The 54,441-nt window shown below is 69.4% G+C and carries 57 protein-coding genes, 3 tRNA genes and 1 pseudogene (2 of these 61 cut by a window edge); 22 read left to right on the forward strand and 39 right to left on the reverse strand.

Annotation, left to right across the window (positions count from 1 at the left end):
• Both K7W41_RS16145 and K7W41_RS16150 read left to right on the forward strand, forming a co-directional pair.
• On the forward strand, positions 1 to 145 hold the 3' portion of the coding sequence (locus K7W41_RS16145; RefSeq protein ID WP_221090107.1) for a hypothetical protein. Its footprint begins 44 nt before the window's first position; only the last 145 of its 189 coding nucleotides appear in the window; the start codon falls outside the window, past its left edge; the stop codon is at positions 143 to 145.
• A gap of 70 nt (positions 146 to 215) precedes the next feature.
• Positions 216 to 875 carry an endonuclease III domain-containing protein gene (locus K7W41_RS16150; RefSeq protein ID WP_224610768.1) on the forward strand — a complete coding sequence of 220 codons (660 nt, stop codon included), beginning with the start codon at positions 216 to 218 and terminating at the stop codon, positions 873 to 875.
• A gap of 343 nt (positions 876 to 1,218) precedes the next feature.
• On the opposite strand, the gene K7W41_RS16155 is transcribed toward K7W41_RS16150, so the two are convergent.
• The 3 genes from K7W41_RS16155 to def are packed head-to-tail and all read right to left on the reverse strand — an operon-like array spanning position 1,219 to position 3,459.
• Positions 1,219 to 1,833 (reverse strand): hypothetical protein, encoded by a 615-nt coding sequence (locus K7W41_RS16155; RefSeq protein ID WP_224610541.1) that lies wholly within the window; start codon positions 1,831 to 1,833, stop codon positions 1,219 to 1,221.
• Positions 1,834 to 1,849: 16 nt separating this feature from the next.
• Positions 1,850 to 2,797, reverse strand: a complete 948-nt coding sequence (gene fmt, locus K7W41_RS16160) for a methionyl-tRNA formyltransferase (RefSeq protein WP_224610542.1) — start codon at positions 2,795 to 2,797, stop codon at positions 1,850 to 1,852.
• A gap of 17 nt (positions 2,798 to 2,814) precedes the next feature.
• Positions 2,815 to 3,459, reverse strand: coding sequence for a peptide deformylase (def, locus tag K7W41_RS16165; protein ID WP_224610544.1), 645 nt, complete (start codon positions 3,457 to 3,459; stop codon positions 2,815 to 2,817).
• Positions 3,460 to 3,601: 142 nt separating this feature from the next.
• On the opposite strand from def, the gene K7W41_RS16170 reads away from it, so the two are divergent.
• Positions 3,602 to 4,765 carry a tetratricopeptide repeat protein gene (locus K7W41_RS16170; RefSeq protein ID WP_224610546.1) on the forward strand — a complete coding sequence of 388 codons (1,164 nt, stop codon included), beginning with the start codon at positions 3,602 to 3,604 and terminating at the stop codon, positions 4,763 to 4,765.
• 59 nt (positions 4,766 to 4,824) lie between these two features.
• Here K7W41_RS16170 and K7W41_RS16175 read toward each other — a convergent pair whose 3' ends face one another.
• Positions 4,825 to 5,256, reverse strand: coding sequence for a hypothetical protein (locus tag K7W41_RS16175; protein ID WP_224610548.1), 432 nt, complete (start codon positions 5,254 to 5,256; stop codon positions 4,825 to 4,827).
• 64 nt (positions 5,257 to 5,320) lie between these two features.
• Between K7W41_RS16175 and surE the strand changes: the two genes are divergently transcribed.
• Positions 5,321 to 6,112, forward strand: coding sequence for a 5'/3'-nucleotidase SurE (gene surE / locus K7W41_RS16180; RefSeq protein WP_224610550.1), 792 nt, complete (start codon positions 5,321 to 5,323; stop codon positions 6,110 to 6,112).
• Between the two features lie 321 nt (positions 6,113 to 6,433).
• On the forward strand, positions 6,434 to 6,904 hold the full coding sequence (locus K7W41_RS16185) for a hypothetical protein (protein WP_224610552.1): 471 nt from the start codon (positions 6,434 to 6,436) through the stop codon (positions 6,902 to 6,904).
• 61 nt (positions 6,905 to 6,965) lie between these two features.
• On the opposite strand, the gene K7W41_RS16190 is transcribed toward K7W41_RS16185, so the two are convergent.
• The 3 genes from K7W41_RS16190 to gntA all read right to left on the reverse strand — a co-directional run bounded on the left by K7W41_RS16190 (position 6,966) and on the right by gntA (position 10,388).
• A complete protein-coding gene (locus K7W41_RS16190) occupies positions 6,966 to 8,585 on the reverse strand; it encodes a hypothetical protein (protein ID WP_224610554.1) in 1,620 nt (539 codons plus the stop codon).
• 324 nt (positions 8,586 to 8,909) lie between these two features.
• Positions 8,910 to 9,521 carry a DUF1989 domain-containing protein gene (locus tag K7W41_RS16195; RefSeq protein WP_224610556.1) on the reverse strand — a complete coding sequence of 204 codons (612 nt, stop codon included), beginning with the start codon at positions 9,519 to 9,521 and terminating at the stop codon, positions 8,910 to 8,912.
• A gap of 63 nt (positions 9,522 to 9,584) precedes the next feature.
• A complete protein-coding gene (gntA, locus tag K7W41_RS16200; protein ID WP_224610558.1) occupies positions 9,585 to 10,388 on the reverse strand; it encodes a guanitoxin biosynthesis heme-dependent pre-guanitoxin N-hydroxylase GntA in 804 nt (267 codons plus the stop codon).
• Between the two features lie 253 nt (positions 10,389 to 10,641).
• Here gntA and K7W41_RS16205 point away from each other — a divergent pair.
• Positions 10,642 to 11,459: pseudogene (locus tag K7W41_RS16205) on the forward strand (IS5 family transposase).
• On the opposite strand, the gene K7W41_RS23810 reads toward K7W41_RS16205, so the two are convergent.
• From K7W41_RS23810 to K7W41_RS16235, 6 genes are all read right to left on the reverse strand, one after another.
• Complete coding sequence (locus K7W41_RS23810; RefSeq protein WP_224610560.1) at positions 11,445 to 11,762, reverse strand: DUF3349 domain-containing protein; 318 nt, start codon at positions 11,760 to 11,762, stop codon at positions 11,445 to 11,447. The pseudogene K7W41_RS16205 and the gene K7W41_RS23810 sit on opposite strands and share 15 nt — an antisense overlap.
• Positions 11,763 to 11,801: 39 nt before the next feature.
• A complete protein-coding gene (locus K7W41_RS16215; RefSeq protein WP_224610562.1) occupies positions 11,802 to 12,449 on the reverse strand; it encodes a hypothetical protein in 648 nt (215 codons plus the stop codon).
• On the reverse strand, positions 12,446 to 13,735 hold the full coding sequence (locus K7W41_RS16220; RefSeq protein ID WP_224610564.1) for a permease prefix domain 1-containing protein: 1,290 nt from the start codon (positions 13,733 to 13,735) through the stop codon (positions 12,446 to 12,448). The genes K7W41_RS16215 and K7W41_RS16220 overlap by 4 nt, the downstream gene beginning before the upstream one ends.
• Positions 13,732 to 14,061 (reverse strand): PadR family transcriptional regulator, encoded by a 330-nt coding sequence (locus tag K7W41_RS16225; protein WP_224610566.1) that lies wholly within the window; start codon positions 14,059 to 14,061, stop codon positions 13,732 to 13,734. The genes K7W41_RS16220 and K7W41_RS16225 overlap by 4 nt, the downstream gene beginning before the upstream one ends.
• 126 nt (positions 14,062 to 14,187) lie before the next feature.
• On the reverse strand, positions 14,188 to 14,430 hold the full coding sequence (locus tag K7W41_RS16230; RefSeq protein ID WP_224610568.1) for an antibiotic biosynthesis monooxygenase family protein: 243 nt from the start codon (positions 14,428 to 14,430) through the stop codon (positions 14,188 to 14,190).
• Complete coding sequence (locus K7W41_RS16235; RefSeq protein WP_224610569.1) at positions 14,427 to 15,260, reverse strand: M23 family metallopeptidase; 834 nt, start codon at positions 15,258 to 15,260, stop codon at positions 14,427 to 14,429. The genes K7W41_RS16230 and K7W41_RS16235 overlap by 4 nt, the downstream gene beginning before the upstream one ends.
• A 66-nt stretch (positions 15,261 to 15,326) precedes the next feature.
• Between K7W41_RS16235 and truA the strand changes: the two genes are divergently transcribed.
• On the forward strand, positions 15,327 to 16,166 hold the full coding sequence (truA, locus tag K7W41_RS16240; protein WP_224610577.1) for a tRNA pseudouridine(38-40) synthase TruA: 840 nt from the start codon (positions 15,327 to 15,329) through the stop codon (positions 16,164 to 16,166).
• Here truA and K7W41_RS16245 read toward each other — a convergent pair.
• Positions 16,121 to 16,780, reverse strand: coding sequence for a class I SAM-dependent methyltransferase (locus K7W41_RS16245; RefSeq protein WP_224610588.1), 660 nt, complete (start codon positions 16,778 to 16,780; stop codon positions 16,121 to 16,123). The two genes, truA and K7W41_RS16245, sit on opposite strands and share 46 nt — an antisense overlap.
• Before the next feature lie 103 nt (positions 16,781 to 16,883).
• Here K7W41_RS16245 and K7W41_RS16250 point away from each other — a divergent pair, with 103 nt between their 5' ends.
• Positions 16,884 to 17,417 (forward strand): hypothetical protein, encoded by a 534-nt coding sequence (locus tag K7W41_RS16250; RefSeq protein WP_224610599.1) that lies wholly within the window; start codon positions 16,884 to 16,886, stop codon positions 17,415 to 17,417.
• Here K7W41_RS16250 and K7W41_RS16255 read toward each other — a convergent pair.
• The 7 genes from K7W41_RS16255 to K7W41_RS16285 form a co-directional block, all read right to left on the reverse strand.
• Positions 17,306 to 18,244, reverse strand: coding sequence for a class I SAM-dependent methyltransferase (locus K7W41_RS16255; protein WP_224610601.1), 939 nt, complete (start codon positions 18,242 to 18,244; stop codon positions 17,306 to 17,308). The genes K7W41_RS16250 and K7W41_RS16255 overlap by 112 nt on opposite strands.
• A 640-nt stretch (positions 18,245 to 18,884) precedes the next feature.
• Positions 18,885 to 18,960, reverse strand: a tRNA-Phe gene (locus K7W41_RS16260).
• A gap of 5 nt (positions 18,961 to 18,965) precedes the next feature.
• A tRNA-Asp gene (locus tag K7W41_RS16265) sits at positions 18,966 to 19,041 on the reverse strand.
• An 89-nt stretch (positions 19,042 to 19,130) separates the two neighbouring features.
• A complete protein-coding gene (locus K7W41_RS16270) occupies positions 19,131 to 19,892 on the reverse strand; it encodes a metallophosphoesterase (protein ID WP_224610604.1) in 762 nt (253 codons plus the stop codon).
• Between the two features lie 84 nt (positions 19,893 to 19,976).
• Positions 19,977 to 20,576 (reverse strand): single-stranded DNA-binding protein, encoded by a 600-nt coding sequence (locus K7W41_RS16275; RefSeq protein ID WP_224610614.1) that lies wholly within the window; start codon positions 20,574 to 20,576, stop codon positions 19,977 to 19,979.
• 139 nt (positions 20,577 to 20,715) lie between these two features.
• Positions 20,716 to 23,085: a penicillin acylase family protein gene (locus K7W41_RS16280; RefSeq protein ID WP_224610616.1), complete on the reverse strand. Its 2,370-nt coding sequence runs from the start codon at positions 23,083 to 23,085 to the stop codon at positions 20,716 to 20,718.
• A gap of 89 nt (positions 23,086 to 23,174) precedes the next feature.
• Positions 23,175 to 23,552, reverse strand: coding sequence for a hypothetical protein (locus K7W41_RS16285; RefSeq protein ID WP_224610618.1), 378 nt, complete (start codon positions 23,550 to 23,552; stop codon positions 23,175 to 23,177).
• 498 nt (positions 23,553 to 24,050) lie between these two features.
• Between K7W41_RS16285 and K7W41_RS16290 the strand changes: the two genes are divergently transcribed.
• Together K7W41_RS16290 and K7W41_RS16295 are read left to right on the forward strand one after the other, a co-directional pair.
• On the forward strand, positions 24,051 to 24,980 hold the full coding sequence (locus tag K7W41_RS16290) for a hypothetical protein (protein ID WP_224610620.1): 930 nt from the start codon (positions 24,051 to 24,053) through the stop codon (positions 24,978 to 24,980).
• Positions 24,981 to 25,087: 107 nt separating this feature from the next.
• A complete protein-coding gene (locus K7W41_RS16295; protein WP_224610622.1) occupies positions 25,088 to 26,236 on the forward strand; it encodes an MFS transporter in 1,149 nt (382 codons plus the stop codon).
• A gap of 19 nt (positions 26,237 to 26,255) precedes the next feature.
• Here the strand turns inward: K7W41_RS16295 and K7W41_RS16300 are convergent, their stop codons facing one another.
• The 7 genes from K7W41_RS16300 to K7W41_RS16330 all read right to left on the reverse strand — a co-directional run bounded on the left by K7W41_RS16300 (position 26,256) and on the right by K7W41_RS16330 (position 32,637).
• On the reverse strand, positions 26,256 to 27,110 hold the full coding sequence (locus tag K7W41_RS16300) for a 4-(cytidine 5'-diphospho)-2-C-methyl-D-erythritol kinase (protein ID WP_224610632.1): 855 nt from the start codon (positions 27,108 to 27,110) through the stop codon (positions 26,256 to 26,258).
• Positions 27,107 to 27,766: a 2-C-methyl-D-erythritol 4-phosphate cytidylyltransferase gene (gene ispD / locus K7W41_RS16305; protein WP_224610634.1), complete on the reverse strand. Its 660-nt coding sequence runs from the start codon at positions 27,764 to 27,766 to the stop codon at positions 27,107 to 27,109. The genes K7W41_RS16300 and ispD overlap by 4 nt, the downstream gene beginning before the upstream one ends.
• On the reverse strand, positions 27,763 to 28,341 hold the full coding sequence (locus tag K7W41_RS16310; protein WP_224610636.1) for a UbiX family flavin prenyltransferase: 579 nt from the start codon (positions 28,339 to 28,341) through the stop codon (positions 27,763 to 27,765). Before K7W41_RS16310 ends, ispD begins: the two co-directional genes overlap by 4 nt.
• Positions 28,338 to 30,455, reverse strand: coding sequence for a hypothetical protein (locus K7W41_RS16315; RefSeq protein ID WP_224610638.1), 2,118 nt, complete (start codon positions 30,453 to 30,455; stop codon positions 28,338 to 28,340). Before K7W41_RS16315 ends, K7W41_RS16310 begins: the two co-directional genes overlap by 4 nt.
• A 134-nt stretch (positions 30,456 to 30,589) precedes the next feature.
• A complete protein-coding gene (locus tag K7W41_RS16320; protein ID WP_224610640.1) occupies positions 30,590 to 31,177 on the reverse strand; it encodes a glycerol-3-phosphate acyltransferase in 588 nt (195 codons plus the stop codon).
• A 318-nt stretch (positions 31,178 to 31,495) separates the two neighbouring features.
• Complete coding sequence (locus K7W41_RS16325) at positions 31,496 to 31,975, reverse strand: SRPBCC family protein (RefSeq protein ID WP_224610642.1); 480 nt, start codon at positions 31,973 to 31,975, stop codon at positions 31,496 to 31,498.
• Complete coding sequence (locus tag K7W41_RS16330) at positions 31,972 to 32,637, reverse strand: antibiotic biosynthesis monooxygenase family protein (protein WP_224610644.1); 666 nt, start codon at positions 32,635 to 32,637, stop codon at positions 31,972 to 31,974. Before K7W41_RS16330 ends, K7W41_RS16325 begins: the two co-directional genes overlap by 4 nt.
• A 181-nt stretch (positions 32,638 to 32,818) precedes the next feature.
• Between K7W41_RS16330 and K7W41_RS16335 the strand changes: the two genes are divergently transcribed.
• The 10 genes from K7W41_RS16335 to K7W41_RS16380 all read left to right on the forward strand — a co-directional run bounded on the left by K7W41_RS16335 (position 32,819) and on the right by K7W41_RS16380 (position 41,179).
• A complete protein-coding gene (locus tag K7W41_RS16335; protein WP_224610646.1) occupies positions 32,819 to 33,547 on the forward strand; it encodes a TetR/AcrR family transcriptional regulator in 729 nt (242 codons plus the stop codon).
• Positions 33,548 to 33,722: 175 nt separating this feature from the next.
• Complete coding sequence (locus tag K7W41_RS16340; protein WP_224610648.1) at positions 33,723 to 34,466, forward strand: HesA/MoeB/ThiF family protein; 744 nt, start codon at positions 33,723 to 33,725, stop codon at positions 34,464 to 34,466.
• A 173-nt stretch (positions 34,467 to 34,639) separates the two neighbouring features.
• Positions 34,640 to 35,041, forward strand: coding sequence for an HU family DNA-binding protein (locus K7W41_RS16345; protein ID WP_224610650.1), 402 nt, complete (start codon positions 34,640 to 34,642; stop codon positions 35,039 to 35,041).
• Between the two features lie 459 nt (positions 35,042 to 35,500).
• Complete coding sequence (locus K7W41_RS16350; RefSeq protein ID WP_224610652.1) at positions 35,501 to 35,935, forward strand: hypothetical protein; 435 nt, start codon at positions 35,501 to 35,503, stop codon at positions 35,933 to 35,935.
• A gap of 237 nt (positions 35,936 to 36,172) precedes the next feature.
• Positions 36,173 to 36,889, forward strand: coding sequence for a guanylate kinase (gene gmk / locus K7W41_RS16355; protein WP_224610654.1), 717 nt, complete (start codon positions 36,173 to 36,175; stop codon positions 36,887 to 36,889).
• A 58-nt stretch (positions 36,890 to 36,947) separates the two neighbouring features.
• On the forward strand, positions 36,948 to 37,472 hold the full coding sequence (locus K7W41_RS16360; RefSeq protein WP_224610656.1) for a macro domain-containing protein: 525 nt from the start codon (positions 36,948 to 36,950) through the stop codon (positions 37,470 to 37,472).
• 33 nt (positions 37,473 to 37,505) lie between these two features.
• The gene (locus K7W41_RS16365) at positions 37,506 to 37,721 is read left to right on the forward strand and encodes a hypothetical protein (RefSeq protein WP_224610658.1); all 216 of its coding nucleotides are present in this window, start codon (positions 37,506 to 37,508) and stop codon (positions 37,719 to 37,721) included.
• Between the two features lie 343 nt (positions 37,722 to 38,064).
• Positions 38,065 to 38,760, forward strand: coding sequence for a DNA damage response protein DdrC (gene ddrC, locus K7W41_RS16370; protein WP_224610686.1), 696 nt, complete (start codon positions 38,065 to 38,067; stop codon positions 38,758 to 38,760).
• Between the two features lie 281 nt (positions 38,761 to 39,041).
• Complete coding sequence (locus tag K7W41_RS16375; protein WP_224610688.1) at positions 39,042 to 40,088, forward strand: LptF/LptG family permease; 1,047 nt, start codon at positions 39,042 to 39,044, stop codon at positions 40,086 to 40,088.
• A complete protein-coding gene (locus tag K7W41_RS16380; RefSeq protein ID WP_224610690.1) occupies positions 40,085 to 41,179 on the forward strand; it encodes an LptF/LptG family permease in 1,095 nt (364 codons plus the stop codon). The genes K7W41_RS16375 and K7W41_RS16380 overlap by 4 nt, the downstream gene beginning before the upstream one ends.
• Here the strand turns inward: K7W41_RS16380 and K7W41_RS16385 are convergent.
• The gene (locus K7W41_RS16385) at positions 41,163 to 41,537 is read right to left on the reverse strand and encodes a winged helix-turn-helix transcriptional regulator (RefSeq protein WP_224610693.1); all 375 of its coding nucleotides are present in this window, start codon (positions 41,535 to 41,537) and stop codon (positions 41,163 to 41,165) included. The genes K7W41_RS16380 and K7W41_RS16385 overlap by 17 nt on opposite strands.
• A gap of 143 nt (positions 41,538 to 41,680) precedes the next feature.
• Here K7W41_RS16385 and K7W41_RS16390 point away from each other — a divergent pair, with 143 nt between their 5' ends.
• Positions 41,681 to 42,301, forward strand: coding sequence for an NAD(P)-dependent oxidoreductase (locus K7W41_RS16390; RefSeq protein ID WP_224610695.1), 621 nt, complete (start codon positions 41,681 to 41,683; stop codon positions 42,299 to 42,301).
• Between the two features lie 27 nt (positions 42,302 to 42,328).
• Complete coding sequence (locus tag K7W41_RS16395; protein WP_224610697.1) at positions 42,329 to 43,294, forward strand: NADP-dependent oxidoreductase; 966 nt, start codon at positions 42,329 to 42,331, stop codon at positions 43,292 to 43,294.
• Positions 43,295 to 43,567: 273 nt separating this feature from the next.
• On the opposite strand, the gene K7W41_RS16400 is transcribed toward K7W41_RS16395, so the two are convergent.
• The 10 genes from K7W41_RS16400 to K7W41_RS16445 form a co-directional block, all read right to left on the reverse strand.
• The gene (locus tag K7W41_RS16400; protein WP_224610707.1) at positions 43,568 to 44,350 is read right to left on the reverse strand and encodes a ribonuclease H family protein; all 783 of its coding nucleotides are present in this window, start codon (positions 44,348 to 44,350) and stop codon (positions 43,568 to 43,570) included.
• Entirely contained in the window at positions 44,347 to 45,606 is a 1,260-nt protein-coding gene (locus K7W41_RS16405; protein WP_224610709.1) for an SDR family NAD(P)-dependent oxidoreductase, read from the reverse strand. The genes K7W41_RS16400 and K7W41_RS16405 overlap by 4 nt, the downstream gene beginning before the upstream one ends.
• Positions 45,607 to 45,820: 214 nt before the next feature.
• Positions 45,821 to 45,892, reverse strand: a tRNA-Ala gene (locus tag K7W41_RS16410).
• 8 nt (positions 45,893 to 45,900) lie between these two features.
• Positions 45,901 to 48,006 carry a phosphate acetyltransferase gene (gene pta / locus K7W41_RS16415; protein WP_224610711.1) on the reverse strand — a complete coding sequence of 702 codons (2,106 nt, stop codon included), beginning with the start codon at positions 48,004 to 48,006 and terminating at the stop codon, positions 45,901 to 45,903.
• Complete coding sequence (locus K7W41_RS16420; RefSeq protein WP_224610713.1) at positions 48,003 to 49,193, reverse strand: acetate kinase; 1,191 nt, start codon at positions 49,191 to 49,193, stop codon at positions 48,003 to 48,005. Before K7W41_RS16420 ends, pta begins: the two co-directional genes overlap by 4 nt.
• A 95-nt stretch (positions 49,194 to 49,288) precedes the next feature.
• A complete protein-coding gene (locus tag K7W41_RS16425; protein WP_224610715.1) occupies positions 49,289 to 49,585 on the reverse strand; it encodes a hypothetical protein in 297 nt (98 codons plus the stop codon).
• A gap of 24 nt (positions 49,586 to 49,609) precedes the next feature.
• Positions 49,610 to 50,572, reverse strand: coding sequence for a hypothetical protein (locus tag K7W41_RS16430; RefSeq protein ID WP_224610717.1), 963 nt, complete (start codon positions 50,570 to 50,572; stop codon positions 49,610 to 49,612).
• Between the two features lie 3 nt (positions 50,573 to 50,575).
• A complete protein-coding gene (locus K7W41_RS16435; RefSeq protein WP_224610719.1) occupies positions 50,576 to 53,698 on the reverse strand; it encodes an eCIS core domain-containing protein in 3,123 nt (1,040 codons plus the stop codon).
• A 218-nt stretch (positions 53,699 to 53,916) separates the two neighbouring features.
• The gene (tsaE, locus tag K7W41_RS16440) at positions 53,917 to 54,372 is read right to left on the reverse strand and encodes a tRNA (adenosine(37)-N6)-threonylcarbamoyltransferase complex ATPase subunit type 1 TsaE (protein WP_224610729.1); all 456 of its coding nucleotides are present in this window, start codon (positions 54,370 to 54,372) and stop codon (positions 53,917 to 53,919) included.
• Positions 54,348 to 54,441 carry the end of a coiled-coil domain-containing protein gene (locus tag K7W41_RS16445; protein WP_224610731.1) on the reverse strand. The gene runs 1,898 nt beyond the window's last position, so the window shows 94 of its 1,992 coding nt (coding positions 1,899–1,992); the start codon falls outside the window, past its right edge; it ends in the stop codon at positions 54,348 to 54,350. The genes tsaE and K7W41_RS16445 overlap by 25 nt, the downstream gene beginning before the upstream one ends.

Raw genomic sequence — 54,441 nt, forward strand, 5'->3', positions numbered from 1 at the left:
GGCCGAGGGCGGTTCGCCCCAGGGCCACGGCGAGAGCCAGGGTCAGGCCCCCAACGTGGACCCCGCTGCCAAGACGGGCCCGGCCGAGGGTGGCCGCGACGACATTGAAGACAGCGAGGCCCCCGAAGCCGCCGGCCGCTCCTGAGGCCGTGGGCACCGAAGTCCCCCTGAACGCGGCCCGCCCGGACACCGAGCGGGCCGAACTGCTGGTCTGGATGAAAGAGCAGGTGCGTGAAGCCTACGGCGAAAAGCCGCTCTCGCCCCGCCGCGACCCCCTGCACGAACTGATCAGCACCATCCTCTCGCAGCGCACGAACTGGCGCGACGAGGACGCCGCCTACCAGGAACTGCGCACCCTGGGCGACTGGGACGCGATTATCGCCGCGCCCACCGAGCAGGTGGCGCACGCCATTCGCCGCAGCAACTACCCCGAAAGCAAGGCGCCGCGCATTCAGCAGACCCTGGTGGCCATCCGGGACTCGCCGGGCGGGTACGACCTGGATTTCCTGAAAAACATGCCGGTGAAAGACGCCCTGAAATGGCTGACCGACCTGCCAGGGGTAGGCGTTAAGACCGCCAGTCTGGTCCTGCTGTTTAATTACGCGCGCCCGGTGTTTCCGGTGGACACGCACGTTCACCGCGTGAGCACCCGGGTGGGCGCCATTCCCAAGATGGGCGAGCAGGCGGCGCACAAGGCGCTGCTGAAGCTGTTGCCGCCGGACCCACCGTTTCTGTACGAGCTGCACATCAACCTGCTGACGCATGGGCAGCGGGTGTGTTCGTGGCATCACCCGAAGTGCGGGGTGTGTGTGCTGCGGGCGCGGTGTGATGCGTTTGCGGTGTTTGGGGGGAGGGTGCCGAGTTGGAAGGGGTGAGGTGAGGGCGTTTGCTGGCCGTTGCCCCACCCCCCCAGCCCCCCATCCCCAGAGGGGACGGGGGGAGCGGCGCTGCGCTGGCAAACGTTGACTGACGTGGTAGGGCGGCCCGGCTTCGCCCCGCGATGTACGCCGTGGTCCGCCTCCGCCCATCGGCCCACGCCCGCGCCCTTCGGGCACGACGGCTTCGTCTGAACCTGGGCGGTGGTGGGGCAAGGGAACTTGGTGCGGCCCAGAAGGTTCTACTTTTCAAAAGACAAAAGAAAAAGGCGAGTGGCATGTTTGCCCTCGCCTTCTTCTTTTCCCACTCCCCACTCCCCACAACCCACTTCCCACACCCTCCTTACCCCCTTTCCCGCTCGCGCAGTACCAGTTGCACCAAGCCCAGCAACACCAGTTCGCTGTCCTGGGTGTCGCCGGGGCGCAGGGTGTCCACGGTGAAGCGGCGGGAGAAGAGGCTGCGTTTCTTGTGCACGCGGTAGCGGGGCTGGCCGCTGGTGTCGGTCATGGTGTACGTGGGGTTCACCAGGTAGTCAAAGCCCATCGCGATCAGGTCGCCGATGAAGGGGATGGCGCCGATCAGGCCTTCAACCACGTTCAGCCAGGGGTGATCGTCGCGGATGGTAAAGCGCAGGTCGCCTTCGGGGCCCAGCAGTTCGTACACGGCGCCCCACAGGGTGCGCATGCCCTGGGCCTGCAGGGCGCCCACCGGTGTGCCGTCCACGCGGCGGATCAGGCGCCGGGCTTTCCAGTCCAGGGCGCCGGCCAGAAAGCCCTCGGCGCGGATGCCGTGGGTCTGCTGGGTGCGGGCCTCATCGGCGAACACGCGCACCTCGTCGCGCACACTGAAGGTCTTTTCCTTGACCACCGCCACCAGCGCCCCCGAGGCGTCGGTTACGCGCAGTTCGGTCAGCAGGCTGAACTTGAAGGTCAGGGTCAGGGGAAACTGGAAGCTCACACCCCAGGGTACGGGGTCAGGGGGCGGGGGGTTGCCACAGGTCCAAGCGGGTGCCGGGCCCCGCTCCGGCGGTCTGGGCCCACAGCGCGGCGGGCTGCGCCTTGCGGGCTTCGGGCTGCACGGTGGCGACCGTCACGGCGCCTTCCCCGCAGGCCACAGTCAGGCCTTCATTCGTCACCGCCAGCACCTCGCCGGGCTGGCCCTGGCCGGCGGCCACGCGCAGGCCGCCCAGTTTCAGGCGCGCGCCGCCCAGAAAGGCGGTCGTCTGCGGCCACGCGGCCACGCCCCGGAAGCGGTCCACCACGGCCTGCGCGCCGTCGGTCCAGCGCACGAAGCCGTCCTCCTTCACCAGCATGGGCGCGTGTGTGGCCTGGGCGTGGTCCTGTGGGGTAGGGGAGAGGTTGCCCAACTGCCCCAGCGCCTGCACGATCAGGCGCGCGGCCTGGGTGCTCAGGGCGTCGGCCAGTTCCACGCTGGTCCAGTCCGGGAGAATGGGCAGCGCCTCCTGCAGCAGGATGGGCCCGGTGTCCATGCCTTCATCGGTTTGCATGATGGTGGTGCCCGTGACCGTTTCGCCGCGAATCAGGGCCCACTGAATGGGCGCCGCGCCCCGGTAGGCGGGCAGCAGGCTGGTGTGGGTGTTCAAAAAGCCAAAGCGCGGCACCGCCAGCAGCGCACCCGGCAGCAGTTTGCCGTAGGCGCAGGTGACCGCCACATCGGCCCCCGAGTCCCGCAACTGCGCTGCAAAGGTCGCGTTGCCCCGCAGTTTGCGCGGCTGGGCCAGGGGCAGTCCCAGGGCGGCGGCGTGGGCGGCCACCGGGGGCGGGGTGAGTTTCAGGCCCCGGCCCACTGGCTTGTCGGGCTGCGCGGCCACCAGCACCACCTCGAACTGGGCGCGGATGGCGTCCAGCACCGGCAGGGCAAAGGCGGGCGAGCCGAAAAAGGCCACGCGCGGCGTGCTCAACGGTCGACGCGGCGTGCTCAACGGTCGGCCCCGGGGCGGCGGGCCTGCGCCAGAGTGCTTAAGTACGCTTTGGACTTCTGCTGCAGGGCCAGCAGTTCCTTGCGGTAGTCCTCGGTGACCTCGGCGGGCAGGCGGTCCAGAAACAGCACGCCGTCCAGGTGGTCGGTTTCGTGCTGAAAAACCCGGGCCAGATAATCGTCGGCTTCAATAACGCGGGGCTGGCCGTCCAGATCGGTGTAGCTCACCTGCACGGCGCGGGCGCGGGCCACACCCTCCTCGTAAATGCCGGGGATGCTGAGGCAGCCTTCCTGGTACGAGCGGTCCTTTTTCTTGTCGATCACGCGCAGCACTGGATTAAGCATCACGTAGTCGCGCAGCACCCGCGATTTCAGGGGTGTGTCGGTGCCTTCCTCTTCGTCGTCCTCGTATTCCACCGCCACGAACAGGCGCACCGGCAGGCCAATCTGCGGCGCGGCCAGCCCCACGCCCCGGGCCTCGAACATGGTTTCCAGCATGGTGTCGGCCACCTGCCGCACGGTCTGGGGCGAGAAGCCGGGCACGGTCAGCAGATCGGTGTGGAGCAGCGGCTTGGCCTTGCGGCGCAGCACCGGGTCGCCGTACAGGCGCAGCGGGTACACGCGGGGGGAAGAAGCGTCAGTCACAATGCCCTGTTTTACCAGACGCCGCGCGGGGCAAAAGAAGCCGCGTGCGGCCTGGGGCGCGCCCCGGGGGTGCCGGGAACGGTGAAGCGGCCCTTACGAAAGCCGCCCCCCGCGCGTCAGGCCCGCCTGCTGAAATCCCCCCATGCGAGCCCTGACCCTGCTGCTGGCCTTAAGCGCGGCCCCCCTGCCGGCCCTGGCCCAGACCTCTTCTGCCCCCAGCCCTGCGCCTGCGCCGCCCCAGACCGCGCTCACCCAGACCCAGGGCGCCGCGCAGGCCGCCGCCGAGGCCCGCGATCTGGTCACGCGGGCGCGCGCAGCTTACCCAAAGGGCAGCGCCAACATTGACCAGCCGCTGTGGAAGCAGGCCGCCGCCGCCGCCGAGCGGGCGGTGCAGGCCGCCCCCACCAACCCCGACTACCTGCGGCTGCGCGCCCAGATTTACACCGAGGTGGGTTTCTGGCGCCAGGCCGAGCTGGCGTGGCAAGCGTACTTTCAGGCGGCCCCAAACGCCGCCCAGACCGACGCCCGCGAAGCCGCCAGCGTGCAGTACAACCTGGGCTACGCCGCCTTCACCCGGGGCCAGCTGGACCAGGCCGCCGCCTTTTTCGCCCGCTGCCTGACGCTGGACGCCAGGAATGCCCCCTGTGCCTCGTGGGCGGCGCGTGCGGCGCTGGAGCAGGGCGACTTTACCCAGGCCCAGACCCTGTACGACCGCGCGCTGGCCCTGAAACCCGGCGACGCCACACTCACCTATTTCCGCCGCCTTGCCGGCAAGGCCGCCCAGTACGGCCCAGAGGCCACCCGCGCCTTCAGCCGCGCCTACGCGGACCTGGACGCCGGGCGGCGGCCCCAGGCCCTGGCCGGGTTTCAGGAGGCCGCCCGCCGCGCCCCCACCTTTGCCGAAGCGCACCGTGAAGCGGGCCGCCTCGCGCTGGCGCTGGGCGACCTGGGCGCCGCGCAGACGGCGTACGCGGCCCTGGGCGCCCTCCCCGGCGCCACCGACGCCGACCGCTACAACCTGGCGCTGGTGCAGGAAGCCGGACAGTACGGCCTGCCGGCGGTGCAGACCTTCCGGGCCGCCTACGCGCGCTACGCCGCCGGAGACCGTGCCGGCGCCGAGGCGGGATTCACGGCCGCTGCGACGCAGAACCCCAGGTACGCCAAGGCCTGGGCGTGGCTGGGCCGCGTGCGTTTTGAAGCCGGGAACTTCGCGGGCGCCGCCGAGGCCTATGCCCAGGCCGTAAAACTGGACCCTGCAGACAAGAGCAGTGCCTATCAGCTGCGCCTGGCCGAGCAGAAGCGGTAAGACCCGGCCGGCCCCCCCAGGCCATCATCAGAGAAACCACCTCCCGGGGCACGCTGGCCCTACCACAGCGTGCAGCGGTAGGTGTCTTTCTCCCAGCTGAACTTCAGGCCAAACAGCCGCCACGCGCCCAGCAGCGCCCCAAAGGTCAGCCGGCCCAGCGGTTGCCCCTGCACCACATACCGCTGGTAATGCGGCTGAATCTGCGGCAGGCTGCGGCCCTGGGCCAGCACCTGCGCGCCCTCCTCGTTGGTGGCCAGTTGCACCACCTGAAACGTCAGGGGGCCGCTTTCTTCGAGGGTCAGGGTGGCGGCGAGGTCGGCCCGGCCTGGGGCGGCGCAGGCCACCCGGCGCACCTGCAGGGGCCGCCCACTGGGCGCGCGCACCTGCACAGTCTGGGTCAGGGCCTCCGGCGCGGCCGTGCCCAGAGCGGCCCCCGCCGCGCCCAGGGCGGCCCACAGCCCCAGCGCCGCGCTCCAGTGCCTTGTGGTCATGCCCCACGATACGCCGCGGGGCGCTGGGCATGGGCCGCAGGGGCACCATGCTCTAGGCTGCGGCATGGACGAACTGCGCCGCACCTCTGACCGCAGGGCCGTGTTGGTGGCCAACGACGACGGCATTTTCAGCCCCGGCATCAAGGCGCTGGGCCTGGCCATGGGCACCTTTGCAAACGTGATCGTCAGCGCGCCAGACGTGGAGCAGAGTGCGGTGGGACACGGGATTACCATCCGGCGTCCGCTGCGCTTTAAGCACACAGCCGCCGCTGGCTTCGGCGAGATTCCGGCTTACCGCGTGGACGGCACCCCGGCCGACTGCGTGGTGCTGGGCACCCACCTCACCGGGCGGCCGGATCTGGTGGTCAGCGGCATCAACCTGGGCCTGAACCTGGGGGACGACCTGACCCATTCGGGCACGGTGGCGGCGGCCATTGAGGGCATGACCCTGGGCCTGCCCGCCATCGCCTTTAGCCAGCAGGCCACCCCGGGCGGCGAGTACGATTTCCAGGCCAGCGCCGCGTATGCCGCGCGGCTGGCCCAGGCGGTGCTGGCGCGCGGCCTGCCGCCCCGCACGCTGCTGAACGTGAATTTTCCGCACGGCATCCCGCGCGGCGTGCGGGTGACCCGGGTGGGCGAGCACCGCTGGGAAGACACCATCGTGACCCGCGAGGACCCCGAAGGCCGCGACTACCACTGGGTGGCGGGCACCAGCCGCGCCGCTGACGCCCACGACGAAACCACCGATTACGGCGCCATTCAGGCGGGGTACATCAGCGTGTCGCCCGTGCGCATTGACCTGACCGCCCGCGACCTGCTGGCCGAGGTGGAAGGGTACCTGCCTGGGCTGGGGTGAGGTGGTCAAGGTGAGAGAAAGCGGGTGGGTGGGGTTGGGGGGCGGGGCGCGTGCAGAACACGCTGGATTTCTCCCCTTGCGTTCAACGCTGACTCTGGAAGCCGGGGCTTCACCCATCAGACAGCTGTGGGTCAACGGACCGCCGATAAAACCAGACGGGAAGGAAGCGCCCTCGGCCTTGTGGGGGTGCTTCCCCGATGCCGGGCGCGGCAAGGGCGTACCTGAACGGACACGCGGGCTCCCCTGAAAATGTTCCAAAGAGCATCCCTGTTTCTGAAGCGCTGGTCTGGAGCCCCCCAACGACCGCTACCATGGGGCCCAATGCGCCGGTTTGCCCTTGCTCTCTCGCTGCTCTGCACCGCCGGCCTCCTGGCCTCCTGCAATCAGGAATCTTGCCAGAACCTCCCCGCCTGCCTTGTGCCGACGACCAACGAAAGCCAGCCGAATGGCGGCCTGCCGGGGGCACAGCCCTTGACCCTCTTACCAGGCGAGAGCCGCACGGTGACGGTGAACATCAACCGCAATGGCGTTCCGCAGGCCGAGCCGCTGCAACTGCTCTACACCGGCACAGACGCCGCAGCGCCCGATGTCGTGGGTCGCTCGCCCGACGGCAGCATCACGGTGACCGGCAGCCGCGAGCCGTTTACCGGCGACACCGTCCAGGTGACCGTGCTCGCCTCCGCCAAGGCCCAAGCGAGTGGGACGCTCAAGACCGTTTACGTCGGGGTCAAGAAGGTCAACTCGTCTCCCAGTTCCTTTGGGCTGATCAACATCAGCGTCCTGGTCAAGTAGTTCCAGCAGGTCAAAGAGAAGGGCCCAGAGGGAGAGCCCTGGGCCCGCTCTCCGCCCTTTCTTAGAAGGCCTGGGCACCCACGCTGCAGTCTGTCCAGGTGTGGTCGGTGCCGTCAAAGTTGGGGCCGCGGGTGCACGAGCCGGTAAAGCTGTTGCTGAGCACGTGGTCCAGTGCCAGTGCGTCGTGCACATAGAAGGCCGTGTCCTGCGTGGGATCATCCACAGACGAGGCGAGCGTGGGGGTGGCCGAGGTCCAGGGGCCCGCGAAGGTCTCGCGGTAGGCCTGACCGCCCACGGTGCTGTCGTTGGTGGGTTCGGTGTTCCAGTCGCCAGCAAGGAGAGTGAAGGGCTTGCCCGCCGTGTAGGTGTTGGTCTCTAATTCGCTGAGCTGGCGCTGGCGGCATTCCTTGTCCACCGTGCCGCTCAGGTGGGCATTGATCAGGGTCAAGGCGTTGCCACCGGACAGCCGGGTCACGTTCGCCACCTGATACCCCGTGTCCCGCCCCTTGTAATTGCGGGTAGAGTCCACCGCCTCACAGTTGGGGTGCACCCCCACGTTCTCCGGCTGGGTGGGCGACAGGGCGCTGAACTTCAGCACATTCACGTTCACCGCGACGCATTCATAGCCGTTGACCACCAGGCCCGTTGCGGGAATGACTTCCTTGGCCGTGCAGCGGTAGTTGTAGCGCGAGCCACTCGGCCCCAGGATGAGTTCCAGGGCATTGACCTGCCGCGCGTTGCTGGCGCACAGGCGCTGGTTCATGTAGGTGCCGTACCACGACTCGCTGGTGTACCGGCAGTCCCCGTGCCACACCTCCTGAAAGAACAGAATGTCCGGTTTGCGCGCTTGCTCGAAGCCCAGGATCTGGTCGCTGATCCGGCGCAGGGTACTCGTGTAACACAGCTTGAAGTTGTAGTTTGCTCCGCCTGTCGAGGTGCTGCAGGACTGCGCGACGTTCCCCAGGTTCCAGGAAATGACCCGCAGGGACTGGCCCTGAGCGCTGAGGTGCTGCGTCCCTAGGTCCTTCCTGGCGATCTGTTTGCCGGCGAACGAGCAGTAACCGGCGCTGGTGCTCCCGCCTTCCTTGAGACAGGCCGCGTCGTACGCACCCTGCGGAGCCATGTAAGCGAAGTAGGTGAGATCCACGGGGCCACCGCGCTCCTCGTTGATACGGTCGCCGAAGTCTTCGATGCTCAGCGCCGCACCGTTCTTGAAGCTGCCCACCAGAATGACGTGCCCATCCGTGTTGTCGCGCAGGAATACTTCCGTGATGCGGTTGCCGGCCACCTGCGCGCTGACCGTGGCCTCCGTTTTCAGCAGGAGGCTGGCCGGGGCCTGAAGCGGCTCAGCGTCGGTCTTGACCCGCCAGGCCCCAACGAACGTCTTGCCAGGAACCTCGCCCATGATGAAGCTGCTGTTGACGCTGGCGACGGGCGGAATGCTGAGGTCGGTGGAACTCTGCCGCTCCACACGGAAGGCAGCGGGGTTTGGCAGCGCCCTGGGCGCCACCTTGATCTCGGCAACGCTGGAGCGCAGTGTTTGCCCCCCCAGGACGCCGGTTGCGGTCAAACTTGTGGACGTGGTGTGGACTGTGGCTTCAACCGGGGGAAGGGCTGGCTGGCTGCAGGCGGCCAGGGTGGCGGCAAGGCCCACCAGCACAGCAGAAAGGCGCTTGGTCATAACGTGTGGGTCTCCTTAAGGGGGAATGCCTTTAACAGGACCCATGATGCCTGACCCTCCCTTCTGCCTGGGACACAAATGAGCGCCGAGAAGGTCGCACTTTGGAAAGGCAGACTGAGGGGCCATGCGCACGTTCTTTGCGGGTGTAAAACAGATGGATCACAACTCTGGTGGGGCCTATTGGGTCTGGACATGATGGAACGCCAGGCGCACCACCACTGAGGCGGCCAAGCAAGCGGCGCGAAGGGGGTTCGAGCCGTGCCTGTCAGAAAGGGGCGCAGGGGGCAACGTTTCCGCCCCCTGCGCCCCTCTGGACCTCCCGGCTCAGCCTTCGCTTGCTGCACGAATGATCTGGTAGTCAATCGGCTTGAAAGTGCCGTTGTTGCTGCCCTCGGCGGAGCAGGCGGTCAGGCCCACCACAAGGTCCATCTCGGCGCGCAGTTCCAGGCGCTGCCCGGCGCGCGACAGGGGCGGGGCGATCACCACGCGCCCGCGCTCGTCCACCCGCACGTTCATGAAGATGTTCAGGGTGGTGGGAATCTGATCCGGGGCGATGCCGTAGGGCGCGAAGGCCGAGACCAGGTTGGAAAAGCAGCTGGGGTGGCCCTCGGCGGTGCCGGGCGGGTACAGCAGTTCAAAGGTTTCGGTGGAGCAGGGGGTCAGGAGAAAGTCGTGCTGGCCCACATCGTCGCGCAGCAGGGTGAACATGGGGCGGCTGCGGTTGCTGTACAGCACATGCCCGGTGGTGAGGTAAATCGTCTCGTTGTAATCGAAGGTGCGCCCCGACGACAGCCATTCCTCGCGGTTGTCAGTGGCAAAGGCCATCAGGTCGGCCACCTGCTCGCCCTGCGGGTCAATCACCACCAGCACGTCGCCGCGCCGCAGCTGAAAGCCGGTCCCGCTCTGGGGAGGAATACGGTGGGTGGAAAGGGTCATGGCTGCACCCTAGCGGCGGGGCCGCCGCGCACACTGTAGGCAATCTTGTGGGTCATGGGCGCCTCAGCTGTGCCCAAAGGGGCAGCGGCCCTTGGGGGCCTGGGGCTCGTGGGGAAACGGCGCCGCCCAGTCGGCCTCGACCGCGCGGCCGGAATACTGGCGGGCTTCGGTCACCTCGCCGTGGTTGGCGAGGTTGGGGTTCAGGTTGCCCTGCAGCTTCAGTTCCCGGGCGCGGATGGTCTGCTGCATGCGGGGAAAGCGCCCCGAATCGCGCAGCGCCTGAAACTGGCGGTGGGCATTGAACACCAGCGCCGGAAAGGGCAGCGTGCGCGCCAGACGGCTGCTGCGCGGGTGCAGGCCAATGATGAAAAAGGCCCGGCCCCCGAACGAGAAACCGAAGCGCGGGTCCTGAGGATCGGCGCTGACCTCCGGGCTGTAGGGCGCGGTGTCCAGGCGGTGCAGGGCGCGCAGCAGGGCCCACAGCTGGGCTTCGAATGCCTCTTCAGAGGCGGGGGCCTCGCCGCCAAACGTGGCGATCAGGCTGGTGAAGTCTGAATCCATGCGGTCTTGGTCAAGCACAAAGCGGGCCAGATCCTGGGCCAGGGCCTGAACACTGGCCTCGTCGCTCAGGGCGCCGTAGCAGCCCAGGGCGTAGCAACTGGTGTTCAGCGAGGCGCGCGCCGCCACGCAGGAAAAGGTGGGGGCCAGGATGGCCTCGCGCAGCGCCCCATGCCGGGCCTGCACCTCGGCGGTGACGGGGCCGCCCGTGGCCTGTGGCTCACCACTGCAGATGAGGTGGTAACTGCTGGCGGAAGACGGGGCAATCGTGGGCAAGCGCGCCGGGCGCTGGGAAATGTACTGGGTCATGGGGTGGCCTCCTGGGGTGGGCACGGGGCACGCGGGGCGCGCCGGTCAGGAGGTCACCCTAGAAAAGAGCGCCCCAGCTCATCAGGAAGAAATCCCGGAATCTCTCCTGGATCTAAATGCCCGGTCAACCCTGCCTCAAGCGCCGCTGTGGGAAACAGGCAGCGCCACTGAGGAAGCTGAGAAGTTGGAGAAGATGCAGGCGCGGCCTAGGGTCTGTGCCACTGAACTCATTGGGAAGGCGTAGCGTCAGGGTTTGTCCTGCCGAACTGACCTCACTGAGCTCCAATGGAACGCCCTCCAGCCTCACCTGCCCGCCAATCCGAGGCGCGGCCACCCCTACGCTGATCATCGTCGGGTCCTCAATGGCATTCTCTGGCGCATCAAAGTCGGTACGCCATGGCATGACATCCCCGAGCGGTACGGCCCATGGCGCACCTGCCACGACCGCCTTGCTCGCTGGGAACGCGACGGTACTTGGTTACACCTCCTCCAGACCCTGCAAGCTCTCGCCGATCAAGCAGGCAAGATCGACTGGGACGGTGCGGTGTTGGATAGCACCCACATCCGTGCCCACCGCAGCGCTACAGGCGCAAGGACATGCGTGGCCATGAACGACGCTCGACCCAAGGTGAAGAGCGAATGGCTGGGTCACACCTGAGGTGGCCGCACCACCAAGCTCCACCTCTGCGCAGACGGACATGATCGACCACTGGCTGTCGTCCTCAGCCAAGGACAGTGCGCGGACGGCACGTATCTGCTCCCCGTGCTCGACGCGATCCGCGTTCCACGCCGTGGTATCGGACGTCCCCGCAAGCACGTCCCAGTCCTACGAGTGGATCGTACGTACGGTGCACGGAGGACGCACGGTTCCATCGTCTGAAACGCGGCGCGAAAGGAGACCGCCCGCCCATGTTCAACCGCGCGAAGTACGCTGGCCGCAACGTCTTAGAGCGACTTGCGGACCGCCTCAAGGACTTCCGCGCGATCGCAACGCGATACGAGAAGCGGGGGCGCAACTTTCTCGCCGTGGTGCTCGTGGCGTGCGTGCTGTTGTGGCTACCTGGAGTGTGAACCGTCGGCGTCCAGGGCGTCAGGGAATCCGCAAGCGTTCAAGTGCCGTCGGACAGGTTCAAGGTCCAATTCAGCAGGTGGGGTGGCCTGGACGCGGTACACGTCATTGAGTACGTAAGCGTGGTCGCGCCCGGTGAGGTGAGCGATGAGTCGGGCGAGCTGCCGATCAGAGAATTCAGGAGCGAGCACAGCGAGAAGTGCATGGTACTGCTGTTCAGGAATCCCATCTGGAAAGACGTGTCGCAGCCACTGAGCGCTGTTATGGAGTTCATCTGGGAGGGCATCCGTGCTGGAGTCCGTCACGAACGAAGCGTACCAGGGAGAATCTCAGCCGCACAGACTCTAGGGCAGGCCCCGGCGGCAGCGGTCACTCAGGATGTCCGCCGGGGCGCGGGCCAGCCCCAGGGCCGGGATGCCCAGGCGCTCGCGGTCGCGGTCCGTGGTGCCGGCCGCCACGGGGGCCAGCTGAATGTCGCAGGGGGCCACCTCCACAAACTGCGTGCCGTAGCGCTGGGGCCGGCCCAGGCTTATCTGCCAGCGGTCGAAGGTGGCGCCGTACAGCCAGCCCGCTTCCCGGATGCCGCCCTGGGCCAGGGCCTGCGCGGCCAGCCAGTGTGCCAGCTGGTAGTGCGCGGGGCAGTCACCGTGCTGAAACACGAGCGCCGCTGAAAAGGCGTCCCGGGCACTGCTCAGGCGGCCAGAACGCAGCAGGGCCAGCGTCTGCACCCGCCGGGCCTCGTCCTGGGCGGCCACGGCCTTCCAGTCCATCTGCGCCGGGTTGCCCGTCCGCGCTGCCTGATCGGCCTGCACGATCTGCGCCAGTTGCGCCGAGGCCGCCGGGTCCGGGGTCAGGCCAAAGACCACGCGGCCAATGGTCGGGCGACACCCCGCGTCATTCAGCGTGAGCACGGTGGGGGCTCGCTGCCCCCCACCCGCCTGGGCCACGCCCACCAGCAGACCAGCGCACAGCAGCAGGCTCAGGGGCCTCATGGCGCGGTGTTCACGCGCAGTTGCGCGGCGGGAACCGGGGTAAAGGTCAGCTCATGCAGGTCTGTGCCGCTCAGGCGGTACACCAGCAGGGCGCGCTGGCCCTGCTGCGTGGCGAACAGCAGTTCCGGGAGGGTGCTGACCACCCGCTCAAAGCCGATGTCCTGGCCCTGGGCCAGTGGCGCCGGGAGCAGGCCGTGTTCAACCGAACTGACCGCCAGCGAATAGAGGCGCGGGGAAGCCGCCGACGGCTGCACAAGCCAGGCGTTGCTGAGGGTGGCGTACAGGTTGCCGTCCGGCGCCTGCACCCGCAGGTGGTGGCCGGCGGGGTCGGGGGTCAGGGTGGCTGGGGTCACGGCCAGAGTGGTGCCCGGTTGGCCGGGCAGGTGAGGGGCCAGCAGGTCGTACATGACCCGCGCGTAGAGGTCGGTGGCCAGGACCGGGGTCTCGGGGCTGCCCAGCTGCAGCTTGGCCGGGCCAACCGTCAGCACCGGGTTGCGTAGGCCCGTCAGGTGCATGGGGACAGTGACGCTCTGCTTAAGGGCGTAGACCAGCGCCGCGCCGTTCACGTAGGTTTCCGTCCCCACCTGCTGCGTCTGGTACGAGAGGTCCAGCACCTGCGCGGGCGATTCGCCCGCAAAGGTCAGGGCCACCTGCCGCTCATCCTGCAACGGAGTTACGGTCACGCCGGCGGCGCGCAGGGCGGCGTACACGTCGCTCAGGCGCAGCAGGTTGGCAGCGTAGCGGGGTCCCTTGCTCTGGCGGCAGGCGTCGGCCAGGGCCGCTTCGCCACCAGGCCCGGCCAGGGTGCGGCGCAGGTAGGCGGCGTGTTCTGGCGAGACCCGTCCCAGCACACTGGCCTGCACCTGGGCGCGGCCAGCGGGCGTGGCCTGCAGCCGCTGGGCGGTCGCCGCCGTGGCCCCGGGCACCAGTTGCACGTACAGTTCCTCCAGGGTGCAGGCCGGGGCCATGCGGGGGTCAAGGATGGCCTGGACCGTGCCCACCTGCGCAGCGGCTTGCAGGCTCAGCAGTCCGGCCACGCCCAAGGCCAGGGCGCCGCGCAGGGCGGCGGGCGCGCTGTGCACCCGGCTGAGGTCCCGGGCAATCGCGCCGGGGCGGCCCAGATCGCGCAGGGCGGCGCGTTCGGCGTCCTGGGAACTCAGGCCGCACAGCTGGTGGCGGTACACCTTGTCTTCAATGGCCCCGCGCAGTTCCAACTGCACTTCGCGGCGCTTCTGGCCCCACAGCCCACGCGTGGCCTGGCGCAAAAACCGGTCGGTGGCGCTCATGACAGCCCCCCAATCACGCCGCGCACGGCGCGGGCAAACTGCTCGTACCGCTCGCGCTGGGCACGCAGTTCACGCTGCCCGGCCGGGGTCAGGGTGTACACCTTCACCGGGCTGCCACCCCGGGGCAACACCTGAAACTCGCCGCGCAGAAAGCCCTGCTTCTCCAGGCGGTGCAGCGCGGGGTACAGCGTGCCCTCGCGCAGGGAGAAGTAGCCGTCAGTGGCGGCCTGCACGTCGGCAATGATCTGGCCGCCGTAGCGGGGGCCATGCTCCAGGCTGGCCAGGAGAAGCAGGTCGAGGTGGCCTTTGAGTTGCTGCGCGTCCATAGGGCTCCTTTCCGGGACTGCCAGGGCAGCCTCGGTTTCCAATGTGCGAGCATCGTAAAGCGAGGAGCATCGGGATGCAAGGGCAAGTGACCGCGCACAGAAGCGTGACCGGTGACCCTCAACGCTTTACTTCGGTTGGCGCTGGTCCAGCACCTGAAAGGTCCAGGCACGCACGCCTTCAGGGACCGGCAGCGGCGGCACCTCGCCCGCCCAGCGGCTGGCCACCAGGGTCAGGGCGGGTTGCCCGGGGCTGAGCAGCAGTTCGGCGCCCAGAAAGCCGGGCTGTGCGGGCAGCGTGTCCAGAAAGCCACGCAGGGCCGCGCGGGCGGCGTCGCCCTGGCCCTCGGCGTAGTGCACCCAGGCGCTCATGGGTAGAAGCTGAGGGGATCGCGTGGGGTCCAGCTTTCGCCGGGGCCCCAGCGCAGGTAGGTGCCGAAATGCAGGTGGGGGCCGGTGGTGCGCCCCGTGTTGCCCACCCGTCCCACCGGTTGCCCCTGCACCACGAGTTCACCCGCGCGCACCAGCGTGCCGCTCAGGTGCGCGTAGCGGGTGACCCAACCGTCCGGGTGCTGCAGCACCACGGTCCAGCCCCAGCCCCGGGCAAAGTCGGCGCGGGCTTCCAGCACCCGCCCGGCGCGGGCGGCCAGCACAGGGGTGCCCATAGGCGCGCTGATGTCCACCCCATAGTGCATTTCCCGCTCGCCCAGCAGTTCCCGCTCGCCATACCCGCTGCTGACAGCGCCGTAGCCCGGTAGGGGCCACAGCCACAGGCCCCGGCCACTGCTGCTGGCCGTGCGGACCACCATGCCGCCACTCGCCCGCGCGGAGGCGGCGACTGCGGCGCGCGCCGGAATCTTCAGTTGCGCCCCGGCCCAGACGGCCCGGCCCCCCCGGTACTGCGGGTTGGTCTGCAGCAGCGCCCCCAGGCTGACCCCGGCGCGCGCCGCGATGCTGCCCAGGGTCTCGCCCGGCGCCACGGTGTAGGCGCGGCCGGGGGTAGGGCGCTCGGGCACGGTGATCACCCAGCCGGCCTGCAGAGCGCCGCCACGCAGCCGGGGATTGGCGGCCTGCAGCTGGGCCGTGCTCAGGCCGTGCCGGGCCGCAATGCCGCTCAGGGTCTCGCCGGGCTTCACGCGGTAGGACGCGGCCCCGGCCACGGTGCCCAGCAGCAGCAGGCCCACCATGAAGAAAGGCTTCACGCCGCGTAGCATAGGTCTCATGCCCCGCGCGCACCGTGAGAAAGCCCGCGCTTGGCCCCCCTCCCCATGACCCGCCCCCCTGCCCCCCCGCCCCCGGCCTTTCGTCCCCCCGACGGCCACCGCCGCCTGCGCCTGACCGTGGCCTGGGACGGCGCCCCTTTCGCCGGCTGGCAGGCCCAGGCCAACGCCCCCAGCGTGCAGGACACCCTGCACGCGGCGTTCGCCCGTCTGGGCGCCGACCGCTTTCGCCCGGTGGCAGCTGGCCGCACCGACGCCGGGGTGCACGCCGAGGCCATGCCCGTGCATGTGGACGTGCCCGGGACCTTCCGCGTGCCCCCGGAGCGGCTGGCCCGCGCGCTGAATGCGTGGCTGCCGCCGACCGTGGCGGTGCTGGACGCCCAGCCTGCTCCCTTTGGCTTTCACGCCCGCTTTTCGTGCCTGGAGCGGCGCTATGTCTACCGCCTGTGGTGCGCGCCGCAGCGCCATCCGCTGTGGGCGGGCCGGGCGCTGCATGTGCCGCCGGCCCTGGACGTGGCGGCCATGAACGCCGCCGCGCAGGCCCTGACCGGCACCCACGACTTCGCCGCCTTTGCCACCCAGGAAGACCGCCAGACCGTGCGTGAGCTGCGGCACCTGACTGTGGTGCCCGGGGCCGCCGCAGACGGGGCGGGGCTCTGGGCCATTCACGTGCACGGCGAGAGTTTTCTGCGCCACATGGTGCGCGGGCTGGTGGGCACCCTGCTGCTGGTGGGGCAGGGCAAGCTGGACCCGGCCGGGGTGCAGGGCATCTTGCACAGCCGCCAGCGCGCGCAGGCGGGGGCGAACGTGGCGGCCAGCGGGCTGTACTTTGCGGGCGCGCTTTACCCCGGCGACCCGGCCAGCACCACCATCCGTTCCTCGCGGTAGAGGAGGCCCTGCGGCCCGGCGTGCGCGTCCCAGTCGCCCAGGCGCCCGGGTTCCTGCATCCAATCGCAGCGCGTGGCCCAGTCTTCGCGGGTGGGCACACGCGCCTGTACACTGACCCGCCATTCGCCCAGCACCGACCAGCCCACGGCCGCCAGCCGGTCTGGCACCTGCGGTACCTCCAGCCGGGGCCCCACGTACAGAAAGCGGGCGCCGGGGGCCGCCAGTTCCGGCAGGCGCAGGATGACGCCCGTGGGCCCGCGCCGCGACACGATCAGGTCGAAAGGGCCCCCCACGGCTGGTGGCACCTCGCCCTTGCCGTTCCAGGCCACGAACTCGGCGCTGGGGGCCTGCACCTGGGCCTGGGCCAGAAAGTCTGGAACCGCGTCGTAGCCCACCCAGCGCGCGGCCAGGGGGCCAAAGCGCGCGGCGTCCGGGCCGTGGCCGCAGCCCGCTTCCAGCACGCGCGTCTGTGGAGTCAGCTGCCCCATCAGCAGCAGGTCGAAAGTCTGTTCGGGGTCGGGGCCGTCCAGGGTGCGGGTCCAGGGGTGGCGGTATTCGCCGCGTTCCTGGGCCAGCCGGGCGTACCACGCGGGGGAATGGGGGCGTTCCGTCACGGCCGCACCGTATCCCGTGCGGGTCCGGGTGCGCATCGGCCATGAAGCGCAGTCCCGGGTGCCCCTCATGCGGCCCGGCGCGCCTGCCCGTTAGCCTCGGGCCATGCCCGAACAGGTGGTCTTTCCGGGGCTCTGCCCGCCCAAAGACGGCGCCCAGCCCCTCTGGCGCGGCGGGCTGGTGGGCTGCGGCGCCCTGAGCGCGGCGACCCTGCTGCGTGTGCAGGCCGAGCGGCGGGGGCTGGACCTGCCCCCACGGGACGAGCTGGCCGGCGAACTGGCCGCGTGGCAGGGGGCCTTTCGGGTGCCCCTGACCGGCGGCTGGCGGGCCACCTGGCCGTGGCGCTGGCTGAGTGGGGTCAACGGCGCCCTGATCGCCCGGGGCCTGCCCCTGCGCGCCCGGGGGCTGTGGGGGGTGCGCCGAGGGCCTGCCCTGGAAGCCCATCTGGAGCGCCTGTTTGCCCAAGGCCTTCCTGTGGTGGGCCTGGAATTCAGCCCCCGGCAGCAGCATTACGGGGTGCTGCGCGCCTACCAGCCGGGCGGCGAGCTACGCGCCGCGCTGAACGCGACTGGCGAGCCATTGGTGCTGAGCCCCCGCCTGGGCCTGGGCGGCGTGTTCTGGGTGGAACCTGCCCCCTGATCCAACCTCACGAACCAGCGCTTGAGGCCGGCACGGTCCCCACCGCCAGCAGATGCGGGCTGATGCCCAGCAACGCCGCCCTCACGCTCCACCTGCCGCAGCGCCCGCAGGATACCCTCGCGCCGGGCGGGGTCGGCCAGCGCCTGCTCGGGGTCGCGCAGCAGGTTTGCGGGGCCTTCAATGGCCCGCACCTCCACCCCCGCAAAGCCAGCGGCCTGCACTTCAGCGGCCAGTTCGTGCGGGTGGTGAAAATAGGCGGTGGTAAAGAAGCCGGGGCGGCCTTCCGGGTTGCGGTAGACGCCTGTGTCGTAGGCGGTCTCCCGAATGGGCCGGGCGTAGGCCTCATCTATGTCCAGGCGCGAGAAGTCGCCCGCGATGGCGGCAGCCCGCGAGATGGCCGCCACCACCACACGCCCACCCGGCTTCAGCACCCGGCGCGCCTCGGCCAGCGCCTGGGCCCGGTCGGCCGCTGCGGGCAGGTGATACAGCGGGCCCAGCAGCAGCGCGGCGTCGGCCTCGTTGTCTGGGTAGGGCAGTCGCCGCCCGTCCCCCAGCGTCACCGAGGCCAGCCTTACCAGCGTGGGATCGGCGCGCAGCCGCTCCACATGCCCCGGCATGGCGTCCAGCGCGTGCACCACGTACCCCTGCCCCAGCAGTTCCCGTGCATAGGCGCCCGCCCCAGCCCCCACATCCACCACCGTGGCCGGCGCCGGCGGCAAGAACCGGCCCAATAACTCCACTGTCCGCACGAACTCCACCGTGCCCAGCCCGCGCGTTAAACGGTCATGCTCCCGGTCCTGCCCGTAATACGCGCTGATCTCGGTCATGCGACAGCCTAGAGGAGACCACACCCTAGGCACCTGCGCCGGGTGGCTTATGCCTTCAGAGAGAAAAGAGGTCAGCCAATGCCGCGAAAGCTTTGGCCCATGTTTTTAAAAGTAGAACCTGCTGGGCCGCATCAAGCCTTCTTGCCCCTCTACCGCCCAAGTCCAGACGAGGCCGTCGTGCCCGAAGGGCGCGGGCCATTGCGCGTTACCAGCGGATGGCGTCGAAGCCGGACAGGTCACTGAAGAGGGCAAAGCCGCCGACTCCAGTAAAAACTCTTGCCCAGCGCAGCGCCGCTCCCCCCTGCCCCTCTGCTGCGCAGCTCTGCGAGTCTGGGGTAGGGGGCTGGGGGGGTGGGGCTACTGCGAGAGACCGAACCCTACCCCCGCCCCACCCCCGTCGCCAACTCGGCATACCCCGCCTCCACCAGCGCCCTCTCCCGAATCCGGCAAGAATCACACACCCTACGCGGCTCCGCCCCCCCTGATAGCAGCTCCACGTCACGTCCACGGGCACCCCCACCGCCAGCGCCGTGACAGGCGCCGGGCGGGCTCGCGGGCATTACCCGGGGCCAGGGGCAGCAACCAAGCGTGGGTGGGGAGAAGCAGCAAAAAGCCCCACCGTAGGGGTGGGGGCTTCTCTTGGTGGCCAGGGCCGGACTTGAACCGGCGACCCAACGATTTTCAGTCGTTTGCTCTACCAGCTGAGCTACCTAGCCTTCCTTGGCGGTCCGGACGGGATTTGAACCCGCGACCTTCTGCGTGACAGGCAGATATGCTAACCGCTACACTACCGGACCAGTCGCCTTGAAAGAAGCTGCAAAAGCAGCGGGGTTAAGGATACTGGGGGGGGCGCCCCTTGTCAACGCGCCCATACATAGGCCCGGCTTCAGAAGGGCGCGGCGCGGACATTCTGCACTGGTTGGTCCTGCGTGGGGTCCAGCATCAGTTCCAGGTATTCGCGGCTTTGCAGGGCGTCAATCATGGCGAAGGGGTGCTCTTCGGGCAGCAGGATGCCGCCGTCCATCTGGGTGTGGCCGTACACGCCGAAAGCGAGGCCAGCCATCTGCACGTATTCGGGCGACTGCTTGTACCAGCGCTTAGAGCTGTGGTCGGCGTAAAACAGGTCGTCATAATGGGCGTGCGCCGGCAGGGGCGAGACGTGGGCAAACTGCACGCCCCCCACGCGGATTTCCCGGGGAAAGGTGCGCATCCAGGCGGCGAGATGGTCGGGGAGGTGCAGGCCGCCGTGCTCCGGGTCGAATTCGGCGTGAATCAGGCCGCCGCTGGTGCCCAGCATGTAGCTGGTGTTCAGCACCGCGTCGTCGTGGTTGCCCAGGATGATGTGAATGGCGTGCGGAGCCGCCGCCTGATAGGCCTTGAGGCGCTCAAGGTGCTTAACCTGTTCGCGCGCCGCCAGAAACAGGTGGTCCGGGTTGCGGGGATCAAAACGCGGCACCCCGGTCAGGCGGCTGTATTCGCGCTCGTTTTTCGGGTGCACCAGGTCGCCAATCAAGATCACCTGATACAGCCCGGCCAGCACCGGCGGCGTGGGCTGCCCGCTGCCGTCCACACAGCTGGCGGCGCGCAGCGCGGCCCACAGCGTGTCGAAGTCGGCGTGCACATCACCGAAAGCCAGGAACTTGCGCATTGCCCCCAGCATAGCGGGTGCGCCGCCGTGTGGCCCGCGCGCGGCGGCACACCCAGCAGTTAGTGGGAGAGCGAAACTCGCTGCCTAGCCCTTGAGCAGCGCGTGCAGCTCCTTGTAAATGGCCCGGCTTTCTTCCACGGTCTCACCGTAGCCGCGCATCAGGATGCGGGCGGCGTCGCCGCCCTTGCCAGCCACCTTCAGCTGCTCCAGCAGGTCTTCAATGTGGCGCCGGGCCTTGTCCATCTGGGGATCGCGCGGCGGTTCTTTCGGCAGGGGCCGGGCCGAAGCGGCGCGCGGGGCCGGGGTTTCCGTTTCCAGCTCTGAGGTATTGGCGCCGTCTTCGGGGTCGTATTCCACCCAGACCGGATCGCTGCTGGGCTGCACGCCGTAGGTGCGCGCCAGTTCGGCCAGGGCAGCCAGTTTGGCGTCGGCCAGGGTGTGGGCGCTTGCCAGCCCCTCGCGGGTGGCGCCCAGCACGCTCAGGCGGGCGCGCACGATGGGCGGCTCGGGGTGGTCACAGGCCCAGGTCAGGCTCCAGCCGGGGTCAATGGCGTCTAGCTGCGGGGCCAGCACGTCCAGATCGGGGGCCAGGGTCACGCGGGCCTGGTCGCCCCGCACGCTCAGGGTGGCCCAGGCGGTCATGCTGGCGCGCAGCGCGTCGCGCACGCGGTGAGGTTCTGCCATGCGGGCAGTGTACCGGCTTCCGGGCCCAGGCCAGCTGAAGGTTTTCCAGACGCTGCGCATGGATGCTGTCTGTGCCTTGTCCCTGCACCCTGCAGGTCCGGCGGGGCAGGCCTCGACCGTGCCCAAAACCGGCTCCGGTTTACGGCTTCAGGGTCAGGAGGCGGGTCTTGCCCCAGTCGGCGGGGCGGGTGCTCATGGGGAGATACTCGCCGGCAATCCAGCGGTTCATCTGGTCGGTGGCGTGCGGCGCCAGCGGGCTGCCCGCCTGCCCCAGGCTGCCGATGTACAGGCTGCGGTCCGGCTCGCTCAGGTCCACAATCTGGCGGTAGCTGGCGCCGTGGGTCTGGCGGAAGGTGCCGTGTTCGGGGCGGGCCACGTTCACCGTGTTCGTGCCGCCCGGGGTGGGGGCCGCGTGGTTGAACAGCCACGCCAGGGCGCCCACCTTGCCAAAAGCGCGGTGGTTGCTGGCCACCTGATGCAGCTGGCCGTAGGTCCAGCCGGTCATGTCGTCTCCCAGCCGCGTGCGCAGGTCGGCCAGGGCCGCGTCCAGGCTGCGGGTGAGCAGCGCGGCGCAGTCGCCCCGGCCCTGCACGGCGCACAGTTCGCCGCCGCCCTGCAGTTGCCGCAGCACCGACAGGCTGTTCATCACCGTGCCATTGCCCAGTTCGTCGCGGGCCATCTCTTGCAGGCCCATCAACCACGCCTCGAACAGCAGGGCGGGTCGGCTGTCCACGGTCATCCGGCCGTCCCAGGCGCGCAGGTCGGCCAGGGCGCGCCTGGCGTCGTCGCTGCCGGGGGCCGTGGCCAGCAGCAGGGTGCGGAAATCGCGCCACACGAGGCTCTGGGTGTCCAGCTGGGCGGCCTGAAAATCGGCCACGCTGAGCCTAGGCTTGGCGCTCAGCAACTGCGTGATGCGCTCGGCGCGGTAGGGCTCGGCCCAGTTGCGGGGGTTGCCCAGGTTGAAGGGGTAGGCCTGGGGCACCACCTGGTTGTTGGCGGTGACCACCAGTCCGTCGGCGGGGTTGTACACATGCGGCAGCTGCGCAAAAGGAATAAAGCCCTGCCACTCGCGCGTGCCGTCGCCGGGCACCGGCAGGCTGCCGTCCCAGCCCGCGCGGATGGGCACGCGGCCCGGGGCGTAGTAGCCGGTGTTGCCGTCCACATCGGCGTACACGAAGCTCTGGCTGGGGGCCACGTAGCGCGAGAGGGCCCGGGTAAAGTCGCCCCAGTTCTGCGCGTAGTTCAGACCCACAAAGGCGTCCATGGTGGTGTCGCGCGGTTGCAGGGCCGTCCACTTCAGGGCCACGCGCGGGCCCAGGTCGTCGGCCCCGGCGCCGCTGATCACCGGCCCATGCGCACTCTCGCGTACGGTGAGGGTCACGTCGGGCTGTCCCTTGACCCGGATCGTTTCGGTGCGGCTGCGCAGCGGGGCGCCTTCCGGCTCCAGGTACAGGTCCTGCACGTCGGGGTTCACGTTGGTCACGCCCCAGGCCACGCGGTCATTGCGCCCAATCACGATGGCGGGCAGGCCGGGAATGCTGGCCCCAATGGACTTCAGCGCCCCGCCCTGAAGGTCGGCCAGATACCACAGCATGGGCGCAGTGAGGGCGAGGTGGGGATCGTCGGCCAGCAGCGGTTTGCCGCTGACCGTGCGGCGCCCCGAGACCACCCAGTTGTTGCTGCCCTTGCCCGGCACGGCCTGCAGGCCCAGGGCCCGCGCAGCGGCGAGGTGGGCGCGCAGCTCGGCCAGCGTGGTCTCGGGGAGGAGGGGGGCGGTGGGCGCCGCGGCCGTGCGGCCATTGCGTGCGGGCAGTTCGTCCTCGCTGAGAATGGTCGGGGCACCCGCTGGGTAGGGTGCCATGACCTGAGCCAGGCCGCTTTCGCCCAGCTTCTGCACCACCCGGGCGCCCAGCACCTCTTCCTCATAGTTGCCGCCCAGGTCAAAGGCCATCAGCTTGCTCCACGACAGGCTGTCCACCTCCTGCCAGGGTTCAGGGGTGTAGCCCAGAATGCGGAATTCCGGGGCCACCTTGCCCTGGGCCTGGGCGGCATTCACGCCCGCCGTGTAGGCGCGGATCAGGCGCCGCGAGCGGTCTTCCAGGGCCGGCAGGGCCGAGAGGGTGGCGCGCTGAAAGCCCCAGGTGCGCAGGAATTTGTCCTGGGGCAGCGCGGCCTCGCCCAGCACTTCGGCAAGGCGGCCCTGGGCCACGCGGCGCTGAAAATCCATCTGCCACGCGCGGTCCTGCCAGTGCACAAAGCCCAGGGCGAACACGGCGTCCTCGTCGCGCTGGGCGCGGATGTGCGGCACGCCCCAGGCGTCGCGGGTGATCTGCACCGGCCCGCCCAGCCCCGGGGCCTGCAGGGTGCCGGCGGTGCGGGGTTCCGAGGTGGCGCGCAGCCACGCGTAGCCGCCTGCCCCCGCCGCCCCCAGCAGCCCCAGCGTGACCAGAAGCCCGAGCGCGGCCCGCTTGCCCCAGGAGGGGCGCCTTGTGCCCTGTGTGCTGTTCATGTGGTACCGGGCAGCATAGCGAAGTTCGCGCCGCCCCCCGGTGGGTGGAGCGGCGCGGCGGGGTGGGCCGGGAACGACCCCCCTTTGCCCTAGAACTCTTCGCTTGCCAACGCGGCGTTGGCCTGGGCGCAGCGGCCATGCAGCGGCAGGCGCTCGGCCAGCATCAGCAGCGCGTGGACATCGGTGTGCGAGAGCCCGGAACGGAAGCTGGCCGCCACGGGGGTGGTAAAGCAGGGCTGCGGCTCGGGCAGGGTGCAGTCCAGCACGCAGAACTCAAAGGCGCTGTCGTCGGGGCGCGACATCTGGTGGGTCACGGCGGCGCCGTAGCCGTTGGCAAAGCGGAAGACCAGCAGTTCGGCGCCGGGCAGGGTGTGGCGCTCGGGCAGGGCCGTGACCTGGGGAAAGGCCGCCGCTGGCACGAACAGCAAAGGGTTGATCGAAAACCCGCTCGGGTCATGCAGGGTCATGGTAGAAACCGCCTCCTTTTGCCGGCCTGTCGCCGGTTTCTGTCACCGGAACCGCGCACCGTCAGTCTGAGTAATCTTGCGCCGCGCAACTGACATGGGCCTTACGGCGCACAAGTTCAAGACCGCCGGGAGGCGATGAATAAGGGGGCGAGATGAGCGGGGCGCAGCGTGGGGACCGGCGCTGGGGCGTGGTCCACGCCGCCCAGCCATGAGAAACCGGCGCATCCCCTGGGCGGGCGGGTGTGATAACGGGCGGTCTGCTGGCCCCTTTCTGCCGCCCGGCCCCACCCCGCGCCCGTGAGTGGACCCTGACCTGGCACTGAGGGGGGTGAGGGCCACCCCATAGGCCCCTGAGCAAAGGCCACAGGCGACCTTGGCCGTCCCTGCAGAAAAAGCCGGGGGTTCGCCCCGCAAGGTAGGCGGCAGGAGCGCCAACCCGGCCGCTCCCTGTTCACCGCCAGCCTGCCCGTTCCCGGAGCAGCTGGCCGAGGTGCCTGCATGCGTCAACCCCGTTTCCGCTCGACCGCGCTTCCCCGCCTGTTGCTGGCGTCTCTGACCCTGGGCCTGCTGGCCGCCCCCGCTGCACAGGCGCAGACCACCCCAGTGCCGGCCCAGACCACGCCCAACCTGGGCCTGCCGGGCCGCGCTGCCCCGAACCAGCGTGCGCCGGCGACCTCTCAGAGCGGCAGTTCAGACAGCGCCCAGTCCAGCAGTGACGCGGCCCCGACCGAGGCCCCGGCCACCGAGCCAACTGACGCCGCCGAGACCGACGCCACGGCCCCGGCAGCGGCCGACGTGGCCCCCGCCAGCACAGCACCGGACAGGCCCCTTCCGGCCACGGGCGAGTTGAAGGTGCCCGTGCTGGACGGCGAGCGGGCCCTGAAAACGGTGGCCACGGTGCTGGGCGAGGCGGTGATTTACGCCCCCGCCACCCAGAACGCGCTGACCCGAACCGTGCAGGTCCTGGAGGCCCAGGGCTACACCCGGGTGACGGAGGGGACGAGCGGCGAGGACGCGCAGACGGTCCGGCTGCAGAAAGACGACCAGACCTACGAACTGAGCGGGCGTACCCAGGTGGGCCTGACGGTGGTGGCCCTGGCCCGGGTGAGGGACAGCCCGGCCCCGGCTGAGGGTGGAGACGCTTCAGAGGCCAGTGAGCCAGACAGCAGCGAAGCCGACACCAGCGAACCGGCCCCGGCCACCACGCCCGCCGCCGAACCAGGGGCGACGCCTGACCAGAGCGCGCCTCCAGCTCCAGAGGACGCCGGGGAAGGCGAGGCGGCACCAGAAGAGACAGCCCCCGATGCCGAGCCCGCCCCGGATTCCGAACCAGCTCCCGAGAGCACGGAGCCGGAGACCGGTACATCTGGGCCGGCAGAGGAAACGACTCCGGCACCCGGCGCGCCCACGGGTCCTGCCCAGCCCTGACCACTCCCAAACCCCCGCCCCTTCACCGGCCGCCTTTTGGGGCGGCTGGTCCGTTTGGGCTGCAAGGCAGGCGCCAGCCGACCGCGCCCACAGGTACAATCGGCGCGATGCTCTGGCGGCGGCCCCTGACCATGTTGCGGCTGCTGGCGCTGCTGGCCCTGAGCGAGACGGTGCGCGCCGCGCTGTTCGTGGGGGTGTTGCCCCTGGCTGGCCCGGGGCTGGGCCTGGGGGCCGCCGTGATTGGCCTGATGGCCGGCGCCCACTACCTGGCCGACGCCCTGGGGCGCGGGCCAGCCGGGGCGCTGGTGGCGCGCGTGGGCCTGGGCCCCAGCCTGCTGGCGGGCGCGCTGCTGGGGGCCCTGACGCTGCTGCTGGCGCGCCAGGGCCTGGAGGCGCTGGGCGCGGTGCTGGTGTGTGCGCTCTGGGGGCTGGGCACGGCGGCGCTGTGGCCGGCCGTCATGAGCGCCTCGCAGGCGCTGGCCCACCCGGCGCGCACCGCCCGCGCCCTGACCGTGACCAACCTGACCGCCGTGCCCGCCGTGCTGACGGGCGCGCTGGTGGCCGGGCCCCTCATGCAGCACTGGCCGCAGGCGGTGTGGAGCGCGTTGCTGCTGCTGCAGGGCGCCGCCGCCGCCCTGGCCCTGAGCCTGTGGCGGGCGGCCGTGCCGCTGCGCCCGGTGCCGGTGCCCTGGCGCGAGTGGCGCCCAGTGGCGGCGCTGCTGCCCACCGCCTTTGTGCAGACGCTGGCGCCGGGCCTGCTGGTGACCACCCTGTATCCCATGCTGGCCGCGCTGGGGCTGGGCCTGGATGACCTGCTGCTGCCCGGCGCCCTCACCGGGGCCCTCATCGGCGCCAGCGCCGCCCTGCTGGGCCGCGTGGCCGACCGCGACCACCCGCGCCGGGCGCTGCTGCCGGGGCTGGCACTGCTGGCCGCTGGCTTTGCGCTGGCCGCGCTGACAGGCGCCCAGTTCCTATGGGGGCTGGCGGCCCTGGCAGGCGTGGGGTTCGGCGCTTTTCTCACTGGCTGGAATGGCCTGGTGGCTCGCACCCTCCCGCAGGGGCAGCGCGCCGCTGCCTGGGGCGCGGTCATGACCGCCGAGGCCCTGGGCGCCGCCGCTGGCCCCATGCTGGGCGGCGCGGCGTGGCAGGTGTGGGGCGTGGCCGGGGTGTTTGGCCTGGGCACGCTGGCCTTTGGCGGGGCGCTGCTGTACGTGGCCTTTGGGCAGCGGGAAGGCGCCATGAGCCATGAGCCATGAGCCAGTTTCCCTCAGGGGTTTACAGGGTGCAGGCGGCCGTCACCCACCAGTGGGGGTGGGCGCGGGCCAGGGCGTGGGCGGCGTCGTGGGCGTGGGCGTCGTCGCGGGCCAGGGCAAAGCAGGTGCTACCTGAACCGCTCATCAGGGGCGAGTGCAGGCCGGCGCGCTCCAGCACCCCCAGCACCTCGCGGATGGGCGCGTGGCGGGCGGCCACCGGGCCCTGCAGGGCGTTCAGGTAGGGCACCGGGCGGCCGTTGGACAGGGCGGCCACAATCGCTTCAATATCCAGGGCGGTGGTAAAGGCTTCCTCGGCGTCCAGCCACCTGTAGGCGTCGCCCGCACTCACGGGCACGCCGGGGTTCACCAGCACCAGCGCCGTGCGCGGCACCGGGGTGGGGGAGAGGATCTCGCCGGTGCCGGCGGCGGTGGCGGCGTGGCCCAGCAGAAAAAAGGGCACGTCGGCCCCCAGGCGCCGGGCCAGCGGGGCCAGGGCCACCCCGGACGGATACAGCCGCGCCAGGGCCATCAGGGTGGTGGCGGCGTCGCTGCTGCCGCCCCCCAGCCCGGAAGCCAGCGGCAGGCGCTTGTGCAGCGTGATGGCCGCGCCCCCGCTCACCCCGGCGGCGTCCAGGTAGGCCCGCGCCGCGCGGTAGACCAGATTGCCCTCGTCGGTGGGCAGATCGGCGCCCTCCACGCGCAGGCTCAGGGTGGGGGCCGGGGCAATGTCCAGGTCGTCCCCCACATTCAGCGGCACCATCAGCGAGTGCAGGTCGTGGTAGCCGTCGGCGCGCTGTGAGCGCACGCTCAGGCCCAGGTTGACCTTGGCGGGCGCAAAGTACGTGACGGGAGCCGTGGCGGAGGGGCCGGTCGTCATGGGGCCTCAGCATCCCACACCGGGGCCAGGGCCAGGGCCAGTTGCAGGTCGCCGGGGGTGGTCACCTTGAACAGCCGCGCGTCGCCGGGAATGAGCGCCACCGGGTGCCCCAGCCGCGCCACCAGCCCGGCGTCGTCGGTGGCGCTCTCGCCGCTGCGCCGCGCCGCCTCATGGGCGCGCAGGATCAGCTCGCGCCGGAACGCCTGCGGGGTCTGCACCGCCCACAGGCCCTCACGCGGCACGAGCTGGCCCCAGTGCTGGGCCCCCTCTCCGGCCTGCACCAGCGTGTCGGCCACTGGCAGAGCGGCGGTGGCGGCGCCCTGGGTGTCGGCGGCGCCGCGCAGTGCGTGGATCACGGCGGCCGGCACGAAGGGCCGCGCGGCGTCGTGGATAAGCACCACTTCCGCGTCGGTGGCCCCCAGCAGGGCGTGAACGGTGGCCTGCCGGGTGGCGCCGCCGCTGATGGCGCGCGCAGGCACCCCTGGGGGCAGGGCGTGGTCCTCCGGCAGCGCCACCAGCACTTCGTTCACATGGGGCGCCAGCGCGGCCACGCTGCGGGCCAGCAGCGAGCGCCCGGCCACCTCCACGAAGGCCTTGGGGCCCAGGCCCAGCCGGGTGCCGCTGCCGGCGGCGGGAATCAGGGCGGCGACCTTCACCGGGCCGGTCCTGGGTCGTCCTCGCGCCAGCGGCGAAAGCCGGGCACGTCCAGCCTGAACTGGTCCAGCACCCGCGCGGTCACGAAATGCAGCAGTTCGTCCACATCCTGCGGCGCGTGGTAGAAGCCGGGGCTGGCGGTCATCACGGTGGCGCCCGCGTCGTGCGCGGCCAGCAGGTTCACCAGCATGGGGCGGGGCAGCGGGTCCTCGCGCACCACCAGCACCAGGGGGCGGCGCTCTTTCAGGGTGACGTGCGCCGCGCGGGTGAGCAGCGTGTCGGCAAAGCCATGCGCGACTTTGGCCAGGGTGCCCGCGCTGCAGGGAATGAGCAGCATGCCGTCGGTGCGAAAGGAGCCGCTGGCCACGCTGGCGGCCAGGTCGCGGTCCTCGTGCACCTGGGCCGCCTGGGCCACGAGGTCGGGCAGCTGGGGCCCAGCGCCCTCGGCGGTCATCACCCGTTTGGCGCCGCTGCTCACCACGAGGTGCGTCTCCACGTTCAGGGCGCGCAGGGCCTGCAGTGCCGAGAGGGCATACGGCATGCCGCTGCCGCCCGAGACCCCCACCACCAGCCTCATGCGCCGCTCGCTTCGCGCCGCAGGCGGCGGGCGTGGCGCAGTTCGGCGGCAATAAAGGCCAGCAGGTTCAGGGCGTACACCAGCACCAGCCCCGCCACCAGGACCGCGCGCGTGCCCTCCTGGCCCAGCACCGGCAAGAAAGGCACCGTGACCAGCCCGGTGGCCGGAAACAGCGCCGCAATCAGCGCGCCCCAGGCCAGCAGCAGCATGCTGCCCCAGGGGCTGTCCAGCAGGGCCGAGCCCGGCAGCAGCAGCGCCAGCGCGCGGTAGGCCAGGGGCCGCGCCTGCGCCAGGGCCACCGCCGAGGCCGGCAGCAGCAGCGCCAGCGCCAGCAGCGCGGCCAGCAGCCCCGAACCCAGCAGCGCCAGCCCCAGGCGCGGCGAGCCCCCGCCCGACGGGTCCAGCACCGACAGCGGCTCGCGCAGGGCGCCGCGCAGCGTCACGCTCAGGTCGCCGGTCACGGCGCGGGTCAGGCGGCGCTGGTCGGGGTAGCACAGCCGGGGCGCCCCGGGGCGGTAGGTGCGCTGAAAGGCGGCTTCGGGGGTGCCGGGGTTCAGGCCCAGGTTAAAGGCCGCTGCTTCCAGATCAGGCCGGGCCGACAGGGCCGCGCGGTAGAGTTCGCGCGCCTGAGGCTCGTCGCCGCGCGTCTGGGCAATCACGCCCAGGTTGTTGCGCACGCAGGGGTCGGTGTCGGCAGCGGCGTAGCGCTCTCTGGCCTGGGCGTCCTCGCCGTCAAGCTGCGCGCTCAGGCCCGAGAGCAGCGCGGCGTCGGCGCCGGGGCGCAGGGCCAGCGCGGACAGCTGCGCGCCGCCCCAGCCGCCGCCGTAGGTGCCGCTGGCCAGCGCGGGCGAGCGCAGCCCCGCGCCCGCCAGATTGGCCCAGTGCAGCCCGCCCGTGACCACCAGCAGGCTCAGCGCCAGCAAAAACAGCGTGAGGCGCTCGCCGGGGGTGGCGTAGGCCACGAACACCCGACGCGCGCGCGACAGCGGATGGCGCAGCCACGAGCGGTAGCGGCCCCCCAGCGCCCGCGTGTCCTGGGCCTGGGGCCGCCACGCGCGCACCGCCAGGGCCAGCAGCCCCGAGAGGAGGGCCGCGCCCAGGCCCAGCATGGCCAGCCGGGCGGCGTCACGCACCTCGCGCAGGCCCTCGGGGCCCAGGTTGTACAGGGTGCCGGCGCGCAGCGAGCGCGAGAACTGCCGCCACTCGCCCGCCTCGCCCTCGCGGCCCTGCTGCTCCAGGGCCTGGGCGTAGCGGGCGTAGAGCGCCTCGCCGCCTTCAAAGCGGGGGTGCAGTTCGCGCAGGTAGGCCATCCACACCCCGGCGCGGGCCAGTCGCCGCTGGTCCAGCAGGGTGCTCACGTAACCCGCTGGGTCGCCGTAGGCCTTCAGCGCCTCCCGGCTGACGCTCACCGCCGGGTCAAAGCCGCGCGCCGCCGCGTCGCGCCGGGCGCGGTCCAGGGCCAGGTCGGCCGCCGAGGGAAAACCCGCGCTGTCCAGCCGCGCGGCCAGCGCCACCCAGGCGGGAAAGGGCAGATTGCCCCCCAGGGCGCGGCGCACGGCGCTCAGGGCGGCGTAGGGATCGGCCCGCCGGGCGCTGGCCTCGCGCACCGCCAGGAAGGGGTTCAGCGGGTCCAGGGCAGCGGCGCGCGCCACCTCGGCGGCGGGGGTGGTGTCGGCGGCGCGCGCCAGCCAGCCGGTGATCTGCGGCACGGGTGGGGGCACCACCCGCTCCTGCACGGTCAGGCCGCTGGCGGGGTCCAGGGTAAAGCGCTCGGTCAGGCCGTTCAGTTCGGTGCTCACGCGCACCACGCCGCCCGAGGCGTCCAGCGAGGTCACCACGCCGCTCAGGTCGGCGCGGGCGGCGGCCACGCCGCCTGCCCCCAGTTCGTACACGGCGGGCCCGGCGCCCAGCAGCAGGCGCCCGTCCAGTTCCAGCGGCCCGGTCAGGGGGCCCCACGAGGCCGGAAAGGTGCGCTGCCAGCGGGTGCCGGTGCCGTCCGGCTCTACTATTAGCGTGCGGCCGTTCAGCGTGGCCGTGGCCTGGGCGGTGCCCGTCAGCAGGGCCAGCAGCAGGCCTGCGCGCGCTAGCCCCCCAGGGCTGGGTGCGCGCCTCATGCGGCTTCCGAAAAATTCTGTCACGCCTGACGGAATTTTTCCGACCGGAGGGAGAAGGAAAGGGTACGGATTTCCGGGAATTGGAGAAACATCCAGTTCTTTTCTGGATGTTACGGAAATGAACGGAATCCGTATCACGCGCCCTCCGGGCGCCCGGGGCGGGCCAGCAGGTGCGCGCTGCGTACGGCCATTACCACGCCGCCGGCCAGCAGTTCGCCCAGGCCGCCGTACCGGGTGGCCAGCAGCAGGCCCACCGGCAGGGCCACCACCGTGGCGGCCGGCACCGCGTTCAGGCCCACGCGGCGCTGCAGCGTGGCGCGGTACAGGGGGATAAACAGCAGCGCCGTGCCCAGGGTGCCCAGCAGGGTTACCGGGGCCAGCACCAGAAGCGCGCCCAGCAGCGGCGCAATGCCCCCGCCGCCCCGGAAGCCGAAAAAGAGGGGATAGCAGTGGCCCGCCACCACGGCCCCCATGGCCAGCCAGCCCCATTCTGGGGCCAGCGCCCGCGCCAGCAGGGCGGCCAGAGCACCCTTGGCGATGTCCAGCGCGGTCACCAGTACGGCGGCCCGGCGGCCATACTGCCGGAAGGTGCCGCTGCCGCCGGGCAGGTCCCGGTCCCGGATGTCGGCGCCCTGGGCCCGCGAGTACAGCACCCCGGCCACCAGGGACCCCAGCAGGTACGCGGCGAGAGCGGCAAGGACAGGCGCGGCGGACGGGGGCATACGCAGGGCATTGTATCGGGGCGTGCTTGGCGGCAGCAGCGAGAGCCGACAGGGTACGCTGCTCTTCCGCTCCCGCCTGAGAAGTGCTTCCGGGGCTGGCTCCAGGTGAGACACGTTTTTCCCGACGAACCAGGGCCCCGTTCGCACTCTAGGCACGGTGGAAAATCGTCTCTGGTCACTTCCTCTGTTGAGACGCACAGCTGCTTCGTTGAAAGCGGCCTCGCACAGCCGAACAGGCCCTGCCAGACGTGAGGCTGACCACTCGGTGCCGTTCCAAAGGGACTGGGGCTTGCCCAGACACTCTTGGGCCCTCCTGCCCTAGGCCCCGGGGTGCAGGGCGCCGCCCGGCTGAAGATGCTCACCGGCGTCCAGGTCGTTCAGGACAGCTGGCAGCCCCCGGGACAGCATTTTGCGGCGAACGCTGCCCAGCAGCCGGGCCATGATGAAGCCTTCGGCGCCTCTAAAACCGGTGTGCGACCAGGTCAGGCGAGTGCCGCCGGGTACCTCCTCCAGGCGGTTGGTGACGAGGCTGGGGCTGTCACCGACCTTATTGCGCCAGGTGTAGCGCAGTAGGGAAGGAGCCTGGGCGTCCAGCACCTCGCACAGCACGATCCCGTCCCATCCGGGAAACGGCTTGCCCACAAAGCGAAACCGAGTGCCCGCCTTCGGCACGAAGCCCTCGGGTCGGCCGCCCTGGCCGGCCGAGGTCCACAGCGGCACGAGTTGCGGGTCGGTCAACGCGGCCCAGACCAGGGGCCGGGGATACGGATAGTCCTTGACAATCACGTGCTGGCTCATTGGGGGCCTCCTGGGCGTACAGCCAGAGGATCAGGGGTCACGGCGACCACGCGGTACAGCGTGGGCTGGGGCGCCGCCTGCGTTGGGTTCTGGCCGCCCACTGGGGGCCACAGTGGCCTGCCCGCTTGCCACTGCTCGGCGCTGTCCCAGTGCGCAATAATGACGATTTGGCGGGGATTGCCCGGCGAGACAGCGCGGTGCAGCCAGGCGCTCCGCAAGCCTGGGGGTTGGGGGTGCGCGGCGACGTGGGCGGCCCAGTCCTCCTCAAACACGTCAGCCTCCCCGGCGGACAGGGTGAGTGGATGAATCATGGTCAGTGGCTCGACTAAGCCGCTGTGAGCAGAGTGCGGCTCTGACACACCAGAGCCCACCCGGTACAGGGCAGGCTCAGCGTTGAAGCCGCCAGTCTGGGCCTGACGCTGGCGCTCAGCTGTGGGCCGAAAGCCGCTTAAGGCCGCCTCCCACTGCTCGGCGCTGTCCCAGTGGGCCACATTGACAATCGGATAAAGGGCTCTGGGCGACACCGCGCGGTGCAGACGGGTGCCGCGAAACCCGGGCGCCTGCCCAAGTAAGGCGGTGCTGGCAGGCCAGCCTGCCACAAAACCGTCGACTGCCACAGTGGGCAGGGTGAAGAGGTTCACCAGAACGAGAGGCTCAGCCATGAACAGGCTCCTTTTGGCAGACAGGAAGACGGAGAAGAACCATCTGCAATTTTTATAGTAACTATAAATTATTTAGCCAATGTAATCAGTGATACGCAGATCGCGTGCCTGCCCACACACGTCATCACGTCGTGGTCTCCTCGCCCTGCGGGCGCGCGGCTCCCAGGGGTAGACTCAGGGGGTGAACCTGCCCACCTCGCCTGACGCCCCGACGGCGGCTGAGCCGGGCGCCGCGCCGCTGTCCCTGAGGCAGCGCCGACAGCAGGAGCTGCGCCAGCAGCTGTCCGATGTGGCCACCCAGATGTTTCTGGAACGCGGCTTCGATGCTGTGCGTGTGGCGGATGTGGCGCGTGCCTGCGGCGTCACGGAAAAGACCGTCTTCAATCATTTCCCCACTAAGGAATCGCTGCTGTCTGACCGCTGGGATGACATGGCCCAGGCACTTCGCCGCAAACTGACCGACCCAGCACTGACACCCGTGGCGGCGGCATTGGCAGTGCTGGGAACAGAACTAAGTTTTCTGACAGCCTCTGGGACCTCGGGGGCCCCCTCTCTGGCGCAAGTGCGGCGGTACAGCGACCTGATCCGTACAGCGCCGTCCCTGATGGCCCACCAGCGCCGCGCCCTAGATCGGCTCTGCGATGCAGCGGCCCTGGCCCTGGCCGAACGAACGGGCGCCGCACCCGAGGATCCCGAGGTTCTGATCACGGCGGCGGCCCTCAGTGGCCTGTGGACTGTCTATTTTCACAGCCTGCGCCGTCACCTGTATCTGGACGACGGCGCGCAGGTCCGGGCCGAGGTGGAGTGCGACCTGCGCCGCGCTGCCGATGTGCTCCGCCTGGGTCTGGAGCGCACGCCGGGTGACGCGGCTGAAGGCCGAAAGGCGGCGCGCCAGACAAGCCCAACCTAATGCTGCCCGCCACGCCGACAGACGACAGCCTGTATGAGATGTCTGCAAAGGCGGAAGCTTTTCGCGCGCCCTGGGCCCCGCCTCGTTAGTCTTCTCAGTCGCGGTTGCGGGTGCCCATACAGTGGCCGCTACCTGCTTTTTGCCAGGTGGCCGTGTCACTCTCTACACTCGGGGCGTGACCTCTGCCCCATCCCTCAGCCGCGCCGAACTGCGCCGCTACAGCCGCGCGCTGCTGGTGCCGGAATGGCAGGAGGCGGGGGCGCAGGCCCGCGTGGGGGCCGCGCGGGTGGTCGTGGTGGGGGCCGGTGGCCTGGGCAGCCCGGTCATTGCGGCGCTGGCCGGCGCCGGGGTGGGCGAACTGGTGATTGCCGAGGGCGACACCGTGGACCTCAGCAACCTGCACCGCCAGAGTCTGTACACCACCCCGGATGTGGGCCACCCCAAGGCCGAGCGCGCTGCTGCCCGCGCCCAGCAGCTTAATCCCCATGTGCGGGTGCGCGCGGCGCCGCCTGTGGATGACCAGAACCTGCCAGAGCTGCTGGCGGGCGCCACGCTGCTCATTGACGCCACCGACAACTTCGAGACCCGCTACCGCCTGGCCGATGCCTGCACGGCCCTGGGGCGCGAATGGGTGTGGGGCGCCGCCAGCGGCACCAGCGGCATGGTCAGCGTGTTTGGCCCGGCCCTGGGCCTGCGCGACGTGTTCCCCGAACCCGGGGGCGCGGCCTCCTGCGATGAGGCGGGGGTGCTGGGCCCGGTCCCCGGCGTGGTGGGCGCCCTGATGGCGACCGAGGCCCTGAAGGTGCTGGGCGGGGTGGGCGAGCCCCTGCGCGGGCGCCTGTGGACCTATGACGCCCTGAGCGGCCACACCCGGGTGCTGCGCCTGGGGGCGCCCCAGGGGCAGGGCCGCGCGCCCTGAGCCGCGGCCAGGTCGGCGGCCCCGTGGCTGACCCGGTGGCCAGCTGGTGGACCAATCCCCCCTTCATCCCCCCTAAAGACCCCGTCCAGGGCGGCTTGACGCGCCGTGCGGGTGTGTTACTGTGCGCCTGAGCCGACAATCCAGCTCGACTTCAGTTCTCGGAGGTTCTTCCCATGACCAAGAGCACCAAGTCCGCCGCGAAGCAGCCCGCCCGCAGTGCCGCCCGGAGCGGCAGCGCCGACCGCCGGGGGAGCGCCGGCTCGTCACGGGGCGAGAACGCCTCGCGCGGCGGGGACGGCGGCAAGATCGCCAAAACCCAGATTATTGACATGGTGGCCGAGCGCACCTCGCTGAACAAGAAGCAGGCGGGCGACGCGGTGGCGACGATGCTTGACTGCGTGGTCTCGGCGCTGCGTTCGGGCCAGAGCGTGGGCCTGCCCGGCCTGGGCACCCTGAGTGTGGCCCAGACCGCCGAGCGCAGCGGCGTGCGCCCCGGCACCTCCGAGCGCATCACCATTCCGGCCGGGAAGAAGGTGCGTTTCAAGGTGGCCACGACCTTGAAAGGCGGCCTGTAAAGCCTGTATTTGGCCGCAGCGGCGCCCACGTGGCGCCGCTCTTTTTTATGTTTTGTGGATGTCGGTCTCGGCTCAGGTGTTCAAGTTCTGGAGGTGCCATGTCAGCAAGAAGAGGACCTTGATGAATGTTGGCGAAAGTGTGTCGAAGATGCGCTCACGCGCGCTGGTCTTTGCCCAGAGGCTGGCTGAATAAGCGGGCGGCGCCCAGACCCACTGCGAGCGTCATTCCCCTCTTCTGAACTCAAAACGAGAAACGAAAAGCCATGACGAGTGACGACTGACAACAGCCTGATCAAGGGTGCAGCGCGTGGTCATCGCAGTGCTCAGAAACAAGCTGTTCATCGTGTTCCCCACTGCTTCCTGGCCTACTATTTTTCGGCGTCTCAAACCATATAGAAAAGCCCTGCCTTTACAAGAAAGAGGGCGGGCCGGCATACTCCTGAAAAGGAGGCGTCCAAGATGGCTTACAAAAAACTCAGTGAACAGGTGCAGGAACTCAGCAACCCCCAGCGCAGCGATACGTTTATCAAATTGTTTCGTGAAGCGGTGCGTCAGGGTAAATTCGATGCGGCGTACATGCCTGAGCGCTTCACCATGCCCAAGCAGTTCAGCCGGCGCGGCAGTGAGGGCACCTACGAGCGCGACACGCGCGAGATGCTGTTTGAACAGACCAAAGCCTTCGACGAGTGGTTTGACGAAACCAACCGCGCGCTGGCTTCGGCCCGCCGCGGCGGCAACGTAAAGCCCAGCGTGGAAGCCATTGAAGCGGGCCTGGTGGATTTCAAAACGATGGCCGAAGAAACCCGGCGCAAGATGCAGGCCAGCTATGAAAAAGGGCAGGCCCTGGGCAAGAGCCGTTCCAAGGCCAGCACCAGCAAAGGCAAGAAGAAGTAAGAGCAGGCAGATCACTTCGCTTGAAATCGTGAATCAGGGCGATTTCATTCAAACAAGATGGGCAGGCGTGTGGTGGGCCTTGGGCGTGGGGGAATGCCAAGGGCTTCATGAACCAGCCAGCGCTCCCCAAAGCCCCCTCCCTGTTGTGCGGCGGCCTTCCCTTGCGGAGGCCGCCTGTTTTCTCGCCTATTTTCTGGCCTGTTCTCCTGGGCCGCCGGCATTCGCTATGGTGGCGGGATGACGGCTGGCCCTTTTTCCGATATGCCCCTCCGCACTCCGCCGCGCCGGGGGCTGCTGCTCGTGATGACGGGCGCGTCCGGCGTGGGCAAGGGCACCCTGCGCGAGCGCTGGCTGGCCGGCCAGGAGGTATTTTACAGCACCTCCTGGACCACCCGCGAGGCCCGCCCCGGCGAGGAACACGGCGTGCATTACATCTTTGTGTCTGCTGACGACTTCGAGACGAAAGCGCAGCAGGGCGGGTTTCTCGAACACGCCGCCTTTGTGGGCAACCGCTACGGCACGCCCATTGAGCCCATTGAGGCGGCGCTCTCGCGTGGGCAGGACGTGATTCTGGAAATTGAGGTCGAAGGGGCCATGCAGGTCAAGGCGCGCATGGGCGACGAGGCCATCTTGATTTTCATCATGCCGCCCAGCCTCTCGGAACTGCGCCGCCGCCTGGAAGGCCGCGCCACCGAGACCCCCGAGCGCATTGAAAAGCGGCTGGCCCGCGCCCGCGAGGAAATCCGCGAAGCCCACGAATTCCGCTATGTGGTGGTCAACGACGACCTGGACCGCGCCGTGGATGACCTGCACGCCATTCAGCGCGCCGAGCGTGCCCGGCAGCGTCCCGAAACCGAATGGACCGAGGAGGACCGCGAGGCCCGCGTGCGCGCCGACACCCTGCGCAGCTACACCCTCACCGACGCCCAGCTGAACGAGGTGGCCACCCACTGAGCGTTCGCCGCTCCCGCTGCCCCACCTTTCTCTGCACGACCAGACCTGGGAGAACCCTATGCCACTTGAACTGATCCAGGGCGATATTGCCGCGCAGACCACCTGCGCCGTGGTAACCGCCGCGAACAAGGAACTGATGGGCGGCGGCGGGGTTGACGGCGTCATTCACCGCGCCGCTGGCCCCGAACTGCTGCGCGCCATCCGGCAGATCGGGGGCACGCCCACCGGCACAGCCGTCATCACGCCTGCTTTCGGGCTGGCCCACCAGGGGGTGCGGCATGTGATTCATGCCGTGGGCCCCATCTGGCGCGGTGGCCATGCGGGCGAGGCCGATCTGCTCGCCAGCGCCTACCGCCACAGCCTGGAACTGGCCGTGCAGCACGGCTGCGCCAGCGTGGCTTTTCCGGCCATCAGCACCGGGGTCTACGGTTACCCGCTGGATCAGGCCGCCGAGGTGAGCCTGCGGGCCATCACCACGTTCCTGTGGGACCACCCCGATCTTCAGGTGCGGCTGGTGCTGTACAGCGCCGGGCCCCTCAACGTGTTTCAGCGGGCGCTGGCCCGGGTGGCACCGTCCGCATAGGCTTGACCGGGCCTGCATACCACGCTATAGTTTTTGACATCACCGCCCAAGTGGCGGTTTTTTTTGTTTCCTTTTGACCGCCGCCTTCTTGCGAAAACCATCCTTGAAAAAGGCTGGCCCGGCGGCATGGACCGCGCCGCCGGCCCGGAGATGGCGCTGCAAACCTGGGGCGTGATGCAGGTCGCACAGAGAAGGGCCTGTGCTCTCCGTGCCGGTCTGATCAGCATTCCAACTGCTGAACTTGACTGAAGGGACGCGCAGAGCGGCGCAGCAGAGCAGAAAAAGCGGTGACCCAGAGGCGTGACCGCACCGAAGCGGAGCAGAGGGGCTGGAACGGATGATCGGGAGTCCGGATGAGCGTGTCTGGGCTGGCCGCGCTCCTGGTCCGCAACGGCAGCGCGCCTTTTGAAAACAGAATCCGGATCTGTTGGGGACAAAAAACGCGGGCATTTTAGAGTGCTGTCCAGCCAAACCGGCCGTAAAAATATCCGCAAAAGATTTGCGTGTCAGTCGGTGTTTTCTCCTTGGGCTTCACCCAAAAAATACCCTGAGTCATTATGTTTTTGGCAGAAAATGTGCTAAACTCCTGAGTATGAAGAACGCTCCGCTGACCCTTGACTTTGGCACCGTCCGGCTGCCCATCAGCGCGGACGGACTGCTGCACGCCCCCACGGCCCTGAAGCACCTGGGCCTGACCGATGACCGCTTCCAGGCCACCCTGGATACCCTGAAGGTAGAGACCGACACCCGCGACTACGGCGCTGGCCCCGAACTGGCCCTGTCTATTCCCGACTTCACCCGGCTGGCCTTTACGCTGGACACCCCGCAGGCCCGGCGCTGGCGCAAGCGGGCCCAGGACCTGCTGACCCGCGCGCTGCAGGGCGACGTGCGCCTGTCGGCCCAGATTGCCGAGCGCAACCCCGACCCCGAAGCCCGGCGCTGGCTGGCCGCCCGCCTGGAAAGCACCCAGGCCCGGCGTGAGCTGATGAGCACGGTCGCCCGCCACGGCGGCGAGGGCCCGGTGTTCGGGCAGCTGGGCAGCATCAGCAACCGCAGCGTGCTGGGCACCAACAGCGCGGCCATCCGCCGCGAGCGCGGGGTCAAGCAGACCCGCGACGGCCTGAGCGCCACCGAACTGCTGCGCCTCGCCTACCTGGACACCGCCACCACCCGCGCCATTCAGGAGCGCGGCGCCCACGGCAACGACGCCATCCTGAAGCTTCACGAGCATGTCGCCCGCCGCGAGCGCGCCGGCTGGGAAACGCCAATTCCGACCCAGGCGAGCTAAGGGGCGGCCGATGGCGGAAAGCAGAGGGCAGATGGCTGAACACCGGCCGTCTGCCTTCTCTTTTGTCCGGTGGTCGGGCCAGTGGTCAAGCGGGGCATGGGTGGAATGTCGTCTGCGACGCAGGTCACGCTCCACCCTCTGCAGCCCCCGGTAAGGATGGAAAAACAGCATGTTGGTCCTCCTGGTCCTGCACGGTGTTCTCTTTTGCCATCGGCCATAAACCATCGGCCATCCACCACCTGCCGCCCCTTCCCTCATCCAGCCCCGCTAGAATCCGGCACGTGCCGCCCCTCCTGATTCGCCTCGTCCTGGCCGAGGTCACCCGCTGGTATGTGGCGGGCGTGGCGCTCTTTCTGTCCTTGCAGATGGTGGACGCCCTGAGCGGCACCGTGGCCAAGCTGATCCAGTACCGTCCGCCCCTGGACAAAGCTGCCCTGGCCTTTTTCAGCATCGGCCCGGGGATTCTGAACAAGAGTCTGGTGCTGGCAGTGCCGTTTGCGATTCTGCTGGCCTTTTCGCGGATGCAGCGTGACAGCGAACTCAAGGCGATCAGCGCCGGGGGGGTGGCGCCGCTGCGGCTGGTGTGGCCGCTGGCGCTGCCCTTCGTGCTGGTGGCGGCGCTGGCCTACATGAACGGCGACCGCATCGTGCCGTCCAATCTGGCCCGCTGGGACGCCACCTGGTTCAACATCTACAACATGCCGCTGCCGCCGCAGACGCAGAAAAAGTACACCTATGCCCCGCCCGGCGCCCTGTACTACGCGGGCAGCGTGATCAGCACGGGCGACGGCACCACCGCGCAGCTGCAGGGCGTGATGGTGCAGCGGGAGGGCGCGGTCCTGACCGCCAGCAGCGGCACCTGGGACAGCAAGGCCCAGACCTGGACCCTGCTGAACCCCTGGCGCGCTGTTCCTGGCCAGAACCCGCAGCCGCTGGGCAAGCCGCTGACCGTGCCCCAGACCGACGCCCTGCGCCCCCCACCCGCCAAGGCCGAGCAGACCACCACCCCCGAACTGCGCGCGCGCGCCGCCGATCCCCAGGTGCTCCCCGCCGATCAGCGCGAGGCGGCCTTTCAGATTGTCCGCCGCATGGCCGACCCATTGACCGCCGTGGTGTTCGCCCTGGCGGCCGGGGCCCTGGGGCTGCTGCTGCGCAACCGCGCGGCGGCCTTTGCGGCGGTGCTGGTGTTTCTGGTGAGCTTCTACGTGCTGTGGACCACCGTACCGGGGCTGGCGCGGGCCGGGGCGCTGTCGCCCGCCCTGGCGGCGTGGCTGCCCAATCTGGTCTTTGTGCTGCTGGCCGCCGCCCTGGCCTGGAGGCTGCGGTGAAGACCTTTGAACGGTACGTGCTCTCGGAAATTCTTCCGTTCCTGGCCGGGGGGGTGGCGGCTGTGATCACGCTGCTGCTGCTGGCCGGCCTGGAAGGGGTCATTGCCCCACTGCTGGCCAAGGGCGCCGACCCGCTGCTGGTGGCCCGCCTGCTGGCCCTGAATGTCCCCGAGGCCACCGCCACCGCCCTGCCCATCGCCCTGATGTTCGCCGTGTTGCTGGGCCTGTCGCGGCTGGCGGCCGACAGCGAGATCAAGAGCGCGGTGGCCTCGGGCATTCCGGCGTCGCGGTTGTTCCGCCCGGTGCTGGGCCTGGGAGCCGCCGTGGCGCTGCTGGCCTTTGCGCTGGGCGAGGGCCTGGTGCCGCGCGCCCAGGTGGAAGCGCGCGCCGTGCAGCGCCAGATCGTGCTGGACAACCCCCGGGTGCTGGGCCTGGGCCAGAACGTGGTGCTGCGCGACACCCTGAACCGCGCCATCAGCGTGGGCGAGGTGCGCCCGGGCGGCGAACTGCGCGACCTGCGCATCGTGACGATGGTGGAGGGCGCCCTGCCCAGTGAAGTGATCACGGCCCAGGCGGGGCGACTGCGCCCCGGGACCAACGTGCTGGAACTGCGCCAGGGCCAGCGCGTGACCTACCAGAACGGCGACCCCCGGCCCTCCACCATCCTGAGTTTCGAGCGCGGCGAATTGCCCCTGCAGGACACCGGCACCGACCTGGGCGGCCAGGGTCAGGGATCACTGGCGCGCTACGACACCCTGCCGGTGCTGTGGGCCCGCGTGCAGACCTACCGCCAGCAGAACATCAGCGCGCCGGCCGACTTCACCGCCCTGCACCAGAAGTTCGCCGGGCCGCTGGCGGCGCTGGCGCTGGCCTTTTTTGCCGTGACGCTGGCGGTGTATTCCTTCCGCAGCGGGCGCGACCTGGGGCTGGTGTGGGCGCTGCTGCTCACCTTTGCCTACTACGCCACCTACAGCGTGTTCCGCGTGATGGGCGAGAACGGCGCGGTGCCCGGCGCCGTGGCGGCCTACGCACCGGACCTGATCGCAGTGCTGGCGGGCCTGGGCCTGCTGTGGTTCATGGCGCGGCGCTGACCGGCTGATCGCCTGTGTCCCCGGGGCCACCGGGCGGGGTCCAGCGGCTGCCCCAGCGGGCCATCGCCGCGATGATCTCGCTCAGGCTCTGGCCCTGCTCGGTCAGGGCGTATTCCACCCGGGGCGGCACCTCGGCGTAAACGGTGCGGGTCACGAGGCCCTGGGCTTCGAGTTGCCGCAGCCGCTCGGTGAGGGTTTTGGGCGATACGCGGCCCAGGGTACGTTTCAGGTCGCTGAAGCGCCGCCGACCGCCCAGCAGGTCGCGCAGAATCAGGGTGGTCCACTTGCCGCCGATCACCTGCATGGTGCGTTCCACGCCGCATTCGGGGCGGCTGACCACCGCATGGCCGTATTTCATGGGCCCAGCCTAGACCACTTCCCTCAGGGAAGTCATGACCGTTTCCAAAACCATACTGGCTTTCGCCCTTCCCCCTGCTTCCGCTGCTGGGGGGCCGTTCTTTAGCGTGGGGCCATGAGCCTTTCTCCTCTCCGAGGTTGCCGATGAAGCTGGCCCTGCTGGGTGCCACTGGCCGCACTGGGCGTTTGGTGCTGGATGGGGCGCTGGCCCGGGGCCACGAGGTGCAGGCGCTGGCCCGCCGCCCCGAAGCATTGGGCTCCCGCCCGGGGCTGACAGTGGTGGCGGGTCACCTGCAGGACGAGGCCGCCCTTCAGGCCGTGCTGCGCGGGGCCGACGCGGTGCTCAGCGCGCTGGGCCCGGTCAAGGGTGATGCGGGCGGCGTGATGACCCAGGCCGCCCAGATGCTGGTGCGCCGCATGCCCGAAGCGGGGGTGCGCCGGGTGGTCAGCCTGACCGGGGCCGGCGTGCCCTTCGCTGGGGACGTGCCGGGCCCGGTGGACCACCTCTTCCGCACGCTGCTGAAGGTGCTGCAGGGCGATGTGCTGCGCGACGCGACTGAACATGTGCGCCTGCTGAGCACCTCGGACCTGGACTGGACCGTGGTGCGTGCGCCGATGCTCACCGATGGGCCAGCCGGGCCCGTGCGCTCCGGGCCGGTGGGGCGCACGGGCCCGCGTGTGCCGCGCGCCAGTGTGGCCGCCTTCATGCTGGACGCCGCCGAGCAGGGCACCTTCTCGCGGCAGGCGCCGGCCGTCAGTGCGTAGCCCGGCGCGCCTGGGCCCGGGGGGCCGGTGAGGGCCGCCCGGGTGCACCACTTCGGGGGCCCCGAGGTGCTGCGCGTGGAGGAGGTGGCCTGGCCCGCCCCCCAGGGCGACGAACTGCTGGTGCGTGTGGCGGCCAGCAGCATCAACGCCACTGATCTGGCACTGCGCTCAGGCGGCCTGGGTCCACTGGCCGCGCGGCAACTGCCCCTGACTGTGGGCTTTGACGTGTGCGGCGAGGTGGTGGCCTGCGGCCCGCGTGTGACGGCCTTCCGGCCCGGCGAGTGGGTGTACGCCCTGCTGGGCCTGCGCGCTGGCGGCAGCGCCGAGTATGTCACCGTGCGCCAGGGCCGGGCCGCGCGGGCGCCTGCCACGGTGTCGGCGGTGCAGGCGGCGGCCGTCCCCCTGGCCGGTCTGACGGCCCTGCAGGCGCTGCGTGCCCAGGGCGGCTTGCAGCCCCACAGCACAGGTCCTCAGCCCCGGGTGCTGGTGTACGGCGCGGCGGGCGGCATTGGTTCCTTCGCCGTGGGGCTGGCCCGCGTGCTGGGCGCCCATGTGACTGGCGTGGCCCGCTCCGAAAAGCACGCCTTCGTGCAGGCCCTGGGTGCCGACGAGGTGCTGGCACCGGCTGACCTGGACTGGACCCAGGCTGGCCCCTGGGACGTGGTGCTGGACACGCCGCCGGCCCTGAGCTTTGCGGCGGTGCGCCCGGCGCTGGGCCCGCGCGGCGTTCTGGTCAGCACCCGCCCGCTGCCCACCCGCCTGGGCGACGCAGCCGCCATGCTGCCCCGGCGCGGCCCCCACCCCCGCCTGGCGACCATCCACACCGCCGAACGCGGCCTGGACCTCGCGTTTCTGGCCCGCCTGATTGACAGCGGCGAATTGCCTGTGCCAGTGGACCGGGTGTTCCCACTGCAGGACATTGCCGCAGCCCACCGCTACGCCGAGGGCGACGAGGTACGCGGCAAGGTGGTGGTGGCGGTGGCTGAGGACTGAGAGGCCTTCCGATACATGCCGCAAGGCGTGACGGCTTGTTCCCTCCTGGAAGAAATTGCAGAGCGGCGCAGCAAGAAGGCAAAACGACGGCTGTCCGGGAGTGGAGTTGGAAGAGCGCCAAAGATGGGGAATATCCAGTTCTCCTCTGGACGTGCCTGAGATGAACCGCAGTGCGTGTAACCTGCCGCTCAAATCCACCTGTGGGCCAGAGAGGGCCTCTTATTGCCGCTCACGCCGCTGAAGAGGAGCCCCAGGGCGGCCTGGATTCCCCTGTCAGTACAGCCCCTTTCCTCCAGCCTTCAGCGCGTAATGCACCCGGCGCAGCGCCACGGCCTGCGCCCGCGAGAGCGCCAGCCCGCGCGAGAGCCGCTCCAAGGCGCGGGCGTGCAGGGCCAGCCGGTGTGGGGCGTCGGTGTCCAGGGTGGGGGTGTAGGTGAAGGTCACCGCTGGGCCCAGTTCGTCCACCAGGGCGTCGAGCCGCTCCAGCGACGGCGATTTGCGCCGTCCCCGGTGAATCAGGGCCTCGTCGTAGCGGCGCACATGGAACTTGTGGTCGCTCTGCACCTGAAAGGCCGTGTGGCCCAGCGCGCGGGCGTGGGTCAGGGCCACGCGGATGGCTTCGCGCTCGGCCAGCCCTTCGTGGCCCAGGGCCCCGCGCAGCACGGCCCCGTAGGGGCGGTCCCCCAGCAGATAGCCCAGGCTCAGCGAGCCGCTCTGCTTATCGGCGCTGCCATCGGTGCGGATCAACACGGGGCCAGTGGCGTGGGGGTGATCGGCCTGCAGCGCCGCCCGCGCGGCCGTGTCCAGGGGCTGCCCAGCCGCCAGCCGCGCCAGGGCCCCGGCCAGTGCGGCGGCCTGCCGGGCGCGGTCCTCTTCCCTTGCTCCTGGCACCAGCGCCCGGAAGTCCAGCGCCGCCGCGTGCCGGGCCGCCAGTTCGGCGGCGCCAAGCGGCAGGGGCGCAGGCAGGCCGTAGGGCACGCCGTCCAGCACGTAGCCCGCACCATCTGGGGTTTCGGTCACGCTGAGGGTGGCCCGCTGGTGGCGGGGGACGGTCACCAGGGCTGCACCCGGTAGTCTTTCAGGAACACGCCGGCCAGGGGCCGCCCAGGCTCATTCAGACCGCTGAACATGGGATCGCACAGCCGGGCCGCCGCGTCGTCCAGGTCCAGGGGGAGCCGGAAGCCCTGGGCCGCCATGCGCGCCTGCTGGGGCTGCGGCTCCTGGTGCGACACCCAGCCGGGGTCCACGCTGGTCATGTAAATTCCCTCGCGCGCCAGCCGTGGGCCGCTGGTGCGGGTCAGCATGTTCAGCGCCGCCTTGGCCATGTTGGTGTGGGGGTGACGGTCACTCTTGTCGGCCCGTGAAAACTGGCCCTCCACCGCGCTCACGTTCACAACAAAGCGCCGCTCGAACGGCGAGCGCCGCAGCAGGGGCAGCAGGCCGCTGCACAGCAGGTAGGGCGCGGTGGTGTTCACCAGCTGCACCTCCAGCAGTTCGCGGGCCTCGACCTCGTCCAGCCGGGCCGTCCAGCTGTTGTGGGGGCGCAGGTCCAGGGCGTGACCGTGGCGGTCCAGGGGCTCGGGCAGGGCGAACAGTGAAGGGGCGCCAGAGCTGTCCGGCAGGCTGGGCGCAGGCCACGCGATCTTCAGGGCCAGCTGGGGGCCGGGCAGGGCCTGCCGCTCCCCCTGCAGCAGCGCGCCGTAGAAGCCGGGTGGCCGCGCAATGGTCTGCGCGGCGTTGTTGATCAGCAGGTCCAGGTGGGGTTGGGTGCGGCCCAGTTCCTCTATGAACGCCTGCACCGCGCGCAGATCTCGCAGGTCCAGGCCGTACAGGGTCAGCCGGCCCTGCCACTCGGCAGCGTCCGGCTCCTGGGCAAACCGCCGCGCCGCGTCCTGTGGAAAGCGGGTGGTCACGATGACCTGGGCCCCACTGCGCAGCAGCCGCAGGGCCACCGCGTGCCCAATGTTCACCCGGCCGCCGGTCAGCAGGGCCACGCGGCCACTCAGGTCGGCGCGCGCATGGCGCTTGCGGCGGTTCAGCTGACCGCACGGAGCGCACAGGGCCGGATTGCCTGCGTCGGCCAGCCCGAAGGGGTGCCGGCACATGTAGCAGCGCCGCCCAGCATCCGGTTTTGGCGGCAGGCGCTGGGCGGTCTCCTCTGCCTGCCGGGCGTGCTTGCGCCCCAGGCGATTCACGCCGGCCACCAGCGTGCGGAAGGCAGGCTGATCATCGGCCAGGGCCGGGTCGCGCAACACCGCTTTCAACACGCGCTGCGCCGTTTGCCAGTCAAGGGGGGTCAGATCGGGGTCCATAGGTCAAAGAGAGGTGGAGGTGGACACCGCTTTATGAAAACGGGCCACCTCCGCTGTCCGGGACGGACTCGAACCGCCGGCCACCCGATCTGCAGTCGGATGCTCTTCCCCTGAGCTACCGGACCTCTGCAGTGTAGCGGGCCCGGGTCGCCTGCGCCTCTCGTTTGCCCAAAAGGTGGGGGCCGCGTCACCTTGGCAAGGTGGGCGGCCCCCGGCGTTCAGAGCGGACTCGAACCGCTGACCCCTCGCTTGCAAAGCGAGTGCTCTTCCCCTGAGCTACCGAACAGCTTCATTCTATCCCTGCCCCGCCACCTGCGTCGCCTGAATGGCCGTCAGGGCGATGGTGTACACGATGTCGTCCACCAGCGCGCCGCGCGAGAGGTCATTGACCGGCTTGCGCAACCCCTGCAGCATGGGGCCCACCGCCACCACCCCGGCGGCGCGCTGCACGGCCTTGTAGGTGGTGTTACCGGTGTTCAGGTCCGGGAAGATAAAGACGGTGGCGCGCCCGGCCACCGGGCTGCCCGGCGCCTTCTGCTGGCCCACCGACAGCACGCTGGCGGCGTCGTACTGCATGGGGCCGTCCACCACGATGTCGGGGCGGCGCTCGCGTACCAGTGCGGTGGCGGCCTTGACCTTCTCCACGTCCTCGCCACTGCCCGATTCCCCGGTGGAATACGACAGCATCGCCACTCGGGGCGTAATCCCGAAGGCACGGGCACTGTCGGCGCTCTGAATGGCGATATCGGCCAGTTCCTCGGCGCCCGGGTTGGGGTTGATGGCGGCGTCGCCGTACACCAGCACCTGTTCGGGCATCAGCATGAAAAATACTGAACTCACCAGCCCGGCCCCCGGCGCGGTCTTGATCAGCTGCAGCGCCGGGCGCACGGTGTTGGCGGTCGTGTGAATGGCGCCGGACACCAGCCCGTCCACCTCGCCCAGCGCCAGCATCATGGTGCCCAGCACCACAGTGTCTTCCAGCTGTGCCTCGGCCTGCGGGGCGGTCAGGCCCTTGCTTTTGCGCAACTCCACCATCGGGGCCACGTACTCGTGGCGCACGGTGTCCGGGTCCAGAATCTCCAGGCCCTCGGGCAGCACAAGGCCCTGGCCCTCGGCCACCTGCCGCACCCGGTCTGGCTTGGCCAGCAGCACACAGCGGGCAATGCCCTTTTCGGTGCAGCGAATGGCGGCCTTGACCGTGCGCGGCTCGTCGCCCTCGGGCAGCACGATGCGTTTGCCGGCGGCGCGCGCCTTCTGAATCAGCTCGTAGCGAAAGGCGCTCGGCGGCAGGCGCCGCTCGCCGCTGCTGATGGGTGCGCGCAGGCGGGTGCCCAGCGGCACGGTGTCCAGGCGGTCGGCCATGAAGTCCAGAATGCGTTCCATGCGGCTCAGGTCGTCGTGCGGCACCCGGGCGTCCAGCCGCGAGAGGCGAGAAGCGGTCTGAAACGAGTTCGTCTCCACCCGCAGCACCGGCAGGGTGCTGCCCAGCGCCGCGCGGCACAGCCGGTCAATGGACGCCTCGGGGGCGCTGCCCGAGGTGAACATCAGCCCCGCCAGCGGCACCCCGCTGAGGTGCGACAGGGCGGCGGCCATGATCACGTCCTCGCGGTCCCCGGGCGTGACCACCAGCGCGCCGGGCACGAACAGGTGCGCCATCTTGGGCACCGTGCGCGCCGTGACCACGGTGCTGGTCACGCGGCGCAGGGTGGCCTCGCCTTCGTTGACCACCTCGGCCTGCAGGTGCCGGGCCACATCCAGGGTGCGCGGGGCCGTGAGGTCGGCCGAACTGGACACCACGCCCAGCAGCGGCAGTTCCCCGCTGGCCAGCACGCGGCTGCGGGAGCGCAATTCGGCCATCAGGGTGCCGTAGTCCAGCGCGGGCGGCGCAAAGTTCAGCACGTAGCCGCTCAGGCCGCTGCCGTCGCTGCGGCGGTAGCCCTGCGCGGTGATTTCCAGTTCGTCGGCCAGTTCGCCCGCACCCACCCCGGCGAGGCTGGACACCAGCACCGTGTCGGCTTCCAGGTTGCGCGCAAGGCTGGCGTTCAGCGCCGAGGCGTAGGTGTTGCGCTCGGTCAGCGCCAGCCCCTCGGCCACCAGCACGTCGGCGCCGCCTGCCGTGGCCTCGCGGGCCAGGGCCACCACGCTTTCCATCAGGTCTTCTTCCGCGCCGTGGCTCAGCTGTTCTTCGGCCAGGGCCAGGGCAATGGGTTCGGGGGTATTCAGGTGCGCCAGGGTGCGGGCAAAGTGCACGCTGTCGTCGGTGCGCGCCTCATGCGTCTGGGCAATCGGTTTGAGAAACGCCACCTTCAGCCCCTGGCGTTCCAGCGCGCGGGTGAGGCCCAGGGCGGTGCTGGTCAGGCCCACACCGTTGCGGGTGGGCGCCACAAACAGGGTTTTCATGCGGTCTCCTCGGCCAGCAGGGCGCGGGTCTGCTCGGCGATCATGCGTTCCTCGTCCGTGTTGACCACCAGCGCCGGCAGCGCCCCTGGCGGACTAATCAGGCCCGGTTGCCCCCGTACCGCCGCCCGGTTGGCCGCCTCGTCCGCCGCCGCGCCCAGCACCCCCAGGCGCGCCAGCACCGCTGCACGGACAGACGCGCTGTTCTCCCCAATTCCGCCGGTGAACACCAGGGCGTCCACCCGGCCCAGGGCCACCGCCATGCCGGCCATCTGCTTGGCCAGCCGGTACACGAACACGTCCAGCGCCAGCCGCGCGCCTACGTGCCCCCGCCCGGCGGCCTCTTCCAGTTCGCGCATGTCGTTGCTGAGGCCCGAGAGCCCCAGCAGACCGCTCTCCTTGTTCAGGGCCGAGGTGACTTCCGAGAGGCTCAGGCCCGCCTGCCGCGCCACGAAGTCGTGCAGGCCCGGGTCCACGTCGCCGCTGCGGGTGCCCATGACCAGCCCTTCCAGAGGCGTCAGGCCCATGCTGGTGTCCACGCTGCGCCCACCCGCCACGGCACACACGCTGCAGCCGTTGCCCAGGTGGGCGGTGACGAGGTTCAGTTCGGTCAGCGGGCGGCCCAGCGCTTGCGCGCCGCGGGCGGCCACGTAGGCGTGGCTGGTGCCGTGAAAGCCGTAGCGGCGCACCCCGTGTTGGCGGTACCACTCGCCGGGCACCGGGTAGCGGTAGGCCACTTCCGGCATGGTCTGGTGAAAGGCGGTGTCGAAGACCGCCACATGGGCCGCGTCGGGAAAGGCCGCCTGCGCCGCCTCGATCCCGGCGATGTTGGCGGGGTTGTGCAGCGGCGCCAGCGGCACGCAGGCGCGGATCTCGCCCAGCACCTCGTCCGTCAGGCGCACTGGGGCGTGAAAGCGCTCGCCGCCGTGCACCACGCGGTGGCCCACCGCGTCCACCTGCGCCCGCACGCCCAGGTCGTCCAGCGCCCCGGCCAGCACCGCAAAGGCTTCGGCGTAGCTGCCGCCCCCCAGGTCCACGGTGCGCCGCTCGCCCCCTATGTCCAGCCGCGCCGAGGCCCCCGCCGACCCCAGCCGCTCGGCCAGCCCGGAGAGGCCCACGCGATCATCGTCCAGATTGAGCAGGGCAAACTTCACGCTGCTTGAGCCGCAGTTGAGCACCAGCGTCCACATGAGCTGCATTCTGACAGCGGGCGCCAGCGGGGCGGATTTCTCAAGGAATGGCGAAGGCGGGAGGAGGGGGGTCCTCCCGCCGCCTACTCGTGCGGTTATTCGGTGTCTTCGCCGCGCAGATGGGCCACGATGCCTTCGAGGTCACCTGGGGTCAGGTGCTCCATCAGCCACGCCACGGTCACGGGCTGGCCCTGGGCGCGGGTGTTTAGCAGGTCGGCCAGTTTTTCCAGCAGGGCGTCCATCACGGCGTCATCGCTCTCGGCGTCCTGGCCAGCCGAGGCCAGGTCACGTTCTTCTGCCAGCGAGAGGGGCAACGAGGAAAACGAGAGGCCATTGATCTCGAAGGGCGGGCGTTGGGTGGCCTGACGGCCAAATTTGATGGTCTGGGTCATGGGGTCTCCTGTGGAGGGTGGGGATCAGGCGTCAGAAAGAAATTCCACGCCGCCGGTCTTGTCGCCTTCGTACTTCTTGGCCTGTTGAATGGACTCTTCTTCCGAGTGCAGTTGTTGCTTGCCGGTCAGCAGGTCAGGGTTCATCTTGATGCGTTCGGTACTGTCCAGAAGGACCTGATACAGCGCGCTGAGGGTGGCGGTGAAGATAGGCCGCGCCTCGGTGCCTGCGGTGAGCGTGCCGGAAATGGCGAGTTCAGAGATGCCGTTTTCAAAGCAGTACGAAGCGGTATGCAGGGGCGGCTTGCGGTATGCGGCAGCGAAGTAATGAGGGGTGAGGGCATTCTTATCTTTTTGAATGAGCTTTTCAAAGTCGGAGAAGGCGCACCTAAGGATGAATTCGTGGGGCAGCGTGATCAGGCTGACGACGATGGTGGCTCCCCCTACGTCGAAGGCCACATAACCCCTTTCACGATCCACGATTCTGCAACGTCGCACAGTTTTGAAATAGAAAAGAAGCGCATCTGTGGCGTTGGTAAACTTTTTGCCATCGCAAAAAAACAGGAAGTCGCGCGTTGGATAATTACGTTCCTCGGAGCGGTTGAGAAAATAATCAAAGGCAGAAAGCATGTTAAAAATGTGTTTCTCTGGCTGCCCTTGGTAGCGCATCAGTTGGCTGAACCTTACGACGCCCTTGCCCTCGTGTCTGTCAAGGATAAGGGTCATATGGTCAAACTGCATTTTTGCAATCTGTGAGTAAACATCTGCTGAAGCGCTGTTGGTCTGATCAATCTGGAAGGATGAATCTGCTTCAAGCCAAGCGTCATTATTGGCACGTCTCACGAAAACAGAATGACCTCCCAACTCCACAGCGAATTGATCGTTATTCAACTGGTGCAAGGTCTCATTACGCTGGCAATAGGTGAGCGCTGTCTCGAAAGCAGAACCTGAAAATCCCTCTTGAGCAGTATGTTTTTTCAGTCGAAACATAATTCAGGGTCCGGCGACCTTTGGCGCGTCCTCAAGCTGCAAGGGGTCGTTCATGCCAGCTGCTCCAACAGAACTATTCGCCGATTTGGCCGCATCTGTGGCGGCGGCGCCAATCGCCTTTTCACTCAGGTAATCCGGATTGAAGCCCAGGGCGTTGAGGAATGAATCTCGGGCCAGCTTTAGGCCGTTGATTGGTTCCTGCTGCCCGTCAGGTTTGACCATCTCGGTTTTTGCGGCCAGCACCGCTCCCTTTACCGCTTCATTGCTCATAGAGCCGATCATGTGCCCCGTGCCTACCCCTTCACGAATCGCCTTGCTCCACCCCGCGTCCTTTTCCAGCATGGTGCGGTAGGTGGCCCGGGGGCCGAAGGTGAGTAGATTGCCCGCGCCGCGCAGGAGTCTGCGGGCCATCGTTTCCCCACGGCGTTTAGGGGCACCAAAGGCCGCCCGTTTGAGATCGGCGCCAAATCTTCCACGCGCGGCTTTGAGGGCCTGCTGTGCAATGGGCCGCGCCACCAGTTGGTGGTTCGTTTTGACCAGGCCCTGTGCCACGAGCTCCCTCAATCTACTTTGGCTGAAGTGGCTGGGGAGCTTCAACTTGGAGGCCAGGGTCAGAACCTCGCGGTGGTCCATCACCGACACCCGGTCACGCGCAATGTCGAATTGCTTGGCTTTGAGGGCCTTGCGCCCTCCCAACAACAGTTTCGTATCTTTGGCAGCTTTTCCTGCCACGCCCGCACTGCCGTACAGGCTCTGTTTCATCTCGTCCCAGGTTTCTTTAGCCAGTTTAGAGTTGTACTGCTTCATATCCTTCCAAAGCAGTTGGACGCGATTCATCATGGCTTGACGTCCGACGCTTTGCTGAGTCCCCAATGCCGCGCGCGAAGCTGTTTGCGATCCAAGGCGTCCACCAATCACACGCCGCGCCCCCTGGACCAGCCCTTTGCCCATTGGCCGGAGTGCGTAGCGGCCCAGGTTGCCAGCGGCGCCTTTGACCAGCCCGCCTGCCAGTGCGGCGCCTGGGCCCATCACCACGCCCAGCGCAGCGTCAAAAGCCATCGCCTTGGGATCCAGCACGCCCTGCATCAGGCCAACCTTGTCTTTGTATTTGTCGTCGGTGCGCAGTACCGCATTCTGGGCCAGACGCCCCAGCGCCCCGCCCCCGGCGCTCCCCGCTGCCATGATCAGCAGCGGCGCGGCCAGGCCCCCGGTCAGGCCCGTGAGGGCTGCGGCGCCGACGGTGACCCCCACGGTCACGGCCAGACGCGCCAGGGTGGCCTTGCCCTCGGTGGAGGTGGCCCATTTCCACGCTTCGGAGGCATTGCCCTTGACCGCGTTGACAAGGCCCTTCACGCCGCCTTTCTTGATGGCCTGGAAGGCGGTGAAGGCCGCGCCGGTGCCCAGGAGCAGCGCGGTGGCGGGACGGTTTTTCAGGAACTTGCCCAGCCCACCCTTGGCCGTGCGCAGCGCGCGGGTGGCTTTGGCGCCAATGCGGCGTTTCAAGCTCTGGGCCTTGGTGGCAGCGGTCTTGGCCAGCGCGGCAATCTTGGTTTTCGCGCTCGCTGCCGCTGCGGTCAGACGTTGGCGGACCTGCTGCCCGGCCGCTTTGGCCTGCGTCCAAGCGTTCTGGGCACGGGTCTTGACGTTGTTCAGCAGCCCCGTGGCGGCCGTCTTGAGCTTGGTGCGGGCCGCGGTGGCCTTGTCCCGCAGGTTGAGCGCCGCTATCGACGCCGCTTGGCGCAGCGTTCCCGAGATGATCCGCGCTTTGTCTTTCAGCTTGGTCTGCACCTGCACGACCGTGGAAGCGGCGCGGACGGCCAGCTGGTGGGCCTGGACACGCAGCTGCGCGGCCTTGTCTCTGGCGCTTTGTACCGCCTGTTGCCCCTTATCCTTGACCGTTTGCAGGGTTTTGCGCCCGTATTCGCGGGCGGTCTTGCCTGCCGCCTGGATCTGGGTGCGGACCCTGGCCCGCAGCGCCTGGGCCTGCTTTAGGGTCTGACTGGCCGCCTCGCGCGCCGCCTTGATTGCCGGGGCCGCTGCTTTCTGCACGCGGGCCACGGTCTTTTGAATCCGCTGCTGGGCGGCTTTCTGCACGGTGCCGACCGCACTCTTCAACTTGTCCCGGGCAGAGCCGGCCAGCTTTTTCAGGTCGCCCAGGCCCCAGCGTTGTACGGCGGTTGCGGGGGCTGGGGAGGCCACCTGACGCTGCACCGGGCGCGCCTTCTGAGGCATAGGAGTGGCGGCGAGCTTGGCGCCCATCGTCCGGGCCTCGGCTTCCAGCCCAGCATCGGGGTCCACACCCGGGCCGACGCGCCCTTGCGACTGCTGCACGGTATGGGTGACTTCATGCGCCAGCAATTCCAGGCCAGATTGGCTGTTCGGATTGAATCGCCCTGATTGAAAGAAAATGTCGCTGCCGGTGGTGAAGGCCAGGGCATTGACACCCTTAGCGAGCCTGTCCGCTTCCGCATCATCGTGAATACGAACACGGGACAGGTCATGGTTGAGCCCTTGTTCGAGGTGCCGTTGAATCGCTTCGGGCAGAGGATTGCCTCCGCCCCGTCGGGCTTGAATGCGCTGCAAGACTGGCTGCGTCGCTTCCGCATCCAATTCCGCCAACTGCCGCTGTAGGGTCTGGCGGTGGGCAGCGGTGGCTGATAGGGCCGCCTCAGCCTCGTAGCGCTGAACGGCTGTGTCCACGGCTCGCTGAAGGGCTAGGCGTTCCCCAGGGGGCACCAGGCCCAGCACCACGCGGCTGACTGGCGCACTGATCTCATGGCGTTGCAGGGTCGCTAAATGCTCGCCGTAGGTGTCGTAGCGGGCTTGGGCGGGGCCGCGATCTGCACGAAAGCCTTGGACCAGCGTATTCGCTACTTGTCGTTGCAGCGCCGTGAACTGGGCATATTGCCGCGTGTCCAGGGACTTGCCTTCAACCTGCTCGGCCCGGTGGCGCATCACCGTCACCCAGTCGGCGGGGCTTTGGGGCTTGGCCGGCACTGGCTGGACCTGTCGCTGAATCGGTGCAGCCTCTACCTGGGGCAGGGCGGCCAGCTGCTCACTGACGATTTGGCGCTGAACAGCGAGCCGGGTTACCTCCTGCTGCTCTAACCCTGAGGCCCGCAGCATGGGCCCAGCCGCTTGCCGCTGCAATGCCTGAGGCCGCCACAGGTGGGCCTGGGCGCCGCTGATCGCTGGGTGGGGCGCAAGGTCTGGGGCTTGCACCGGGGCAGGGCCGCGCCGCGCCGCTTTCTTGGTCAGGGACGGACCCTGGTGTTCAAACATGCCGTAACCTCCGGAACTTAAGCTTGACAATAAGTCATTTGTGCCCCGGAAGCATGGGCTGCTTAGCGAATCCGGGTCACCTGCCGCGTTTCGGGATCGTTCATGTGCTCCAGGCGCAGCACTGGGGCGTCCGGGTAATCGGTGTACAGCCCTTCGCCCCATTCAATCAGGCTTAGGCGGCTGCGCTGCACCTGCTCGTCCAGGTCCATCTCGTACAGTTCGGCCACGTCACGCACGCGGTAGGCGTCCACGTGCAGCACTGGCCCCGCCGGGGTGGGGTAGAGGTTCATCAGGGCGTAGGTGGGGCTGGTCACCGCGCCGTCAAAGCCCAGGGCCGCCACCAGCCCCTGCGAGAAGCTGGTCTTGCCGGCGCCCAGTTCACCTTCCAGAAACAGCACCGTGCCGGGGGCCAGGGCCATCCAGGCGGCGCCGAACGCGTGCTGCTCGCTGAGCCCACGCAGCACCCGGCGCTCGCCCACGGCCAGGGGCAGGGTCACGGCAACCCGGTGTCCAGCCACGCGCCCACCTGCTCATCCAGTTCGGTCCAGTTCTGGGCGCGGCCCAGGCGCCACTCGCCGGGCACCGTG

It is taken from the genome of Deinococcus multiflagellatus, assembly GCF_020166415.1.
Lineage (GTDB): Bacteria > Deinococcota > Deinococci > Deinococcales > Deinococcaceae > Deinococcus > Deinococcus multiflagellatus.

Coding starts and splice junctions, on each gene's coding strand:
- K7W41_RS16170 (WP_224610546.1), top strand. CDS start 3,602: ATGCGAGCCCTGACCCTGCTGCTGGCCTTAAGCGCGGCCCCCCTGCCG.
- K7W41_RS16345 (WP_224610650.1), top strand. CDS start 34,640: ATGACCAAGAGCACCAAGTCCGCCGCGAAGCAGCCCGCCCGCAGTGCC.
- gmk (WP_224610654.1), top strand. CDS start 36,173: ATGACGGCTGGCCCTTTTTCCGATATGCCCCTCCGCACTCCGCCGCGC.
- K7W41_RS16290 (WP_224610620.1), top strand. CDS start 24,051: ATGCGTCAACCCCGTTTCCGCTCGACCGCGCTTCCCCGCCTGTTGCTG.
- K7W41_RS16285 (WP_224610618.1), bottom strand. CDS start 23,552: ATGACCCTGCATGACCCGAGCGGGTTTTCGATCAACCCTTTGCTGTTC.
- ddrC (WP_224610686.1), top strand. CDS start 38,065: ATGAAGAACGCTCCGCTGACCCTTGACTTTGGCACCGTCCGGCTGCCC.
- K7W41_RS16405 (WP_224610709.1), bottom strand. CDS start 45,606: ATGGACCCCGATCTGACCCCCCTTGACTGGCAAACGGCGCAGCGCGTG.
- K7W41_RS16330 (WP_224610644.1), bottom strand. CDS start 32,637: ATGGCTGAGCCTCTCGTTCTGGTGAACCTCTTCACCCTGCCCACTGTG.
- K7W41_RS16175 (WP_224610548.1), bottom strand. CDS start 5,256: ATGACCACAAGGCACTGGAGCGCGGCGCTGGGGCTGTGGGCCGCCCTG.
- K7W41_RS16225 (WP_224610566.1), bottom strand. CDS start 14,061: ATGGACGCGCAGCAACTCAAAGGCCACCTCGACCTGCTTCTCCTGGCC.
- K7W41_RS16425 (WP_224610715.1), bottom strand. CDS start 49,585: ATGACCCAGACCATCAAATTTGGCCGTCAGGCCACCCAACGCCCGCCC.
- surE (WP_224610550.1), top strand. CDS start 5,321: ATGGACGAACTGCGCCGCACCTCTGACCGCAGGGCCGTGTTGGTGGCC.
- K7W41_RS16215 (WP_224610562.1), bottom strand. CDS start 12,449: ATGAGGCCCCTGAGCCTGCTGCTGTGCGCTGGTCTGCTGGTGGGCGTG.
- K7W41_RS16190 (WP_224610554.1), bottom strand. CDS start 8,585: ATGACCAAGCGCCTTTCTGCTGTGCTGGTGGGCCTTGCCGCCACCCTG.
- K7W41_RS16360 (WP_224610656.1), top strand. CDS start 36,948: ATGCCACTTGAACTGATCCAGGGCGATATTGCCGCGCAGACCACCTGC.
- K7W41_RS16185 (WP_224610552.1), top strand. CDS start 6,434: ATGCGCCGGTTTGCCCTTGCTCTCTCGCTGCTCTGCACCGCCGGCCTC.
- K7W41_RS16325 (WP_224610642.1), bottom strand. CDS start 31,975: ATGAGCCAGCACGTGATTGTCAAGGACTATCCGTATCCCCGGCCCCTG.
- pta (WP_224610711.1), bottom strand. CDS start 48,006: ATGAAAACCCTGTTTGTGGCGCCCACCCGCAACGGTGTGGGCCTGACC.
- K7W41_RS16280 (WP_224610616.1), bottom strand. CDS start 23,085: ATGAACAGCACACAGGGCACAAGGCGCCCCTCCTGGGGCAAGCGGGCC.
- K7W41_RS16390 (WP_224610695.1), top strand. CDS start 41,681: ATGAAGCTGGCCCTGCTGGGTGCCACTGGCCGCACTGGGCGTTTGGTG.
- K7W41_RS16430 (WP_224610717.1), bottom strand. CDS start 50,572: ATGTTTCGACTGAAAAAACATACTGCTCAAGAGGGATTTTCAGGTTCT.
- K7W41_RS16295 (WP_224610622.1), top strand. CDS start 25,088: ATGCTCTGGCGGCGGCCCCTGACCATGTTGCGGCTGCTGGCGCTGCTG.
- K7W41_RS16310 (WP_224610636.1), bottom strand. CDS start 28,341: ATGAGGCTGGTGGTGGGGGTCTCGGGCGGCAGCGGCATGCCGTATGCC.
- gntA (WP_224610558.1), bottom strand. CDS start 10,388: ATGACCCAGTACATTTCCCAGCGCCCGGCGCGCTTGCCCACGATTGCC.
- K7W41_RS16230 (WP_224610568.1), bottom strand. CDS start 14,430: ATGAGCGCCTGGGTGCACTACGCCGAGGGCCAGGGCGACGCCGCCCGC.
- K7W41_RS16420 (WP_224610713.1), bottom strand. CDS start 49,193: ATGTGGACGCTGGTGCTCAACTGCGGCTCAAGCAGCGTGAAGTTTGCC.
- K7W41_RS16435 (WP_224610719.1), bottom strand. CDS start 53,698: ATGCTGCGGGCCTCAGGGTTAGAGCAGCAGGAGGTAACCCGGCTCGCT.
- K7W41_RS16270 (WP_224610604.1), bottom strand. CDS start 19,892: ATGCGCAAGTTCCTGGCTTTCGGTGATGTGCACGCCGACTTCGACACG.
- K7W41_RS16300 (WP_224610632.1), bottom strand. CDS start 27,110: ATGACGACCGGCCCCTCCGCCACGGCTCCCGTCACGTACTTTGCGCCC.
- truA (WP_224610577.1), top strand. CDS start 15,327: ATGACCCGCCCCCCTGCCCCCCCGCCCCCGGCCTTTCGTCCCCCCGAC.
- K7W41_RS16275 (WP_224610614.1), bottom strand. CDS start 20,576: ATGGCAGAACCTCACCGCGTGCGCGACGCGCTGCGCGCCAGCATGACC.
- K7W41_RS16385 (WP_224610693.1), bottom strand. CDS start 41,537: ATGAAATACGGCCATGCGGTGGTCAGCCGCCCCGAATGCGGCGTGGAA.
- K7W41_RS16315 (WP_224610638.1), bottom strand. CDS start 30,455: ATGAGGCGCGCACCCAGCCCTGGGGGGCTAGCGCGCGCAGGCCTGCTG.
- K7W41_RS16250 (WP_224610599.1), top strand. CDS start 16,884: ATGCCCGAACAGGTGGTCTTTCCGGGGCTCTGCCCGCCCAAAGACGGC.
- K7W41_RS16350 (WP_224610652.1), top strand. CDS start 35,501: ATGGCTTACAAAAAACTCAGTGAACAGGTGCAGGAACTCAGCAACCCC.
- K7W41_RS16220 (WP_224610564.1), bottom strand. CDS start 13,735: ATGAGCGCCACCGACCGGTTTTTGCGCCAGGCCACGCGTGGGCTGTGG.
- K7W41_RS16255 (WP_224610601.1), bottom strand. CDS start 18,244: ATGACCGAGATCAGCGCGTATTACGGGCAGGACCGGGAGCATGACCGT.
- K7W41_RS16320 (WP_224610640.1), bottom strand. CDS start 31,177: ATGCCCCCGTCCGCCGCGCCTGTCCTTGCCGCTCTCGCCGCGTACCTG.
- K7W41_RS16150 (WP_224610768.1), top strand. CDS start 216: ATGAAAGAGCAGGTGCGTGAAGCCTACGGCGAAAAGCCGCTCTCGCCC.
- K7W41_RS16195 (WP_224610556.1), bottom strand. CDS start 9,521: ATGACCCTTTCCACCCACCGTATTCCTCCCCAGAGCGGGACCGGCTTT.